Origin of the sequence: Vibrio kyushuensis, from assembly GCF_050337325.1 — a bacterium.
Lineage (GTDB): Bacteria > Pseudomonadota > Gammaproteobacteria > Enterobacterales > Vibrionaceae > Vibrio > Vibrio kyushuensis.
Window position 1 is genome coordinate 57,438 of sequence record NZ_JAKJSV010000011.1, and the last position, 57,671, is coordinate 115,108.

Genomic DNA, 57,671 nt, shown 5'->3' on the forward strand with positions numbered 1-57,671 from the left:
GATCTCAGCAATGAATATCGCGGTTAAAACACCAATCGGTACACCAACTACAACTGCGCCTAATGTTGAAACAATAGAAGCAACAATCATAGTCGCAACGCCGTAAAGCGCTGGTGGTAACCAATTTTGGCCCAGAACAATGCCTGACACACCGACTTCACGGAATGCAGGGATACTCTCTTTAACAATGAAATAAGCAATAAGAGCTAAAGAAACGATACCGATAATGGCACTTGTTAAAAATAAACCGTGAAAAATTCGTTCTTTCCAATCAACACGTTTCTTTGTGCGAAGGCCAGACCGATTAACTTGAGTCGCTTGGGTATTCATAAGCTTTTCACTATTTGCGATGGTCATATACAAAATCTCATGCTTCAACCAGTAATAAAAAGACTGGTGAAGTGGATAAAAGGCTCAGCCCAAATACGGGCTGAGCAAACTTAATTCATTACGGGTCGATTAGTTAACTGAGATGTAGCCTTTGTTGTCAACTAGCTGTTGAGCTTCATCAGTAAGCATCCAATCTAGGAATTTTTGTGCTTCAGCTGTTGGCTGGCCTTGCTTGTAAAGTACAAGGAAAGGTCGAGCTACTTTGTAAGAGCCATTCTTCACGTTATCAACAGAAGCTTCTGTACCATCTACTGCAAGTGCGTTAACTGACTCGTCAACAGTACCTAGAGAAATGTAGCCGATTGCGTATGGGTTTGAAGCAACCATCGTTTTAAGTGCGCCGTTACCGTTAGCAACTTGAGCACGTTGAGAGATAGCCGATACTTTAATATCGTTAACTTTCATTTTAAGTTTCATGATGTCTTCGAATGCACCACGAGTACCAGAAGCTGTGTCACGAGTGATAGCAACGATTGGCTTGTCTGCGCCGCCAACATCTTTCCAGTTAGTGATGTCGCCTTTATAGATAGCGGTTACTTGCTCAGCCGTTAATCCATCAAGTTTGTTGTTAGGGTTAACAACAACTGCGATACCGTCACGAGCAACAACTTCTTCAACTAGCGTTGCTTCTTTTTCAGAGTCTTTTAGGTCACGAGAAGACATACCTAAATCAGCTGTACCATTTTTAGCAGCACGAACACCAGCAGAAGAGCCAGGGCCTTGAACTTCGATAAATACTTGATTGTTTGCCTTCATGTAAGTTTCAGAGAAAACTTCCATCAGTGGAGTAACGCTGCTAGAGCCTACAGCAGAGATTGTTTCTTTTGCAGAAACTGTAGTTACTGCCATTGCGCCTAGTAGTGCGATTGCACCGATAACTGTCTTTTTCATCACATTTCCTTAAGTGGCCGAATTGCCGTTGTGTTTTACTCGAACGATGCTCACTTTAGGCTTCAAATATGACAGTTGTGTTTCAGTTAATTTAAGCCTCTATGACAAAAGTGACTTTGCTGCAAAAATAACCAAGGCTAACTGTTTTGTTCATTTATCACCTACAACCTAATTCAAGACTGATGGTTAATTGCGCTAAGCCGATGAATATTAACAATTTTAGTTGCATATAAACTCGTCGCAAAAGGTATAACTTAGTAGAAGAAACGATTGATCTATTCGTCAAAGTTATTACAATCACAAACTCATTTACGCAAATGAGAATAATTTGCATTTAAAATATCGAGAGGATCTCAATGCGCCAGTTACTTAACGGCTTATCCATTAAGCTACAAGTAGTAGTACCGGTCATATTCACAATGTTTCTTTTACTCACAGGTATCATTTACAGCACCTCAAACCTAGAGAAAGAATTTAGTCTGGTATCTCTATCAACCGAAGAGTTAATTCTGCATAAAGATGAGTTAACAGACATCATAGACAACACCTATGCAATGCGGATCAGCGCCATATACAGTTTGTTTAAGCCAGAAGAAGTAAAGATACTTCCGAGTGTTTTACAGCAGAAAAGAGAATTAAACCAAGTGTTGCTGTCTTCTCTGGCAAGTGTTGAAGGGATGGAGAATGAAGCAAAAGCATTAAGTACTGCGATGGACGACTACATTAACCACTCGATTCATGTAATGATCCCGCTGCTTAATACCAAGCATAAAAATGAAAACCTCACTACTGACTTCGAAATAAAATACAACCGAGCGGCAGATGAATATCGTGACTTTGGCAAGCAAATGGTCAATGCCATTACTGCGCTATCCAATACACTCAATGAGCTTTCTCTTAAAAACGTAGAGACCAATGCTCAATCGCACGCCACAGTTCTCACTAATGCACTCATCGCCTTCTGTGTACTCGTTGTCTCATGTCTTATTGCTTGTTGGCTAATTGCCGGTGTCATTGTTAAACCGATACTCCAACTTCAATCAACAATGAAAGAAGTCGCGGGTGGCAACTTGTTGGTGAAAGCCAGTGAAGAAGGAGACAACGAAATTACGGCGTTGGCCAAAGATATAAACTCCACCGTATCTAAGCTTCATTACACTGTTGATTCGTTAGTCCGAATTAGCGTCGATGTAGCTTCTGCTTCCACTGAGCTCGCTGCGGTCATGACTCAATCAACGGTAAACTCTGATCAAGAAAAAAAAGAAGTAGAACAAGTCGCATCAGCCATTAACCAGCTAGAGAGCACATCAAGAGAAGTGGCAACCAATGCCAATATCGCTGACACCGCCTCTAACCAAGCGAACGAACTCGCGGTCACTAGCTTAACCATGTTTGAAGAGAGTAATAGAGCAAACGCTAAAATGGCGGATCAGTTGAGTGACGCAGCCCAAGTGGTTAATTCACTAAAGGATCAATCAGAACAAATTGGCAAAGTGATTGAAGTAATACAAAGTATTTCAGAACAAACTAATTTACTGGCACTGAATGCCGCAATAGAAGCAGCACGTGCAGGCGAGAGTGGCCGAGGATTTGCCGTTGTAGCAGACGAAGTACGAATGCTCGCCGCCAGAACTCAAGACTCGACCAAAGAGATTCAAGCGATCATTGAAGAGCTACAAACTCAATCTGGTATGGCGAATGAAAGTATGAATTCAAGCTTATCGATGCTGCAAAACAATCAGTCTTTGTCGGGACAAGTAAGTGCCGCATTAACTGAAATTTGTGAATCTATTTCCAAACTCACCACCATCAACTCTCAAGTGGCAACGGCATCAGAAGAGCAAGGGCAAGTCACCTCTGATATCAACTCGAATCTAGGTAATATCTATGAACTTGTTAGCCAAAATGTGATAGGGATTACCCAGTCGGCTTCGGCTAGCCAAGAGCTATCTGAACTGGCAGAGAAGCAAAGGCATCAGTTAGGTTACTTCAAAATTTAGAGCTTCTTGTATTATTAATGCTCTGTAAAAACAAAAACCGCCAACTCATAAGTTGGCGGTTTTATATTTGATTAAAAGTAACTCAAGTTACTCTTTATCCATTTGTTACTTGTCATCCGTTTTTATTCGTCATCCACTTTAGGGGCAACTTTCTTCTTAGGAATAAATACGGTGTCACCGACTGCAACATTGTTGTGGAAGCTCTTGTCACGCTTAACTGGTTTCTTAGGCGTTTTCTTCGCTTGTGGACGAGCTTTCTTAGGATCTTGCTTTCCGCCTCGGTAATCTTTCTTCGCAGGTTTCAACCCTTTGAACTTACCTTTCAAGCCTTCTAATACTGAGAAGCTAAGATCTTGTTGAAGATAGGTTTCTACACGTTTAAAGCTATCCCAATCTTTAGGTCCAACCAAAGAGATTGCATCACCTTTGCTACCCGCTCGACCAGTACGGCCCACACGGTGAACATATTCTTCAGTATGTTTTGGCATATCAAAGTTAATCACGTGCGTTACGTTAGCAATATCAAGTCCACGTGATGCTACATCAGTGGTAACGAGTATTTTAAACACAGCACGCTCAAACTGACTCATGATGGTGTTACGTTGAGGCTGAGTCAGGCTGCCACTTAGTGCGACAGCTTTAAGCTTTTGGTCATTCAACTTTGCCGTTAAACGTTCAGTATCTACTCGTGTTGCCGTGAATATAATAACCTGACGATATTTCGCTTCTTCAAGCACACGCTCCAGAATGGCTTCTTTATGATCTAAGTGATCACATAGATAAAACTTTTGAGTGATATCTTTATGCTCTTGGTTAGAAACACCAACAGAGATACGTTTTGGTGAATCAAGCATTTCAGAAGCGATTTCATTCACATCGGTATGCTCAAGCGTTGCTGAGAACATCAAGGTTTGACGTTTACGGTGCTTAGCTGCGTTGTGAATTTTTCGTAACTCTGGTGCAAAGCCTAGATCCAACATGCGATCAGCTTCATCAAGAACAAGTGTATCCAAACCATCTAAGATGAGTGAACGATGTTCTAAGTGATCCGCTAGACGCCCTGGTGTAGCAACGATAAATCGAGGGTAACGACGTAGAGCATTCACCTGATCATTGAAGTTTTCACCACCTAAGATCAACGTAGCCTCATAAGAAAGGCCACCCAGCATGGTTTTTAGCTCACCATAAACCTGCTTAGCAAGCTCACGTGTTGGGGCTAAGATAACACCACGTGGATCACGTGCTGAAAATGCTTTGCTCTTTAGTGATTTATGAAGCATTGGAAGCACAAACGCTAATGTTTTACCTGAACCTGTTTTCGACGACGCCAATAAATCCTTACCAGCAATAGCCACAGGAATGGCTTGCTGTTGGATTTCAGTCGCTTTTCTAAAATCGTAGTGGCTAAGGTTCTTTAATAAGCGATTGTCTAAACCTAAATCTTTAAAGTGCAAAGGACTCTCCAGTTAATAACTATATACTCCCAATAAGTGTTAATGCGTAAGGTTAGAAACACAAGGGAAAACAAAAACGCGACATAATACCGTGAAACAGGCAAGTATAGATAGAGATCACACAAAATTAATCACCCGATGTAAGATTAATTTCAGTGCGGATTAAAATACAGTGCGGGATAACGTCTATATTGGCATCATGCAACTTTTTATGAGCGTGGTCTGTCGAAAAATCAGACAGGCGTTATGCCATCCTCTGATGGAGGCAAGCCAGAATTACAGGCGTACTCAGACAATGCGACGAAAGAGCTCAATACTTGGCTTGAAAATAATGAAAGTGCTAAGGCGCTCAATATAGAAACGATCCTGCTTGCATCGAGTTCACTGATGGGAACGCAATCGAAGTTTGACTGTTTACGCTTTTGGTATGAAAAAATTAAGTAAACGAGCACTATGATTGAGAGCTAATGATGCTCTATATCATGCGTACTTGTCCATGCGGATTACTTGTCCCCACAATATCTTGCATAACATCAGCGCAGCAATAATAAATTCGAACGTAACAAACAAGTGAGAAGAGCCGTTGCTACCTGTTGCTGTCTCTATATTCATAATGAAAATGCCACTACTCAATAACAGCCAAACGAAGAGGTCGTTAACTCGAATCGATGAGAGTGCAAACATTGCGTATGAACCAATGGTAATTAAATAGATATACTGGTAAGGGTAGTTAAAGTAAGAAAACAAGGTGAAAGTACAAAGCCCAAGAACGATGTTACTTATGATCCTAGTACGGCGGATTTCCGTAAATAAAAGACGTTGATGGACACCAATATAGGAGATTTTTGTCATTAGAGCCAACAACAGTAAACCGGAAAAAAAATTCCAAGAGTTTGTGAATTTCATATCCCATAAATAATACACAAATGAGAGTAAGACGGAAAAGAATATAGACGCATGGCCCGAACGAAAGTTGTCTTTCGCAAATACGAAAAGAAAGCAGCCAAGAAAAATTAGGGTTTGTATAAGTAACCCTAAGCCACTAAATGCGATGTCTAGCACCGAAAGTGTCAGGGAACCTCCTATTGCTACGAAAAATCCCACTACAAAAGCTACGCCCCAACTATCCTTTTGATGACTCATTGCATTACCTTTAACTCCACTAGTTGCATATTTATAAGAGCTTAGTACAGGGTGTTATTTATGCAAATTAATTACGAGTCTTCATCACCAGTTTAACGAGAGCAACAGGGGTATGATTACGGTGTCTGATTAAAGTATGTCTAAGAAGGGTTCTACCAAATAGGGGGACAAGAGAGTTGGTTATAATGCGTAAACACAACTTAAAATAATGTAGAGCAGATACTTTGCTCGAATGATTAAGCCACAAAATGGCCATAGAGTTTCTTGCCGACCAACGACTTAACTTGAGTATGGACTTCCTACCTTCGGCAACTCGCTTTGACAGCTCTTTTTCCGAACAATTCCGGAGAAAAATGTCTCTTAAATGTGAGATAAATCCGTTTTTTTACGCTAATTACTTAAATTCTTGGCTTTTTTTGACGTTCTTAAACTAGGAGTTCTGTTAAATTGTTACTACAATTTACTTCGTCACTATATTGTTAAATAAATTTATAGGGCGAATCTTTGATACTGAACAATTTAAGGAATTCATATATGAACAAGATGTTAATCGCAGCTGCAGCCTCTTCAGTACTTTTACTTGCTGGTTGTGCATCAGGTCCAGACGAAGAAACTATGGCAAAAATGGATGACCTAAACAGCCAAGTAAGCCAACTTCAGCAAGATGTTAATTCACTGAAAAGTGAACATGCGATGCTAAAATCTGAAGCTCAAAAAGCGAAAAGTGCAGTGATGGCCGCTCAAGAAGAGTCTGCTCGCGCTAACGAGCGTATTGATAACATTGCTCAGTCTTACACTAAGTAAACCGCTCAATACCATTATATGACTTAAAAGGGCCTGTCTTTCGACAGGCCCTTTCATTTTGTACTTCATCTAAGGTGCAAACCTAAGAACAACGATTAATCAAAATGACCAGCGACGACTTCTACTGGCACACCATTTTGCGCTAAAACCGCAGCTCTTGCCTTGCTATCAGGAATATCAAACTCGTCTAACCACCAACTTAACTCTTGTGGCAACGTTAAAGCTTTTTTACTTCCATCATTTCGAGTTAATGGCTCATGTGCTTCTAAAAAAACACTTCGGTCAGGCTCAAGTGCGATTTTCACAGGCTCATCAATGATCGCAACTGGTACACCAACACTAACTTTCTCAAATAACCATTTAATGTCTTTTGGATCCATGCGTATACAACCTGAGCTAACACGAAGACCAATACCAAAGTTCTTATTCGTACCATGGATCAAGTAATCCCCCGCCCCATAAGCAAGACGAAGTGCGTACTCACCTAACGGATTCTCAGGGCCTGCAGGAACAACCGCAGGGAGTTCGATACCTTTTTCTAAGTACTCTTTTCGAATGGAAGCAGGCGGCGTCCAAGTAGGATTTGGTCGCATTTGGCTAATTCGAGTTTCCATCTCAGGAGTATCGCGGCCTATTTTTCCAATACCTACTGGGAATATATGAACAACATCCGACTCTGGCTCAAAATAGTAAAGGCGCAGCTCCGCTAAGTTGATCACTATGCCTTTGTAATCAACCTGCGGTAATATTATTTGAGATGGAATAGTTAATACATAGTCGGCTTGAGGCAAAAACGGGTCAACGCCCTTATTTGCAGCCATTAGAGACAAGAAGCCTACATCGTATTTCTTAGCGATATCAGCAAGACTTTCACCTTCATTAATCGCATGATATTGCGTTCGCCCCACAATACTACTGCCCTCTGAAGGCAAATTATAAGTTGCAGCAAATGTAGACGCACTCATGCAGCAAAGCGCCAGTAACCGATAGAGCATTAACTCATCCTTAATATCTTAATTAACCCGATGATAACTCATTCAGGTCATCGTTTCTTCCATGCTGTATGAAAGGGTTGCCTAATCCCAATTGCAACGAGCATTTAGTAAAAAGTTTCTGCGTACTTAAAACTCCCCCTTTGCAGCACCATCGATATTTCTATCATTATAGCTTGTTCTTTTTCTACCAGTACCTTCTCATCAAATCGATTGCCTTACCGCTTTCAACAGATTTTGTTATCAATGATCACTTTAGAGTTCCGTTCGAACAAATATGTGATGGACTTCTCAAGACACCTTATTATTACTCGCTAATATTGCCTCAACAGAATCAAAGCGATTCAACAAAATTGGTAATTTAGGATTTTCACTCCGTAAATACCGTCGCTAACTTTGGAGAATGACAATGGCTACCCCACATATTAATGCTCAACTAGGTGATTTCGCAGAAACCGTTTTAATGCCTGGTGACCCTCTACGTGCTAAATACATCGCTGAAACTTTCTTAGATGATGTAAAACAAGTATGTGACGTGCGCAATATGTTCGGCTACACAGGTACTTACAAAGGTAAAAAAGTCTCTGTAATGGGCCACGGTATGGGCATTCCATCATGCTGTATCTACGTTCACGAGTTGATCGCTGAGTTTGGCGTAAAAAATGTTATCCGTGTTGGTAGCTGTGGCGCTGTACGTGACGACGTTAAATTAATGGACGTTGTTATCGGTATGGGTGCTTCTACAGACTCAAAAGTGAACCGTATCCGCTTTAACAACCATGATTTCGCTGCAATTGCTGATTTCGGTCTTCTTGAAGAGTCAGTAAAGCAAGCTCGAATCCAAGACGTTCCAGTAAAAGTCGGTAATGTCTTCTCTGCAGACCTTTTCTACACACCAGAAGCTGACCTTTTCGGAAAAATGGAAAAACTAGGTATTCTTGGTGTTGATATGGAAGCGGCGGGTATCTATGGCGTAGCGGCTGACCTTGGTGCTAAAGCGCTAACTATCTTAACAGTTTCAGACCATATCATCCGTGGTGAGAAGCTAAGTTCAGAAGATCGTCAAAAATCATTCAACGACATGATGAAAGTCGCGCTAGAAACAGCAATTAACATCTAATTCATCAAATATTCGGCTATGGATTCATCTCTATAGCCGTTCAATACTCGAGGGGGTGATTGTGTCTGACGGCAAGCTACCAAAGGAAGCTGTAGGGTTACAACTCAACTTTTGTAAAACATTGGCGTGTGACAACTTTGGATTGAGCAACGCAGAACGTTATGTACTGCAACATACGAATCCTAAACGACCAGCGATGGTATGCCGTGAATGTGGCGCTTTCCCCCCCTTACTTAATAATCAAGAAGTTATTAACGAGCTTCAACGCCTTCAGCATCTTCACAGTGAAGGTTTACCGGCTTGTCGTAATGACGAGTGTCAAAATTTCGATCTCTCCGTTCATACTCATAAACACCTTTACCATGCATTTGGCTACAGCGGTGATCGTCAACGGTATCGTTGTAAATCATGCCAAACAACCTTTGTAGATAAGTGGTCTGGGGCGAACAAAAACCTCGCCTTTCAGGAAAACTTACTCGGTCTGCTATTTATGAGTTATTCGGTACGCGAGATATGCCGAAAGCTAGATATTAATCCTAAAACCTTTTACGATCATGTTGAACACATCGCAAGTCGTTGTCGTCGAAAGCTTGCCATGATTGACGCAAGATGGATGAAGCATGGTGAAAACTATCAACTTGCTTCGGATTACGTAGCACTTCAACCGAACAGCAATAATGGTGTATTTTGGATTGCAACGGGTGAGGCGAACACTGGCTATATTTTATGCCAGCACGTTAATTACTCTTCAACAGAGCAGGCCGAAGGATCAGTGGATCATGACCCCTACTCAATTCCTGCACGTTTTGTTTCTAAACAATACTCATCTGAAGTCAGTGGTGCCGCCACGACCAAAGAGCAATCTCTGCGTGGCCGTATTGACCAACAGTATCAGACGATACTAGCTAGGGGTAACGTTGAAGACCCAATGGGTAATTTAACTAATTTCAATTATCCATCGAAAGGCGCACTCATACGCCCACCTTATACTTCTTATGCGCACTACTTGCACATATTAGAGCTGTGTGACGATGACAAACGCCTCAGCTTATTCATGCCACAAGATCCTCTTCTTCGTTCTGCAGCGTTAAGTGTTTGTGTACCTCGCATAGCGAGTCAAAATGTTGACTTGATGTATGTAGAAGAAGATGCAGCATGGAAAAATGACGTTCCTTTTCAAAAAGTTGACATCGTACATATGGGATGGTGGAGAGACCGTTGGGCCATCGCTAATCAGGATAATGTGTCGAAAGGGATTTGCTACCTAGCCGGTGAAAAGACCGAACCAACTCATTGGTTGCAAACAGCTTCCATACAACATACCTCTTTTTATCAGCAACGTTTTCAAATCTTGTTTTCTAGCTTCATCAATGAGCCAAGAAGAAAACTCCGCCCGGGTGGTATCCTCCCAATGCTAGATATCTTCAGAGCTTGGCACAATTTATGCTATCAAGATAAGCAAGGGAAAACGGCAGCTCAAAACCTTGGTATTGCTGAGCTACCACTAACATTAAGAGACTTGCTCTCTTAAACATTAGCTTTTCCTGAGTGTGATTTTATAAAGTGACGTGAACTACACCGTAGTTTTCATCTTATAATGGTGAAGTAGTATATACTTGTGTAACTTAGTTAGTGCTAATTTACTAAGAAATATTATAATCTTTATAAAGGAACAGAGCCTCAAACTCATTAGGGATAAGTTAGATTTGGATAAAACTCAGCACCTTCTCGAAGTAGAAATTGAACAGCTGAAAGCTCGAGTCGAATCAGAGCCTGAAAAGGTTATGGTGGCCGCAGAACAGTGCCACATTCGAGCGACGCAAACACAGTTTCAAGAAGGTATCATACAAAGCCTGATCATTATGTCCCGGTGCTCTTGGTGTTTAATGGATTACAAGAAAGGGCTGAAGTTCATTAAAGAAGCCTTTAACTTTCAAAACACACTCGATACCGACGACTACCTTCCCGAAATTCTTCATATTCATGCCCTACAATTCTGGGGACAAGCTAAATACTACTCAGCTCAGCAATATTGGATTAACGCACTAGAACAAGCGACGTTAGTTGACGAAGTAGAAATACAGATCGAATGCCTAATCGGTCTTGGTAATGTTTGGCGTATTACCAATGAATATAAACTCGCTTGTTCGACCCATGAACTCGCAGTAAAAGTTGCAAACAACATGCGAGTCGATTGGTTAGAAGGCAAGGCTCGCATTCTCCTTGCATGGGATCTCTACCTACTCAATAATTTCATCGAAATGCTAACTGTGCTTGACGGGGCTGAAGAAGTCCTCAAGAACCATTTTGATAAAACCTGGAGTGCTGAAGTTTGGGACTTCAGAGGCCTTGCGTTACTTGGACTTGAACGTATTGAAGATGCCGAAATTGCCACAGGCAAAGCGCATGAACTCGCAATAAAGAATGATCTTGTTTGGATGAAAGCACACTCTTATATTAGCCGAGCACGTTTGGAGTTACTAAGAAATCATCCAGATAAAGCAACCCAGTTACTCATTGAAGCTGAAGCATCAGCCGTACAGTTTGACAATGGTGAGTTGCTATCACAGATTTGTTTCCAGCAATCTTTAGTTGCCGAACAACAAGATGATTTAAAGAGTGCATTTATTGCATTTAAAAAATACCGAAAGCATTCTCTTGAAATGCTTAGAGAACAAACAGCGCGAGTCGGCCTTGATAAGGCCCGAACATCAAAACGCCAACTTGAACAACGAGCTCGAAAACTCATTAACCGAATCCGTGGTCAGCATGAGTTTGATCCAGAGAAGCACCTAACCAATATGGTTTCTGAAACCTATTGGTGGGAACAGCTAGTTCTATTCAAAACTGAGTTAAAACGCTCTAATCATGCCATCATCATTATTCAGCATAATGAAAACGCCTATTTAGATGTTTGTACTCAAATCGCTCATTCACTGTGTAATCATCAAGACCTTCTTTCACGACTAAGTAGTGACCGAATTGCACTTTTGCTGAGTGATAAAGATGATATCGCCATTGAGGTGTTCCAAATTTTAGCAAAAATGATCGAAATATACCCTTGGAAACGAAAAGGGCTGAATAGCTGCCTACCTAAAGTTATCTTGCAAGATATACTCACCTTCCCGTTTACACTGGAGCAATTAGAAGAAAGCTTAGAAACGGAGGCACCGAATGGAGTTATTACTAAATAAGATTTCGGACTCCGGGCTTGATGCCTCCTCTGTCACAGGCGAAGAAGCGATCATTTTTTGGGGCCATGTCAGGCAACATATCGCGACGACTAATCAAGAGCGCGCTCAAACTTACATCATAAGCGCTGAATACCGTTCTGAGTTAAACCAATTTCAAGCGTGCATTGATGAGCTCCGCCTTGCTTTGGAGCAACTTCAGCTGCCTAACGATTCAGAAACCATTCTATCGGTCAAAAATAGTTTAAGTGAACACTTGGTTGACATAGGTGACTATTCCGGTGCATTAACAGAGTACACATCTTCATCGGCTATCGCAGTTGAGCACGGTTTTATTGATGAATATGCATTGTCTATCTTAGGCATGGGTAACTTGTGTGATGCTTATGGCGATCACAGCCGAGCATTACGCTATTACCAAAAAATTGATGGCATAGACCATGCGATTTCAAGTCGCTCGCTTCGACTTAGGTACAAGCTCTACATGTTGTCTTGCTTTATCGAGCTTGGACGAATCGCCGCTGCCAATGATTTGCTTAGAGAGTGTGAAGAACTCAGCATTTTGGTTAGTGACAAAATCCTTGCGGGGCAAATTCACCTTTACCAAGCCAAATTGCATCGTCAACAAGGTAACAGCGACGAGGCTTTGTTATCTATAGCTAACGTACAATACAGCGCTGGTAATATAAACTCTTCTTGGCTTTCTAGCATGGTTCGCCTTGAGCTAGCATACTGCTTAGGCGATGTGGGTAAATCTCCACTCGCTAAACTTGTGCTTCACAACGCGAGTAAGCGAATTCAACTAAATTCTAGTCCTATTTTATCGAAACACTTATTTGATACGTTAAGTGATATTTGTGAGATTCAAGGAGATTTTAAGCAAGCCCTTGCCTACCAAAAGAAAGGCTATCGAATTGAATCGGATTTGATGAAAAACGTCCCTATTACAGAGCTAGGAGCAAGCCAACTACGTCGACTATCTCGCTATGAATTGCAGTTAAAACTAATTCTATCTGAAATTGAAAATAGAGAATTAAAAGAGACAACTGAAAACCAAAAAAACACCGTTAAAAAACTTCAGCAAGATGTGTTTACCGACCCTCTAACAGCACTTCATAATCGCCGTTGGTTGGATGTAAAACTCAAAGATTTACTGTTGCACGAAACACCTTTCGCTTTAATGGTAATCGATATCGATCACTTCAAATCCATCAATGATGAACTTAGTCACTTGGTCGGAGACAAAGCTATCGTCAATGTGTCTCATGAACTATCCGCCTACTTCCGTTTTAGAGGTGCGTCATGTGTTCGTTTTGGTGGTGAAGAATTTCTGGTGATTTTAGAAAAGGCGACACTTGAGCAAGCCGAAATGCATGCAGAAAATTATCGAGAGCGAATCTTTCAGTTCGGTTGGCAAGATATTCTCGGCGAACGTGGACTAACGGTAAGTGTCGGCATTACTCTTCACCGTGAAGGAGAGAATACTCAACGTACCTTTTACCGAGCGGATAAGGCACTCTATCGCGCTAAAGCCAATGGACGAAACCAAGTCTGTACCGAGTAGCTAATCAGGAAAACTATTCCTAGTTAAAGAACCTAATCCGTAACTATAAATTTAAAGAAAGAACAGAGAAATACCAACAAGCGCAAATAATGTCCCAATAACACTTTGCTTGGTAATGGCTTCACGTCTAATGGCGTAGATAATCAATATGAACAGTGGACTCGTTGCAATGAGTGTTTGTGCAATCGCTGGATTAGCATGTTTTAATGCCACTTGTTGAAGCCATAACGCTAAAAATGTACCCACAAAAATAGCGCTAAATAGCCATAAAAAGGATCTATTCCCCATCGAGCGTAGATTCATCTTAATCGCCTTAAATGGCTTATCTTCGAACCAACAAATTATCAAAGCCACTGCAAGAACCCCAACAGCCAACCGAATCAATGCACCCAATAATGGTGGCAGATTTCCAGCGACCAAAGCGTAGTGAGAGATCACCACCCCACTTGCTTGGCACACACTTGCTAGTAATCCATAACCAATACCAGAACGAGACACCGGATTCGCATCATCGTTTGGCTGAAAGACGACCGATGCTACGGCAACAGTAGTAATGACCACTCCTAGCCACGCCTGCATTGAAATAACCGTCCCTAAAAATACCAGAGCCAACACACCAGATAGTGGCGGAGCTAGGGATTCAAGCAATAACGTCTTATTCGGCCCAATTCGTTTTAGCGCCGCGAAATAGGCAGAGTCACCAATCGCTATGCCAATCACGCCTGAAACAGCAAGCACAGCGATATAGGTTGGTGTTAAAGAGAAGTCTGGTACCGGAATCAACGGCAGAACTAACAACATCATTGCTGATGCGATAGTCCCTTTGACTATATTGAGCTGCATAGCAGAAAATTGATGGCTAAATTGACTGTAAATCCATGTCGCCACTGCCCATACCACTGCCGCAGATAACGCTGCTATTTCACCATAAAACATTCTTAACACCACTCCATTGGCTTATGGATTACTTTTCAAATTTCAAATTCAAACTATCATCAATTGAAATAAAAAAGGTGATTACTTCCACCCAAATTACTGATTTATCGCTATACATTTATATCGTTATTACATATCTTTTACATTATGTACTAACTAATTGCATACGTTAGCATTTTAGACACAAGGAAGTACCTATGTTTCTCGATTATTTGGCCCTTGGCATACTTATATTTGTCGCACTCGTTATCTTTTACGGCATCATTGTTATTCACGACATTCCCTACGAAATCGCAAAAGAGCGTGAACACCCTCATCAAGACGCTATCCATTACGCAGGTTGGGTCAGTCTCTTCACCTTACACACTATTTGGCCGTTCTTATGGATTTGGGCGACGTTATGGCGCAAAGAACGCGGTTGGGGATTTCAAAAGCTAGAAGCTGAGCAACATGATATTCATCACCGAGTGGATCAGCTTATTGATCAAGTTGAACAACTGAAAATTGAGGTCGCGAGTATGAAGATACAAAACCTCAATATAGACGCTGAACTTGCGTCTAATCCAGAGCAAAACAAGGAGGAAAAATAATGGATTTACTATTAATTCTAACGTACACCGCCTTCTGTATTGCGATTTTCAAAATTTTTAAGATTCCACTAAACAAGTGGACGGTACCCACAGCGGTACTCGGAGGTGTGGTTTTAATCGGCACACTGATCTTATTAATGAACTACAACCACCCGTTCACACAGGTCGGTAACCAAATATATTCAACAACACCTGTTGTATCCGGTGTACGCGGTCGAGTTGTTGAGGTACCTGTTGTACCAAACAAGCTGTTGAAACAAGGCGACATACTATTCAAAATTGACCCGATTCCGTTCGAAGCTGAAGTAGCAAAAATTCGCGCTAAGGTAAAAGAAGCGAGCCAAGGTGCTTTAGGGCTTGAGTCCGGAGTGAGTGAGGCTCAATCTGCTCGATTCAAAGCAGTGGCAGAACGAGATAAAGCACAACGTGAATACGATAGATATCAGCGAGGTTTCGACAAAGGGGCCTTTACAGAGCAACAACTTGATACACGACGCCAAGCTTTTAAAGCTAGCCAAGCTGCATTAGATGTTGCGGAGTCTCAAGTAGAGCAAGCCAAAATAGCATTAAACTCAGAAATAGGTGGAGAGAATACAGCCGTTGCAAGTTTATTGGCAGACCTTAGAAAAGCAGAGTTCAACCTAGAGCAAACCGTAGTTACAGCACCCACAGACGGCTACGCGACACAACTGGCACTACGTCCCGGTGTGATGGCCGTACCGTTACCATTAGCACCAGTCATGACATTTGTTCACTCAGAAGAGAAAATCTATACCGCCGCATTTCGTCAAAACTCCCTTCAGCGACTACAGTCTGGTCATGAAGCTGAGTTTTTATTTAGGGCACTGCCTGGACGTGTATTTAAAGGTGAAGTGATTGAAGTTCTACCAGCTATTGGTGAAGGTCAATTCCAAGCTCGTGGTGCACTGTTAGGAACAGAAGCTTTGCGTACCAATGGACGTGTGCTTGTTTCACTTCGAATTACCGATGATCTGTCTGACTATCATTTGCCATTAGGTACTGCGGTAGAAGTTGCTGTGTATTCTGATAGTTTCACTCACGTATCTATTATGCGTAAGATATTGATACGTATGAAGAGCTGGCAGAACTATTTATACTTAGATCATTAATTCTATACTTAGTTCACCAACGGTATAATTAGATAAGTAAGCATAACGTATCGCGAGCATCCATTGGGTGCTCGCTCACTTTAATGCTAAACAATGTTTTAAGGTGCCCCATTGAATACAAGTAAACTCTCTACTTCTGCCCTTGCAAAGCTTAAGAGCCTCGACTCTAAGCTTCTCTTCTCTGACCTACAAAAAGCGGGATATATTAATCGCTTTGAAGACAAATGGATTCTCACTCAAATCGGCGTTAAATTCGGTGGTGAATACCTAGAACACCCTAAATTCGGGGCTTATATTGTATGGCCAAAGAATTTACTAATCGATCTTGATAGCTATACAGGTGAGCCGCTCTCTTCGACAGATATTGGCGAGAAATTCCAACTCAGTGCAAAAAAAATCAACCAACTTCTCAGTGAGCTTGGGTGGATTGTAAAAACTAATCAGGGGTGGAGTGCCACTAGCTCGGGTGCTAATGTTGGAGCAATACAAAAACAGAACAAATCATCCGAGCAAAATTTTGTTTTATGGCATGACTCAATTGGAAAAAATAAACATTTAAAGCAATCAGTTATCGAGTTTCTTGGCCAAGATGCAGCAGAGCAATCAACCGACAAATCTATATTCAACTTTCGACAGAAGTTTGAAGCCAAACACCGAACTCTAGATGGGCACTATGTCTGTTCTATCGGTGAGCTTAGAATTGATAATTGGCTCTATATGAATGGTATACCCCACGCCTATCAACGTCAGTTACCTATTGAAGAAAACCTACTCAGTGATTTTTATCTACCGACAGGCAATGTCTACTTGCAGTATTGGGGTACAGATTTGGGCCGAACGGATGACAATACGATTAGCCAAACAAAAGCTCACTACGAACAGCACAAGTTTCATTTAATTGAACTCTTTCCAGAAGACAGTGGAAAACTGGATGAAGTACTCCCTAGGAAGCTCAGAGAGTTTGGTATCAAAGGCTATTAGCCTAAGTGACACTTTCTTCGAATCGGTGCTCCTTGCTTTGAACGTCCTAATACGTAATGATTAAAATGCAGAATATCAATAACAGAATTCGGAACAACAGGTACAATTAATGGCTAAAGACATCTTCTCCAACCTCGATCTTAACTTGCTGCGTACATTTATCATTCTTCACCAAGAGAAGAACATGCGTAAGGCTTCTGATCGTTTAGCTGTGTCTCAACCAACAATAAGTAAATCACTTCAAAAGCTTCGTGATCACTTCAACGATGAGCTTTTAGTGAGAACACAATATGGTCTTGAATCTACACCCTTTGCTGAGGATCTTGCAGAGTCTCTTTCTCCTCTGTTAGATAGCCTTTCACTCGTGGTTAACCGCTCTCAAGAGTTTAAACCAGAAGAACTCAACGGAACGTTAAAAGTGGCACTCTCTCCGTTTATCTTGAGTTCTATTTCTGCCGAGCTGTACCTCGCTATTCAGCAAGAAGCCCCTAATGTCGACATCCACTTACTCAATTGGTCTAAGAGCACGATTGAAGAGCTCAATAATGATGAGTTACACCTAGCAGTAAACTACGATATTCAACACGCGCCGAAAACATTGGCTCGGAAAAAACTCATCAAAGACAGCCTCAAAGTCTATTTACGAAAAGACCACCCTCACAAGGGAAATACGATAAATATCAAACCAGGATTTGAGTACTCTTTCGCATCCATCATAGTGCCAGATTGGAATTCTCATCAAGCAGTTGCCGAGAAAATAATGAAGGATAGAGGCATTACGCCTAGGATTGCTTTTCGCTCTGAATTGCCGTCTGCTATTGTCGATGTGGTTAGCCAATCCGATATGATATTTCCAGCATCGCGCCTATTTAATATTGATAAGTATCCACAACTTAGAAGCGTCGATGTGTTTTTAGATGACTTTTCAATCGAGCCTGATATTTATGCTTATTATCGAAGTAAAAACCGCAATGATGCGACGGTACAGTGGTTAACTCGGCTGATCAAGCAGACAATTGATGGTTGATAATTGCTGATGCTAGAGAGCATCAGCAATTGTTTAACTATGGGGATCGTTAACGGTTGGAAGAGTATTTAGCAGCCGCTGCTTCTTCTTTCGGTACAACAGTCTTCCCAATCGGCGCTAGCGAGATAAGTGCGAGCTTTAAGTGCTGAAGCGCAAAAGGAATACCAATGATGGTAATAAAGCATGCTACGGCTGACAAAATATGACCAATAGCAAGCCAAACGCCAGCTAACAGAAACCAAATAATATTGCCAACGAGCCCAAAAGGGCCAGTACCAATGTCATTTTGGCTGGTAAGCTCGTCTCTAGCTATCGCTTCTTGCCCAAACGGAAAGAACGAGAAATTACCCATAACAAAGCACGCACGTCCCCACGGAATACCGATAATGCTGATGAAAGCTAACAAGCCAAACATCCACCACATCAGGCCCATAAACACACCACCAAACAAAAACCAGATTATATTACCTATCGTACGCATAACTACCTCTATTAAAAAACACGCTCATAATGTTCAACTGTTGGAAAAGGTTCATAAAAATGATGCAACAGTGCTTTCCAATTCTGATACTGTTCAGACTCTCTAAATCCCTTCGTGTGTGCTTCTAATGAAGCCCAGTTCACGATTAAAATATAACGATGTTTATTTTCAATACAACGCTGTAGCTGATGATTTATATATCCGTCCATACTTGAAATGATCGTCTGTGCTTTTGAAAAAGCAGGTTCAAACTCATTAACAAGCTCTGGCTTTATATCCAATATAGCGACTTCCGTTATCATAGTTTTCGAAACCTTAACTCAACATGAACCATATAATTAAAATGCTTGCCAAACGGCCGTCGCACCACTGACTGAGCATAGTAACAGTGCTCCAATTCGTATTTTTTCTTTAGGCAAAGTCTGTGTCGTCGCCATCGCAAGTTTATAACCCAACCAAGAAGCAGGAATAAGCGGAATGGTTATCCATAAATGATGCGTATTCAGAAAGCCCGCTGGGATTTGAATGATTAAAGATATCAACGAACTAAATACAAAAAATGCAGATAAATTACCACGTAATTGATTCGCTTCTTGATGCTGTAGTAATAACGCCATCGGAGGACCGCCAATGCCAGAGCTTGTGCCAAAGAAACCAGAAAAGAAGCCAGCGGCACACATACGCGTTGGAGTCGGTTCAATACGATACGGTAGTAAGCTTACCCCTACGGCAAACAGTACTAAGAACCCCAGCCAAAGCGCTAACAATTCAGTCGAAACCATAACAAGTAGAAAACCACCAGCAATCGAACCGGGAACTCGCCCTATCAGCGCCATTTTTAAGCCACCAATAGATACATTTGCTCTATGTTTCATTGCATTTAAAATCGAGATATACAGCGCCACCAAACAAATAGGGGCAGGAACATAATCTGGGGAAATGAGAAACAGTAGCGGCGCGGCAACAATAGCTAGCCCAAAACCAATAGCGGTTTGAACAAAAGAGCCTAGAAAAATGAGAAACATTGCAATTAGAGCGGGGGGGGTTATCCATTCAGCCACGACACGATTCCTTACATCTTGATGTCAGGCCCCATCATAGTCTATCTATTTGAAAATAGAATGGCTAAATAAAACAAATTCTCAACAAATAAGCCAACATCATGTTGGCTTATTTACATCAGTTCCAAGTGTTGTAACGCTACTTTATTTAGCTCGACACTTATTCATCCAAATTATCAGCATAGCCTTTCGGAGGTGGCGTCCAACCTCGCTCCGCTCTTGAGTGTTTATCGCTTCTATCTACTTTCATCTCTTCTGCCATAAATTGCTCCAAATGCATAAACAGATCACGGTAGTTATTATCAAAACGTTCGCCTTCAGAATCGTCTTCCCAAGCTGTATACAACAGATCTGATTTTTTCTTTTCAACTCGTTTATACGTTACCTTCTGCTGTTCAATGTAGAAGGGATGTAGCCCCATCACTTTCATCACATGCCCACCGGTTTCTAACGATGAATGGTAAGTCTCTAATTCGATATAGTCTGCACCCGCTTGGCGTAAGCGGTAACCATGACCACGGTCGAAGGCACGAGCAATAACAGAAACATGCGGATAGCTGTGCTTCACGTACTTAACCAATTCCACACTGCTTTCTTGATTATCTAATCCAATAACAATGGCTTTAGCTTCTTCAATACCTGCGGTATGCAGCAAATCAGGGCGCGTCGCATCCCCATAATAGGCTTGAGTGCCAATTCTTCGCACTACATCGACCTGATTAGCCTGATGATCCAAAACGACAGTCTTAATGCCATTTGCCACCAATAGTCGATTTACAATCTGTCCAAATCGGCCAATTCCAACAATAATGACCGAGCCAGAATCGTCGATATGATCCGCTTCCCGATCATTGGATTTCTCTTCAAACCGAGGAAGGATGACTTTATCAAATAGAATGAATAAGCCCGGTGTTAAGAACATCGATATTGCCACAACCAAAGAGAGCGTTTGCGCTATTTCAATCGGCACAACATGGTTTTGTACCGAGAAGCCAAGTAACACAAAACCAAACTCCCCTGCTTGTGCCAAGCTCAACGCAAATAACCAGCGATCACTGCCTTTCACTTTGAAAATAAGCGCTAAAATAAAGAGCACAGCACCTTTAAGCAGCATAACGCCAATGGTTAACGCCATGATGATGAAGAACTGATCAAACAGCGTTGAAAACTGAATCCCCGCTCCTACGGTAATGAAAAACAAACCTAGCAACAGCCCTTTAAAGGGATCGATGTTCGATTCAAGTTCATGCCTAAACTCACTATTGGCAAGAACTACGCCAGCTAAAAACGTGCCTAACGCAGGAGATAACCCAACGAGACTCATTAGTGCGGCAATGCCGACCACCAACATCAAAGCTGTTGCGGTAAATATCTCACGCAATCCTGAGCTAGCAACAAAGCGAAACAGAGGTCGGCTTAAAAAATGTCCACCAACCACAACGACAGCAATCGAGGCCATGATAACTAAACCATAAGCCCAGCCGGGAAGGCCGACGACTAGGCTCAACTCTTCATGGTGCTGCGATGCATCAACGGCTGCGTTTTGTGCTTTCTCAACGAGATCCGGCAGAGCAAGAAGTGGAATAAATGCGAGCATTGGTATAACTGCAATATCTTGAAATAACAACACAGAAAAGGCATTTTGGCCCCCTTCTGTTTTATTCAGTCCTTTCTCATTAAAGGTTTGCAACACTATCGCAGTAGAAGATAAAGCAAAGATCAAACCTATGGTTAAAGCTAAGCTCCAGACAAAGCCAAATATTAAAGCGATTCCCATTACAGCCGCAGTAGTGCCCACAACCTGCAAACCACCTAGCCCCATTAATCGGTTTCGCATCGCCCAGAGCATTTTTGGTTCAAGCTCTAAACCCACCAAAAACAGCATCATTACCACACCAAACTCAGCAAAGTGCTGAATCGTTGTCGTCTCTTCTCCAACAAGCCCGATAACAGGACCAATAATAACCCCTGCGATGAGGTAGCCTAAAACTGAACCTAAGCCTAGTCGTTTCGCGATAGGAACAGCGATAACTGCCGCAGCTAAGTAGATGAAAGCTTGTAAAAATAGGCCTGTCATTTCACTCCTCCTTCAATCAACTCATCCAAGATATGCGTCAGCTTTTCGGCATTGGCCGCTTTTTCTAAATCCAATGTATTCTCGACTAATGCAGTCAGTAGAGAAGACCAAAGATCCACATGATCATTAATTCGATTCTCTTCTAATGCAGTACGTGAACCGAACAGAGCGAAAGGCGCGATATAATTCATCCCTGTTAATGTGGCCGTTTGTTCTAGTGGTTGAAGTAGCTGGCGAATCGTAAAGTGGTTATAACCCTCACTTTGGTACGCGTCTTCTTTTCCGCCCGCAGTGATCGCGCATAAAAAGGTTTTCCCCTCTAATGCGTTACCTTCATGGCCATATGCAAAACCGTACTCCAGCACTAAATCTTGCCACTCTTTTAAAATGGCAGGGGTCGAATACCAGTAAAGTGGAAATTGAAAAATAACCACTTCATGATCTAATAAGCGCTGCTGCTCGCTATCGATATTGATGTCAAAAGTTGGGTAAAGGCCATAGAGATCAACAGCGGTAACATTTGGAATTGAGCATGCTTTTTCAAATAATAACTGATTCACTTCAGATCTGTGCTGCGACGGGTGCGCATACAGTACCAACACCTTTTTCTTCTCCATACGGCCTCTTTAACCATCAATTAAATAAATGACTTATTGTTAAATTATTACCACGTCTCGCTAGATACACAATGTTTTCGTGCTGATAATGTTTTCATTGCTAATATAAACAAAAAGCCCATCAGTCAGTATGATGGGCTTTCTAGTTAATTAGAGTTTTTCTTAAAAGGACTGATCTAGTATTGAGCGGCTAGTCTCGCCACAGGCTTATCATTGATCGGTAAATGAATCAAAGCAGCAACAAAAGCTAAGACAACCGTCGACCACCAAATCGGGTCATAAGAACCATAATAGTCATAGATGAGGCCCCCAACCCAAGCGCCTAAAAAGCTTCCCACCTGGTGAGTAAAGAAGACTAGCCCATATAACGTTGAAAGATAACGAGCCCCAAATATCTGTCGAACTAAGCCTGACGTCAGAGGGACTGTACCTAGCCAACAAAAACCGATGGCTGCACCAAATATAGCCGCTGTATGCTCGGTGACAGGAAGCGTCACAAACGCACCAATCACAAGCGTTCTCATAAAATACAGAGCAGACATAACATGACGTTTATTGTACCTGTCGCCCATCACGCCCCAAAAGTAAGAACCAAATATATTAAATATACCGACATACGCCAACGCCATTGCTGCGCTTGATGCGGGTAGGTTTTTATCGGCTAAATAGCTTGGTAAATGTGTCGCGATAAACATGACATGGAATCCACACACGAAGAAACCAGCATGGATAAGCCAATAACCTTTATGTGCAAATGCCTCGCTTAGTGCTTGTTTTAACGTTTGAGGATCATCTCGATTTTGCTGTGCTAGCTCAGAAGGCTTTGCTGTTTTCATAAACATTGCAAAGGCTATCATTGCGGTACAAAGCAGCGCGAACGCCTGCATTGCACCTTGCCAATCAAAATGCGTCATCAACGTTTGAGCACCAGGGATCATGGCGAACATACCAAATGATCCTGCCGCCGTTGTTAATCCAAACGCTTTAGCTGCATGTTTAGCAGGAACAACTTTAGCGACCGCCCCTAATACAATCACATAACTCGTTGCGCTTAATCCTAAACCGACAAAAACACCAAGTGATAAATAGAGCATACTCGGTTCGACTGCGATAGAAGTTAAGAACAAGCCTATCGCGTAGGAAATTGCTCCTAAAACAATGATGCGTTTTGCGCCCCATTTATCGGCAGCCATACCAACAAAAGGCTGGAACACACCAAACATTAAGTTCTGTAGTGCTATAGCAAAACTAAAAAACTCTCGACCTGTGCCAAAGTAATCTGAAATCGGCATCATAAAAATGCCAAAAGACTGTCTAATTCCAAGACAAATAATTAAAACGCCAATCCCTAGCCAAACTAAAAGTGGAAACCGAAAAATACTCATACAATGTTATTCGCAAATGTGTTGTTAATGGTGGTGAGAATGGTCCATGTCACCCGTTTGTTGGTGACAACCACTGTTTATTGCTTGCTCAGCTAATAAGGTGAGTAACGCTGGTGAGTTATGTACCACCGCTAAAGATAACGCTAATAAAAGAGTCATTCTCGTCAGTTGGGCAACCATTGATTGTGAGACCAATATAGATCTAATACTCATAAATGTTACAACCCTTACTCTCACACAATTCATCTAGTAAAAAGAGCGCGCAGTGTAGTGACAAACCAACAATGACTCAAATGACATTTGGTCACAAACACTATGCAGTTTATGCATAGTGTTTACTGATTGAGCTACGCCTCTTTTATGCTCGTCTCCACTGCATAGCAAGTTCTATTGATTCTTGTAACAAAGGCCAATTAAGCAGGCTTTCTTGATATTTTCCCGCATGACCTTCAAACACTATTCCGTAACTTTGTAGGCGAAAGGCAAGAATGGCGTAGAACGCATCAACCGCTCCTGCTTCACGATACATAAATGGAAGTGTCGCTTTAGAGAAAATCATCTCTACGCGTTGGATTTCCAATTGAAGTTCATCACTGATTTCAATTAAAGGCTCTACAGGATCTAACGAGAACGGACATTGCTGTCGAAGTTGGAAAAATCCAGAATGAAGCTCTGAGATTAAACTTCTTGCCTGCGCTCTCTGTACAGAATCGACAGGGTACAAACCCGTCGCACCAATTTCATTAAAATACTCCGCAATCGCTAAAGAGTCATGTACCACGCAATCGTCCAGCTTTAGCGCCGGAACCAAGCCTGATGCCGTATGACGGTACAGCTCTTGTTTATAATCAGGCAGAGTTAAGTCAATCACTATGAGAGTTAGATCCACTTGAGCTATTTGCGCACATAACCATGCTCTTAACGACCAGGTTGAATCTCTTCCTACGACTAATTCCATCTTATTCTCCTTAACTTTCCTTCAATTCTATCCATGATTTCCATATTCCAATTTACTGATGTACAGCGGTGACAAACTAAACCGCTTATAAATTAAGTCGCTACCAACTCAAAGCCTTCATCAATCCACCCCGTAACACCACCAATCATTTTCTTCACTGGTCGACCTAATTTGGCCAAACGAATAGCAGCCTTCTCCGTCCCATTGCAATGAGGGCCAGCGCAATACACCACAAAAAGGGTGTCTTCTGGAAATTCACTCAGTCTCTTTTCGTTCAATCTGGGATGAGGAATACTGATTGCCCCGTCAATATGCCCTCGTTCAAATAGCTCATCACCTCTTACATCCACTAATACGAAATCTTGGCGAGCATTAGTAATAGCGTGGTGAACATCCCAGCAATCTGTCTCAAACTTTAATAATGATTCAAAATGCTTAAGCGCATCCTCGCTATCTGCGGCTGTTACTCTTGAAACTACACTGCTCATAACCACTCCCTAGTCTGTAACTGTTCATGTTTTTAGTAAATACGCTTACTTAGTGAACACCATTATTAAGCAGTGTATGATTATTAAACACTGGCTAAAAAGACATTATGCGTTAATAATAAGCCAATAACATATACGATCACTGCAAGTAACGGCTTTGAAAACATCGAGGAATAAAAATGACTAAGGTTGCGATATTTACCCACTGTGACGTTTCATTGTTCGAGCTTGCATGTGCCGTCGAACTGTTTGCGCTCCCTAGGCCTGAATTTGAAACTTGGTATCACACAGATGTCGTTAATCTTGATGATCAAGCAATCAGAAGTACGGGGAATATAGGTCTCTGCACAAAATTTGTAGCATCACTGGATGACTATGATTTGTTGATTGTTCCAAATTGGTCTACATCTGGGCAATCAATACCAGATAAAATCAGCTCGGAAATTCTCAAGTTTCACGCCGCAGGGAAGAGGATCATCTCTTTTTGTTCTGGCGCGTTTCTGCTTGCAGAGCTTGGGATCCTAAAAGGGAAAAAAGCCACCACCCATTGGAAGTTTGAATCACTCTTTCGCGAGCGCTTCCCAAATATAAATTACGCTTCGAATGTACTTTATGTCTTAGATGACAACATAGGCTGTTCAGCAGGCAGTGCTGCCGGGCTCGATCTTGGGTTGGCTGTAATCAGGAATGACTTTGGCTACCAGATTGCCAATCAAGTTGCTAAAAGGTTGGTCATTTCAGGGCATAGAACTGGCGGACAATCTCAATTTGTCGAGTCGCCGATATTAGAAGTTCCCAATCAGTTTTCACACGCGCTAGAGTGGGCAATCAGTAACATTGAACAGACAATCAGCATCGACTCTCTAGCCATAAAAGCCAATATGTCCCGTCGAACCTTCGATCGTAAGTTCCGAGCGAGTTTTGATCTTTCACCTAAAGAGTGGCTAATTGCACAGCGTGTTGAGCGAGCAAAAGGTCTATTAGAAAGTAGCCATTTGTCCATTGAACAGCTATCACAAACCGCCGGGTTTGACTCCGCAGTTACAATGCGCCACCATTTTCGTCAGCTCGTTGGCGTCGCCCCTAAAGTCTATAGACAGCAATTCTCTCAGCAAGCTGTTACTGATTAATCATCCATAGGAATACAGCGTGACTATCTCTTTTCAAAAGCTAAAGATCTGTACGATTAATCTATTTAACTATGTAGAACCGCCAAATGCCTTCTATGATTTTGCCAATATTTACACGACTGAAGAGTGGCAAATAAAAACTCGTTGGTTAGCGAAAACAGTAGAAAGAATCGATGCGGATATCATCGGTTTTCAAGAAGTGTTTAGTATTGACTCATTAAAAGACGCAATGCTTTCTCTTGGCTATCAATATTTTGTCACGGTTGATATGCCTGACATTGAGCAAGATTATATCTATTCAAACCCTGTTCTTGCCATAGCATCTCGCTACCCTATTGAGGATGTACAACCGATTACCCTTTCTTCGCCAATAGCAAACCATAATGCAGGTTTTGAGTTTAGTCGCTCTCCTATCCATGCCGTAATTGATATACCAAAATTAGGCGCCATTGATGTTTATGTTGTTCACTTCAAGTCACAAAGACCAAGTGAGCTTGTGTCATCACCTGATTCTGCTGACCCATCACTGACCGAACAGTGGCTTGCTGAAAGCCAGGGAAAATGGCTTTCAGCAATGCAAAGAGGTATGGAAGTTCATTTACTACATCAGCACCTTGTAGAGACAAAACAGAAACAAAAAAGGCCCTGCGTCCTCATGGGAGACTTCAATCAAAGCCTCAACAGTCCTGAGTTCTACTGCCTTGTTTCAAAACACCTATTCCGTAAAAAGGAGTCGGCAGAAACATTAAAACCTTTTCACATGTATAACAGTCGAGATATTACCTTAGATGAGAGTAGCGGCTCTCATTCACCCACCTACTATGTCGGTGCAGAAGGTAAAGATCTCGATTACATTCTGCTCTCAAGTGAATTTTCGTCCTGCTCAAACGAGTCTCTAGCAGTGGTAAATCATTACCATGTGGAAGATTCACATATCGTTAATCCGCGCTATGGGATCGACCACGTGAGCAGTGACCACGGCATTGTAACTGTCGATATTTCAATTATTTAGTTCATATTACGGTCATTATGTGGTTTAAATAGTGTTCACTTAATTGGACCAAGGAGCCAACATCACTATGAATATTACAATTAGACCGACTCAAATCGAAGATGCTGACGCTCTTTGTGAAATCTATTCTCAACCAAAAGCACAAGCTGAGACATTACAGTTACCTAACCCTTCCTTAAACATGTGGACCGACCGACTCAAGAACATGCCAACGGGAGTCTATTCATACGTTGCCGAGGTTAATGGCAAAGTTGTAGGTAATATAGGATTTGAACACTCTCAGCGACCTCGAACACTGCACTGTGCAAGTTTTGGATTAGGTGTTCATGATGAATATCACGGCAAGGGCATCGGCAGTAAGCTTATTGCAACGGCTCTTGATTTGGCAGACAACTGGTTGCAAGTCAAACGTGTTCAAATTGAAGTTAACAGTGATAATAGTGCGGCTATTGCCTGTTATAAAAAATTCGGATTTGAAGTTGAAGGTACCGCAAAGGCGGGAAGTTTTCGTCACGGCGAATTTATTGACACACTCTATATGGCTAGAGTGAAGATCTAGATTAGGCGTTCTCATTAGTATTAATATGAAGAACGAATAGAAAATAGAGGCGGTGTTACTGCCTCTCGTTTCTACTTCTCAGATAATTGCTTAAGTGCCCGATCTTTTAATGACTCAGTATAAGGGTTGATCTTCCAGTGCTCTGGACTCCACCCTTTTACAAATCGCTGAAAATCTGCCCATGCGATAGAAAAAAGTGGACGCCAAGCCTGTTCAACATCCTTATGCGCCAATTCAGGTCGATACAGCTTTAACGCTGAATCTAGATACTCAAAATACTCATCAAGTAATCTATCTTCTACATCTGAGCATTCGCTTGGATCAACAGCACTGCTTATGAAGAGTGCGATATCTTTCATCGCACACCCTTTGCCTACATACTGGAAGTCAACTGCTGCTGCTTTTGTTCCACATTCACTAAAACAAAAATTAGCTAGCTTAGCATCTCCGTGTACTAAAGTTTGATACGGCGCCTTGGTTAACACCTGATCAAGTTTAGTCGCCGCATTTTTAAGTGGTACATCAATCAATTTATCGAGTTCATCTGGCCTTGTTTGTAAGTGCCAATAAGTACCAGAAGGCCAAAGCCCTTCTCCTTTATGACCGATATGCTTAGCATGAAAGTAGGCAAGCCATTTTAAACATGCTGATATTTGCTGCTTAGTTGGAGTATTAGTAGTGTTTGGGAAACCCACTTGAGCAAGATCTTCCATCACTAGAAAATGGCTATGATCTTGCCGATCGATATAGATCGGCTTCGGAACGTAACAATGCCTATCACATAACGCGGCATAATCTTGATACCAGCGCATTTCTACAAGATAAGAGTTCAGTTTACGCTGATGAGACCGCTTAGTATTCCAGCCCTTTGGGTGAGTAATATATTCAGGAATTTCAACGCATTTAACGATGGCACTTTCATTCTGAGATCGTAAACGAACTAATTTACCGTACCCTCCCCATAACTCCTGAAGACACTCTTCCGATTCGATTTTACCCCAACCAAGTATCTCTAAGAATTTTAACTCTCTATCTATAATCAATTTTTAGATTTCCAGAACATTTTGACAAACCAGACCCAGTCAATGGGCTTTCCAAAAAGTAGTCTAAGGGCTAAAACCGAGACTTTTCACACACTTCCGTACTACCAACCATCGAAAATGATAGATTACTCTAATAATTCACTGCAATAATATATGCAATTAACAATACTAGCCGCAGAAGTTACCTTGCTGCTTTTAAACAAAAATACGACGTAAGGGATAGCTAGATGAATTCTCCACTGGCAACGGCTAATGATCAAAGAAAAAGAGCCCGTAATTTGGATGCTGTTTCTACTATCAATAGTACAGATGCACTTGAAATGGTAGAGCATGGCAGTGATCTTTCTATAGCTATCAGCACCCCTGTAGGTACGACGTTTCGATGCACGACACCGTTCATCGGTACCCACAATAACAATTTAATCTTAATCGAAATACCTAAAGTATCGAACGAAGACTTGAATTTCTTTTTCCAAGAAGGGTTCTGGGTTTCGGTTAAAGCGATTTCACCGAGAGGAGAAGGCGCGTCAATTAACTTCCGCTGCAAGCTTGTCCACTTCATCCAAGAACCCATTACCATGGTTGCACTTTCCATACCTAGCACCATGCAAATTAAGCAGCTCCGTAAAGAGTCTCGTTATGATGTCAACATACCCGGAAAGGTGGTGTCAGGTTCTCATAAGGGTGAATGTGAAATCAGAGATCTATCCAAAAGTGGGTGCCGTTTCATTACTGCCCCGTTAAGCAGACCTTTTCAAGTAGGTGACCAGGTCACAATCGACATTCGAACTAGCGTTAATGCTAAGCAAAAATTTGCACCTCTGATTGGCAAGATATGCAATTTACAGCGCTCACTGCACTACGCACGTTATGGCTTAGAATTTGATGAGCATGGACAAGAAAATGCAAAAGCGTTATTAGGTCAGCTCAAATACAACGGAACAAAACTGACATTCAAGTAGTTGATTAGAAAAGCGTTACACATTGACGTTCTACTTGAAATAAAATGGCCAAATGCAAATTGCAATTGGCCATTATCATTTAGAAAGGGGTTTTGGCATTAGCCAATAAAGCTGATGTAGCTTTGAAGAATGATAAGATTGACGATATCGATAAAGAATGCACCAACAATTGGAACAACCATGAACGCTTGAGGTGATGGGCCATATTTATTCACCAATGACCCCATGTTCATTACCGCAGTTGGCGTCGCACCAAGACCAAAGCCACAGTGTCCACCCGAAATTACCGCTGCATCGTAGTTTGAGCCCATCACTTTAAAAGTAATAAAGTAAGCGAATAAACCAAGGATCACAGACTGAACGGCCAATATTGTTAGGAACGGAATCGCCAGATCAAAAATATTCCACAGTTTTAAACTCATCAGAGCCATCGCAAGGAAGAGCGATAGTGATACCGTACCTAGAATATCAACGGTTTCAGTATCAACCTTATGAACTTTCGTTACTTCCATAACATTGGTAATAAACACACCAATAAACAACGCATAGACGAAGTCTGGAATCATCAACCACTGAATGTTTAACGAACTGACCCACTGCTCCAAGTACTTAGCCCCGGTTACACAAATCAATAAGATAAAGAGTACTTCAATCACCTTTTTTGCAGTGACTTTATCTTCTTCATACTCGTTGTAAGTAACAAGTTCAGGAAAACGCTCGTGGGTATGAATTCCACTGCCATATTCTGACTCAAAGCCATGCTTTGCAATCAACTTCTGAGCGACAGGGCTGCCAATGATACCGCCTATGATCAAACCAAATGTCGCAGACGCCATTGCGATTTCAAGTGTATTCGACAGACCATAAGTATCAGAAAACGTTTGTGACCAAGCTGCACCTGTTCCATGCCCGCCAGACAATGTAATTGAACCCGCTATTAGGCCCATTAAAGGATCAAGGCCAAGCGCTGTAGCCAGTGTTACGCCCACACCATTTTGAATAATGATATACACCGAAGCGATAGCAAGAAACAAAAAGACCTTTGCACCACCTTTCATCAATTGAGTGTAGTTTGCAGCAAGCCCAACGGTACTGAAAAACATCAGCATAAAGGTATTTTGCAAAGGCAAAGAAAACGACAGATCGATGCCGTTAAAGTGCATCACAGTAATCGCAATGGCAATAATCAAGCCACCAACAATGGGCTCTGGAATGTTGAACCTTTTTAGTACTGGGAGCTTATTGTTAACAAAGTGGCCTAGGAATAATACGCTGATTGCGATTAGGAAAGACTCTAGTGGCCCAACTGAAATTAATTGATTCATATAACCTCTTTCGTTGTTTCACTCATCTTCCATAACGAGTATGTACGTTTCTATAATAAGAACTAGTGCGTGTTGATGTTCTGCATTGACCGAAAAAGCATCAACCACGTCCTTCTCTATTTTAGGTGAATTTTAGAAATCGATTCTTGTCATTGCCTAAAATAAAAATTGTTGTGTCTCTGAACGATAGTAATGTGGACGGACAGCTAAAAGAAAAGAGCCGCATTATGAAACAATTAGAGCGCCATTGTCTAATTTTGTTAGATGATACGTCGATATAGTCGTCACTAAGCGGGGATTAGTAGCAAAAAAATGGCCAACCGCAATGTCGCGATTGGCCGATATATATTGTGAACAAAAGATTCACTAACAACGTCAGTTGGCTAGGTGACCCTCGGCTTAAGAAGGGTCGAACTAAGTAATGCAGTTAGCGTGCCAAGAATATAACCAAAAAAAAGCAGCACTAGATCGCATAAACTTCAATTTTGTGCAGCACTATTTGCATACTGCATTTGCAAAATGCAACGAGAAGCAAAATGCTATTCCATTAATTGCTTATTAATAGATTACGTATTATCTGGGTATATTGAAATTTAACCTAGGCAACAATTTTCATTTCTAGCTAGTCGCTTATTTTCATACACTTTCGACACAGAATTTGTATACTGCGTAAAATCATTAATTACTCAGTTTCACGATGAACTATTTCACTACATTTCTAAAAGGCATGGCGATGGGGGCTGCAGATGTAGTCCCTGGTGTTTCTGGTGGCACAATCGCATTCATCACCGGAATTTACGATACACTTCTTGAGAGTATTCGTAGGATAAATCCCACAGCAATAGGGATTTGGAAACGAGAAGGATTCACAGCCGCGTTTGCTCATATTAATGGCTTATTTTTAATCGCTCTTTTTGGTGGTGTACTAACAAGTATTGCGACCTTAGCGAAGCTCATTTCATGGCTGCTAGAAACACACCCGATTCCATTATGGTCTTTCTTTTTTGGCTTAATATTGGTGTCGATCTTTCATATTCTTAAACAAATTGAAAAACGTTCACTATCTCGCTTAGTTTTCATGTTGCTTGGGATAGCGTTCGCCTACAGCATTACGGTTCTACATCCTTTGCAGCTTGAAGTCACAAACTTCAACATCTTATTGGCTGGTGCTATCGCCATTTGTGCAATGATTTTACCGGGAATTTCAGGCAGTTTTATTCTATTACTTATCGGTATGTACACGCCGGTATTAGCCGCGGTAAAGTCATTCCAACTTGATGTTCTTATGTTATTTCTTTCTGGTTGTGTGATTGGCTTACTCAGCTTTTCTCACCTATTGTCGAGGCTGCTCAATTCATTCCGAGACTTTACATTAATCTTCTTAACAGGGTTAATGATGGGGACTTTGCCTAAAATATGGCCTTGGAAGGAAACTCTTTCTTGGCGCACCAACTCGAGTGGTGAACAAGTGCCTTTGATCGAGCAAAACTTATCACCATTGAACTACGAATCCATTACATCAGAGCCTGCTCAGTTGATTATCTCTGTTGTGATGATGCTTTGTGCGATAGCTCTCGTGCTTGGGCTTGAAAAATTTGGCGAGAAAAACGACATTTAGCCATCTAATTGCGGAGTATTTTATACTCCGCATGATTGTTAGCACATTTTTATAATAGTCTTAAAATTCATATTTATAAGCATGCTAATATCCACCTCTCATAGAGTAATGATATGGATATTCTTATGCATCCCGCGTTAAAAGTTACTGCTGTCGTGGCCGCGCTTGTCATTGGTTTTTTTGCTAATGACCTTCGTCAACTCGTCTCTTCGCCTGCTACGGCATCAACCGCCCCTGCACAATCTCCACCGCCATCAGTCGATGACTTTTGCTTTGTCTCAACCCAATCTTGTGAGCAAAACAAAATAGTCATGACACTCGATAAAGATACTGCTAAACCATTAGTCCCCACCACGATCACTGTTCATTGGGAAGACGCTCAAGCAGAGAGTTTAATGCTCGATATGAAGGGGTTAGAGATGGACATGGGTTCTGTAAAGTATCTACTTAAACCAACTCAAGAAAACATCTATCAAGCTGAAATCATGCTACCCATTTGTACCACTCAAAAGATGACCTGGGTAGGCACATTAACTGATGGTTCACAAACTGTATTTCCAGCAATAAGGATTGAACGATGAACAAAAACTGGTCGCTATTACTTGTCGTTGCATTCGTCTTAGGCATCGCAATCAACAGTTACATTACGCAACAGGCAGAAGTCGAGGATAACAAGACTGAAAGCGTGAATAACGGAACTACAGAGCCTACGATCTTTTTTGGCGAAGGTGGTAAAGCTGTCGATATTTTTGACACACAAGATAACCGGATAAGAGTCATTTACTTCGGTTTTACTCGCTGTCCTGATGTATGCCCTACCTCTTTAGCTATGTTAGCAGGTGCGCTCAATGAATTAGATGAGCCATCAAAAGAGCAACTTAGACCACTGTTTATTTCACTTGATCCAGAAAGAGATCAAGCAGAAACGGCGTATAAATATGCTCAATATTTTAACCCAATGATCGAAGGGTTATCTGCTCCAGTCTCAGTAACTACCGATCTAGCTCATAACTATGGTGTTATTTTTCGAAAAACAGAGTTAGAGAACTCAGAACTCGGCTATACCATAGACCATAGTTCCTATTTCTATTTCACAAAGCCCGATGGGACATTATTAACCAAAGTTCCACATACCCTATCGCCAGCCCCCCTAGTTGAGGCGATAAAACAATTACAGACCAAATAACAAAAGAAAAACAACCCTATAGGATATTAGTCACATGAAATTGAAAACTGCGATTCTTTGTAGCCTTATTGCTTGCCCATTTAGCTATGCAACTGCAGATACAACCGCTACTGACTCAGCACCTCATGACATGGGCGCTAAGGAAATGGCGACGATGGACATGAATGTTATGGCTCACCACCCCTATGCTCGAGCTACGGCTCCAGGAGCTGTTAATAGTGCCATATTTGCCCACTTAATGAACCACGGTAAAACAGATCAAGTTCTTGTGAGTGCAACAACTGAAGCTGCAGGCAAAGTGGAATTACATGATGTGATTAAAGACGGCGATATGATGAAAATGCGCCAGATAGAGCAACTAACCATCCCTGCAGACGGTATGGTTGAACTTAAACCGGGTAGCTTACATATTATGTTATTCGATCTTAAACAACCATTGGTTGAAGGCGAAACGATTGACGTTGAACTCAACTTTAAGAGCGGTGAGAAGTACACCTTTACTGCACCAATCAAAAAAGTGATGTCGGGTATGAAACATCACTAAGCTATGTATTCACACTAAATACAGCTAGACAATAGTAAGAGGGGGCAGAAATGTCTCCTCTTATTTTTTGTTCGTCATATTTTCACTTTTATACGCATTTAAACAGTCACGCCTAAAGAACGAACAAAGCAGAAGACCAAACAACCAAAAAGCAACACCCATTTAGCGTTAAAATTCACAACAAACACAAAACAACAACATTTATCACCATTCTGAAATTATTTCTAGACATAAAATTTTGCATATATATTATTGAGCCACCCAATAAAGCAATCCATATAATCACAATAAAATATACCAATTAGTCACAGGAATGATTATGCAAAGCAACAATATTTTTGCCCGTTTCGCCAGAGGTAATCTGGTTTTACAAATTCTTGCCGGAATCGTACTCGGTGTTCTTTTAGCCACAATATCTCCTGAAGCCGCTAAGAGTGCCGGGCTGCTAGGAAGCTTATTCGTTGGTGCCTTGAAAGCTGTCGCCCCAATTTTGGTCTTCATTTTAGTTGCCGCTTCTATCGCCAATCAGAAAAAAAATCAGCACACGCACATGCGCCCAATCATCGTTCTTTATTTGATTGGTACGTTAACAGCCGCATTAACCGCTGTGGTTCTTAGCTTCATGTTCCCGACGACATTAACATTAGTCGCGGGCCCAGTTGGAGCAACACCACCTCAAGGTATTGCAGAAGTCCTCAATACTCTACTGTTCAAAGTTGTCGATAACCCTGTTAGTGCATTGATGAATGCTAACTATATCGGCATTTTGGCATGGGCTATTGCTCTAGGTTTAGCTCTTCATCATGCATCAGCAACAACTAAAGCTGTTTTTGAAGATCTTAGCCACGGCGTGTCGCAAATCGTGCGCTTTATCATTCGCCTCGCACCGTTCGGCATTTTTGGTTTAGTATCTGTCACTTTTGCAACAACTGGCTTTGCAGCTTTAGCAAGCTACGGTCAACTGGTTCTTGTGCTATTAAGTGCAATGGCATTTATCGCGTTGGTTGTTAACCCAATCATTGTCTACGTAAAGACCAAAGAGAACCCATACCCACTTGTATTACAGTGTCTAAGAGAGAGCGGAGTTACAGCATTTTTCACTCGTTCTAGTGCAGCAAATATACCGGTGAACATGGCTCTCTGTGAAAAGCTAAAGCTTGATGAAGATACATATTCAGTATCCATTCCACTGGGTGCAACAATCAACATGGCTGGCGCTGCAATTACAATTACAGTACTAACACTTGCTGCTGTTCATACTGTAGGCATTGAAATTGATATCATGTCGGCATTATTACTAAGTGTTGTTGCTGCCGTATCTGCTTGTGGGGCTTCTGGCGTTGCAGGTGGTTCGCTGCTGCTAATTCCTCTTGCATGTGGTCTTTTTGGTATTCCGAATGAAGTCGCGATGCAAGTTGTTGCTGTTGGCTTTATCATAGGCGTTATCCAAGATTCAGCTGAAACAGCACTTAATAGCTCAACAGATGTTGTCTTCACAGCGGCTGTTTGTAAAGCCGAACAAAAGCGAGCGTAACTTAGTTTGTTTAGGGACGTTTGTTTAGGACCGTTTGCTTAAGAGCGATTATTTAAGAGCACTTAAACAGTTCTACAGTTAGCCAAAAATCCCTATCAACGTTGTTGATGGGGATTTTTTATTGAAGTAATGATACACATTTCCTTCGTCTAAAATCGGCATCAATTTATGGTGACTCCCGATCCGCTACACCAAGTTATAATCGGATAAACAGTATTTACTTCATCACCATTATCTCCATCCTATTTGTTATCGTCGGCGTTTCATTTAGAACCGCTTGGTTTTATTGAGCATTTTAGGAGGACATTTGCTACAAACTGTAAACAAAATCATCATCAATACATTTACAATTTTAATGAATGCATCAACACTAAGAGTTACGATTTATTAAAGTGCTTAATGACTTCGCTCTTGGGAGATGAGATGCGCCTAAAAGTATTCAAACGAAAAGTAAAAGACAAACTGTTTGGTAAAACAACCAATACAGCATTGGATGTACAATTGCTTGAGATGGCAGATGCTCGCATGGGGGCTATGTACATGCTTGCCAACACAGATGTTAATAAGGTCTCTTCTTTTTCTAATGGGCATCTCTTTGACAACTTTGTTATTGGTGCGGAGCCACTTAGTGACCTCAAATCTGTTTCAATGGGATTACTGAACAAAACCGATGCCGTAGCGAAACTACAACAATCCAAAGTGGGGAAATCGGTTACTAAAGCCGTCACCGTTGTGGGAGAAGCAACATCGGTGGTTATTGCTAAGGTCAAACAGATCATCTCTGAATTCTTTCGCATGTTAGTCAGCAAAGTTAAAATGGTTTATGGCGATGCCCTATACGGAGCAGAATGGTTTGCCGAATTTGGAGCCTGGCTTACCGCAGAATTTGCTGGTAACTTTTCAAGCTTTATTCCCGGTTGGGGCTATGTTCAAAGCGCATCTGACATCTATTCTGGTGTTAAACAGGCAGCTTTTAAATCACGTGATCTTGTCACTCAATATTACGCAGGTCGCGGTGTTGAGCTACTTGGTGGACACCCTAGCATTATTGCAAACGCACTAGCTCGACATTCAGCTGCGGGATTAATGGGAGGGTTAAAGAATGCCGCCGTTGGAGTTACGAAGATAGGGCTAGAAGCGGCCGGTGATGCTTTTGCTGGAGCTGGCGTACTCGTAAGTGTCATTAGTGGTCTATTTGAGCGAATAGTGAAACTTGTCGACTACATGGTTCAGCGTTCGTTAGTTGGTAAGGTTTTAAAACGAGCCAAAACTGAATGGGTAAACCGTGACTCAATGTCGAGCTTGGTTAAAGATCACAAACGCTTTTCGGAGTGGTTCCAAAATGCAGTAATTACAACCCCTATTATCGCCGCTCTGGTGATGGGTAGCGGCTTTGTCGCGCACCCCTATAAGTTCATCCAACTACTCACCCCTAATTTGGCCGTAGTCTCTCAAGGAGAGTTCAATAAAGGTGTCGTCTATATCGAAAAGCTCAAATCACTCTCTACCGGATATGTTCAGGAATATATTGAAGGATATTCGGTTGCTTTCACAAGCACAGACGGTGTTATCAATGCACGGCTTAAAGAGCTATCGGAAGGCAAAGGGATATTAGATGGGCATGAAATCGCCGTGTCTGGCTCTACGCCTTAACTAATTGCTTCTTGCTGCTATCGCGATTAGCAGATACTGATTTGCTTATAGTCAGCTAATTAATTAACCTGTATTTTCAAAGCTTAATTGATAAGGACATCAAATGAAAAGAATCGCGCTGTTACTTTTTCTCGCTACACAACTTATGGCTTGTACTGAAGTCGGCAGTGAAGCATGGTGTGAAAATATGGAAGAGACACCTAAAGGCGATTGGACAGCAAATGAAGCTGGCGATTATGCCAAGCACTGTGTATTTTAATGCTCCAAGCAAAGATTCCTAAATTAAAAATGGACCCTAATGGGTCCATTTTTCTAACATATTTTGTATATTTAGACCTTAAACTGATAAACAAGCGCTTTGAGTTCTTCTGATTTCTGTTCTAACTCACGCGCAGACATCGCAGCGACACTGGCTTGCTCATTGGCACTACGTGAGACGCTTGAAACAGATTCAACATTTTTACTGACCTCACTGCTTGCTTGAGATTGTTCCTCAGCGGCCGCAGCAATACTATCGATCATAGTCGCCACCTCTTGAGCTCCACTTACAATTTCACCCAAACTCACCCCGGCTTTCTGGGCCATTTCTAGCCCTTCTTTTACATGGGCAGTCCCTGACTCCATTCCCTTAACCGCCGTTTGTGTTTCACTTTGAATTGCTTCAATGGACTGGGCAATTTCCTTAGTCGCTGATGTAGTTCGATCCGCTAAAGTCCGCACTTCATCGGCCACGACAGCAAACCCTCGTCCAGCCTCTCCCGCCCTTGCAGCTTCAATAGCGGCATTTAAAGCCAAAAGGTTAGTCTGCTCCGCAATATCATTAATGACCCCAATAATTTCACCAATTTTCGATCCACGTTTTCCTAGTTCAAGAACGCTGTTGGAAGACGCTGAGACCGCATCATCAATTGAGTTCATTCCATCTATGGTGTTTTTAACTATTTCTCCTCCGGAATTGGCTGTCACACCTGCAATTTGTGCACTGGTTGTAGCCTCTGCTGATTTAAGAGCAACTTCTTGAATACTCAGTGACATTTGATCAATCGACGAAGATATTTGAGTCACCTGATCTGCTTGATCCGTCAGCTCATTGACCATGCTGTCATTAGCTTGGGTAATTGATTTTGCTCCTTCAGCGACATCTTCTGTGGTACTCAATACCTCTTTCATCGCCCGGTTTGTTCGATGCACCGCTTGGTTATAACTTTCAGCCATTTGGCCTAGTTCATCTTGAGAATCAACAATGATTGTTGTGGTGAGATCACCTTTTGCGAGAGCTGACAGCCCTTTGGCCACTTCACTGACGGGTCCTGTAATTGATTTTAGAATCACCCACGAAACAGATACGCCCAACACGATTGCCATCAACATACCCACTAAAATTGTTCGATTGGTATTACTTGAAGCCCCTTCAGCCGCAGCTTGTCGCTCGATCATTAAGGTATTTTCAATGCTAATAAATTCAGCAATTTGGCCACGGAATTTATCGAAATACACTTTACCTCTCGCTTCTCCAACTAAAGCTGCCATGTCGTTCATTGATTTGGCGTCGCCTATTTCGGTTCGAAGCGCAATATTGTGATCGACAACATTCGTTTGCCAATCTGTAATATTTTTTAGCATGTCATTGAGTAGTTTCACTTGTTCAGCGTTGTCTGATACTGTTTCCTTTTGGCTAGTAATCAAAGATTCAAATTTTTGTTTACCTTGTTTATATGGGTCCAAAAACTCAGGTTTCCCGGCAAGCAAATATCCCCGCATTCCTGTTTCCATATCCACGGCTGAGGCCAAAATATCTTGAGCCGTATTGATCACTTTATAGGTATGGTTCACCCAATTGCTGGCTTCTTCAATCGAATCCAAATACTGGCCAATTTGCTGAAACTGCTGTGGGTTAAAACCACTTTCTTGATTCACTTTGCCTAGTAATTTGAACGTTAACGAGAAGTTCTTTTGATTATTTATCGAACGCTCTTCTAACAGCCTTTGTTCTCTATCTATAAATAAACTTATTTGGTCTCGGAATTTATCAAAATATACTTTACCCCGAGCTTCTGCTACTAGGTCTGCGATGTCGTCCATGGTTTTCGCATCACCAATATCACGACGCAACTGAATAGCTGGCTCAGTCACGTTGTTTATCCAATCATTAATATTATTCTCAATATCGGAAAGCCGGTTCACCTGAGCTGGGTTATCACTCACCGTTTGCTTTAATTGACTCACTCGCTCAGTAAACGAGGCTCTTCCCCCTACATAGGGGGCAAGGAAATCTTCTTTACCAGCTAACAGAAACCCTCTCATTCCCGTCTCCATATCAACCGCAGCCGCTTCTATTTTCATCGCATGCTGAATCACCTTATGAGTATGATCAACCATGCCACTTGATTCGACTTGAGAGTTAGAGCTAGAAATAGCAAGAAAAGAGAGAAGGACTAACAAAACCAGAGGTATACCGGTTCCGAAGGCTATTTTGTAACGTAATGCGAGGTTTTTAAAAAACATACTAAATGTCCCTATTGTATCTATTACCTTTCCGATCAGCAGGGACGGACACTTAACTCATTTAAAAGCCTCAGATAGGTAGATAAACCCAAAATAAGTACATAAGCCCTTTCCAACTGAATTACTATGTTTGTAATCTTTATACTTAGTTATAGGTCGCTAATCTCAATAAATCGAGCTACGTTACAAACAAAGGAGTACTTTGACAGTGGCCATATTCACACTCAGGACTGTTGCCTCTTTTCCATATTACGTATACTTGCCACACTAAAAATTGTTGAGCCTTGCACTATGATTACCCTTCACACCAATTTTGGTGATGTTTGTATTGAATTAAACACAGCCACAGCACCTGTCAGCGCCAAAAACTTTCTTAGATACTGCCAAGAAGGCTTTTATGAAGGGACCATTTTTCACCGAGTTATCTCTGGATTTATGATTCAAGGTGGTGGCTATACTGAAGATCTGACAGAAAAACCAACGCGAATCGCCATAGTGAATGAAGCGAATCGAGGTTTAAAAAATCTAACGGGTACCATTGCGATGGCGCGTACCGAATCACCCCACTCCGCCACGTCAGAGTTTTTTATCAACTTGGCTGATAACGATTTTCTAGATCATACCGCCACAACTAATAAAGGTTGGGGATACGCTGTTTTTGGAAAAGTATCAGTAGGAATGGAGGTTGTACACAGTATTGCTTCAGTCCCAACCACATCAAATAAAGGTCACGATGATGTTCCGACTGAAGCGGTGATCATTGAACGAGTAACGATTATTTCAACGTAATAAATACCCGTAGAGTTAATGAGTTACGACAAAATCTTCACACTCTTTCTAACGGCAAGCGTTGGTTCAAGTTGGACTACGATCGCTTCACTTGACTCTTTCTCTAGTTTCTTCAATAACGTCTCTATTGCCGCTTTACCTAAGCGATATTTAGGTTGATGGATAGTGGTAAGCGAAGGGGTCATATATTTTGCAATATGGATATCATCGTATCCTATGATGGAGACATCTTGTGGAATCTTGATACCATTCTCATTTGCCGCATTAATAACGCCCATCGCCATCATATCGTTACTCACAAAAATAGCGCTAGGTAGCGCTCCTTTTGCTTTCATAGTATTGAAAGCCGCATAGCCACCGTCACATTCAAAATCGGCTTCTACTATCCAGTTGGGGTTAATTTCAATCCCAGCTTCATTTAAGGCACGCTTATAACCTTCATAACGCATCTGTGCCTGATGCCTAATTAGTGGTCCAGTGATACAGCCAATATCTTTATGGCCAGACTCAATAAGGTACTTAGCCGCCATGTATCCGCCACGCAAGGAGTTGTCTTGTATTTTGTCACTGGTAAATAGCATTGGCCCCCAATCCATCACAACAACAGGAATATCAGGGTAACGTTCAAAAACGTCTATTCGTTCACCTTCAAGTGTCGAACACATAAGAATAACGCCATCAACACGCTTTTGTAGCAACGTATTGATCGACGCTTTCATGCGTTCGCTATCACCTTCGGTATTGCACAGGATAAGGTTGTAGCCTTCTTGGTAGCAACTACGTTCAACCCCTTTTACCACTTCACCAAAGAAAGGGTTTGTTGAGGTGGTAACAAGCATTCCAATGGTTTTAGTCCGGTTCATTTTAAGGCTGCGAGCTAAGGCTGATGGCGCATAATTTAGCTCGTTGGCAGCCTTATTCACTCGTTCTGAAATTTCTTCACTCACATAGCGAGACTTATTGATCACATGGCTTACAGTTGAAGTGGATACGCTAGCTAATCTTGCAATGTCTTTCATTGTCGCCATGGAACATTCCTTGTGAGTAATAAAATGTGACTAACACTCTATTCTTTGAGTCTAGGGTTGAGTTTAAGGTTAACTCTCTCACTACGCTCTTTCACGGAGAAAGGCATCAACCTCTTCTCTGCTCGGGATAGACGTTTGCGCGCCAAAACGCGTAACAGAAATCGCAGCAGCAGCGTGTGCAAACTTAATCGCTGATTCTAAAGGCATATCTTCCAATAAACCAGTGACTAGTGCCCCATTAAACGTATCTCCCGCCGCCGTCGTGTCTGTCACATCAACTTTAAAGCCCGGAATCAATTCACCATGACTACTTCCTTTCGAACAAGAGCGGCTCACCCAAACACCCTTAGCACCCAAGGTAATCATCACTATTTCAATGCCTTTAGCATGTAATACGTTAGCGGCTTCCTGCGCTGAATCATTGTCTGTTACCGTTATTCCGGTGAGTACTTCAGCTTCGGTTTCATTAGGGGTTATAACATCAACACACGCTAATAGACTCTCTGGAAGCTCACGTGCTGGTGCCGGGTTTAGAATAACTTGAGTAGAAGCCTCTTTCGCAACCTGTGCTGCTTTTTCAATACCATCTAGGGGCGTTTCGAGCTGCGTCAGTAGGTACTTTGCATGTCGAATATTGTTTAGATCCGGCTCAATCGCTTCGGCGCTTAACTTCGCGTTAGCTTCTGCAGAGATGCAAATGCTATTTTCACCGCTGTCAGAAACCTGAATCATCGCAATGCCCGTTGGGCAGTTCGGCTGCATTTTGACGCCTGAAGTATTCATTCCATCCAATTTGAAATTTTCACGAATATTAATACCAAACGCATCATCACCAACACACGCGATGAAACCAATATCGGCGTTCAACCTAGCTGCGGCAACCGCTTGGTTTGCCCCTTTTCCACCTGGGATAACTTGATAACGACGACCATGAAGCGTCTCGCCTGGGCGAGGAAATGAAGGCACTTGAAGAACATGGTCAGCGTTTACACTACCTAATACCACTAACTTATTCATACGGTTATCCTCGGTTCTCTAAGAACCTAATTTGAGTAAGAAAAATACAGAGTGAGAATTCACTCGAAAACTGATGTTTGTATGCTCTCTAGAACTAGATATGTCGCTGTTTAAAAACACCTAAACATCAATTTTGCTCTCCCCTAACATCGACTAAAGGGGGAAGAGGAGAGCAATAATTAATATTGGCGAGCGCCTATGTTGAGACGCTCTGTAAATAAGAAATTTATTTAGTCACAACTTTAAGCGGTACTGGAATGTACTCTTCAACAGCATCGCCCTTAAGGACTTTTACCGCCGTTTCAATACCAAGTGCGCCAATTAGGTCTGGTTGCTGTGCTACTGTTGCAGCCAACATTCCACGGTTAACCGCTGCAATGCCGTCATCTGTACCATCAAAACCGACGATCATGATGTCTTTGCCAGATGCTTGAACTGCACGTAGTGCACCTAATGCCATTTCATCATTTTGAGCAAATACAGCTTGAACATCAGGGTTCGCTGCAAGTAGGTTTTCCATTACATTCAGACCTTTAGTACGGTCAAAATCAGCAGGTTGGCTAGCCATAAGTTCCATATCGCTACCTTTAACTGCATTCATGAAGCCTTCACCACGTTCGCGAGCTGCTGATGTACCTGCAATACCTTCAAGTTGGATTACTTTTGCTTTTTCACCGACTTTTTCCATGATGAAGTGACCCGCCATTTCACCACCAACGACGTTATCTGAAGCAATGTGACTTGCAACATCGCCACGGCTTGCACCACGGTCAAGAGTCAGTACTGGGATATTTGAGCGGTTTGCGATACGAATGGCATTCGATACTGCGTCAGAATCTGTCGGGTTAATAAGAATCGCTTTCACACCGCGAACCGTTAAGTCTTCTACATTTGATAGCTCTTTACTTGGATCATTTTGAGAGTCCAAAACAATCAAGTTATAACCAAGCTCTTCAGCTTTCGCTTCCGCACCATCTTTCATGGTAACGAAGAACGGGTTATTTAGAGTCGATAGTACAATCGCCATCGTATCCTGCGCCTGAGCAGACACTGAAACGGTTGAAGAAAGTAATGCAGCAGAAATAAAAGTAGCTAGTTTTTTCATCGTTATAGTCCTTTGTGTAGGGTGAGCCAAATTCACTGGTTTCCAAATGAACGGGGTATCCCAATGTATTTGGCTCGTTCTTCGTATTTTTGACTAAAACCATTTAGCCGAATACGTATTTAGTAAATGTTGTGTAATGCTTATTGTTTGTTGCGTATTGCTTAGAAGTAACGTCGTTACTTGTTTTTGTTGTCCACCAGTACGGCCAGCAAAATCACCACTGCTTTTGCAATCATCTGGTAGTAAGAAGAAACATCTAGTAAGTTCAGCGCATTGTTTAGGAAGCCGATGATCAAAGCACCGATCAATGTCCCCATAATGCGACCTTTGCCGCCCATCAGGCTCGTGCCACCTAGCACGACGGCCGCAATGGCATCTAGCTCGTAACCCATACCTGCAGTAGGCTGCGCAGATGAAAGACGGGACGTAATAATGATTCCCGCAACAGCTGCTAGCATGCCGCAAATGGCGTAAACACCAATTTTAACTCTATCGACATTGATACCAGAAAGACGCGCTGCTGATTCATTGCCACCAACGGCGTAAATATAACGGCCAAAACGGGTGTGGTTTAGTAGGTACCAAACCGCTGCAAATACAAAAACCATCAACCATACAGGAACTGGAATACCCAACGCGTAGCCTGTACCAAACCAAGCGAAGACATCGGCTGTATCAGTAAAGCCTGTAGAGATCGGACGCCCATCGGTATAAACCATGGTCACGCCGCGCAGTAACGTCATGGTAACCAGTGTCGCGATAAAGGCTTGAACTTTGCCTTTTGCGATAATAATTCCGCTAATCGCACCTAAAGCCGCACCAGCTAAAAGCGAAGTAGGAACAGCGATCATGACGGGAATTTCCATTCCAATCATTGTTGCTGCAAACGCACCACATAAAGCTAAAACTGAACCAACACTTAAGTCGATACCAGCAGTTAGGATGACCAGCGTCATACCCACCGCGATGATGGCATTAACAGATGTTTGGCGGAGAATGTTAAGAACGTTATCTACGGTAAAGAAGTTCGGATTTAAGAAAGAGACAACAACGATTAGAAACAGTAATGCGATCAATGATTTTTGTTCAATCAACCACTCTTTAGTAAATAGTTTTTTGCCATTTTCTTGCGCTGTTTTAGTCATAGCGTTTGCTGCCTTGTTGGTTGCATTAGCACTCATGCTGCTTCCTCATTCATCTTTTTACCTACCGCACAGGCGAGTAGTTTTTCCTGGTCTGCATCTTTGACATCAAACTCGCCACTGATACGTCCTTCGTGCATCACCATGATGCGGTCACTCATTCCCAAGACTTCCGGCATTTCTGATGAGACTAAAATGATGCTCATGCCTTCAGATTTAAACTTGTTAATCAGCTGGTAAATTTCTTTTTTAGCACCGACATCAACACCGCGAGTTGGCTCATCAAGAATGAGAACTTTTGGTCTGGTCATCAGCCCTTTAGCAATCGCAACCTTCTGTTGATTACCACCGGAAAGGTTGCCAATAATTTGATCATAAGTCGGGGTTTTGATGTTGAATAATCGAATAAAATCTTCGACAGCAATAACTTCGTCTTTATGCTGAATTCGACCACTTTTAGTTAGCTTATCGAGGGCACAAAGAGACATATTTTCTTTCACCGACAATCCGAGCACTAAGCCATCCCCTTTGCGGTCTTCAGAGATGTAAGCAATACCATTGGCTAGCGCATCTTGCGGGCTAACTGGATTAATCGTTTTGTTATCGAGATTAATGACGCCACGCTCACTCGGTAGTGCGCCAAAAATGACTTTCATTAACTCGGTGCGACCTGCGCCCATAAGCCCAGAAACACCCAGAATTTCGCCACGCTGAAGTGTAAAACTCACATCATGAACGCCTGATCCTGTAAGCCCAGAAACTTCAAGGCATACATCACCATGTTGAACATCAACACGCGGATATTGGTCTTCAAGCTTGCGTCCTACCATCATCTCGATAAGGTCGTCTTCATTGGTTTCAGCAACCGTACATTCGCCAATAAATTTACCGTCACGCAACACGGTAATGTCATCACAAATTTCAAAAATCTCTTTCAGTCGATGAGAAATATAAACAACACCACAACCTTGATCGCGAAGCTCATTAATCACCTTAAATAGCGATTCCGTTTCGGTATCGGTTAGAGCATCAGTTGGCTCATCCATGATGATGACTTTAGATTCAAATGAGAGCGCTTTGGCAATTTCAACCATCTGCTGTTCACCAAGACTCAAATCGCCAAGGAGTTTGCTCGAGCTGTGTTTAACATTGAGCCTTGCAAGAAGCTTGTCTGCCTCTTGATACATCTTCTGCCATTGGATGCGACCTAACGGACTTGTAAACTCACGACCAAGGAATATATTTTCAGCAATCGTCAGCTCTGGAATGAGATTTAGCTCTTGGTGAATAATGCTAATACCCGCTTGCTGTGAATCTCTCGGGCCTTTAAATGCTGTGGCCTTTCCTTGGTAGTAAATATCACCCGCATCTAACGAGTAGATACCGGTCAACACTTTCATCAAGGTTGATTTGCCTGCACCGTTTTCTCCCATTAGCGCCATAACACGGCCGGGATAAACATTGAGGCTAGCTTTATCGAGTGCTTTCACACCCGGAAACGCTTTTTCCATCGCATTCAATTGTAAAATTGCTTGAGTCATATCATGTCCTCAATTAAAAATCGGAAATGCTAAAATTCGTATACCCAACAACATAGGTATTAAAAAGTAACGCCAGCTTGAAAGATCACGTTCGCATAAGGCGTGCATTCGCCTGTACGTACAATCGCTCGGCTATCATGGGTGCGCACTTTAAATTCTTCGTGAGACACGTAATCAATGTTAATCGACTTACCTGTACGCTCTTCGTCTGCTTTTAATTCTTGTAGTAATTGACTGTGAAGCTCAGGGCTCACAGTCACAAACTCTTCAGCAATAACAACGCCCTCAATTTGAGATTCAGATAAAAGCACGCTGACCGTTTCTAGAAAGCTTGGTACGCCATGAGTCAAAGCCAAATCAATTCGCGTTACTTCATCGGGAATAGGTAAACCTGCATCGCATATCGTAATTTCATCCGTATGACCTAGTGTCGCGACTAGGTAAGAAAGATCGGCGTTTATGAGCGTACTTTTTTTCATTATTGGACCTTAACAGTCGGTAACATCAAAATTAAAATGAGTGATAACTTGAATCAATTTTTCTTGTTCAAGTCTCTCATCGAAACGTATCGATATCGAAACAAAAATTACCATCGATACGTTTCGATGAATAATAGTTAACTGATTTAAATTTGCATAGGCAAGAAAATCAATGTGTGATTTTGATCTTTGAATCTGGCGGAATGAAATGAAAAATAGTGACAACTGTCACTGATGAATCTATCAGTATTGATGCAATTAGAGTATGTCAGCCGAAAATCTTGCTCGTCTTGCTTGTGAAATGGAGCAATTGGTTTGTTGCATTAACTCTGCCAAAGTAACATTCGGACTTTCCGTAATTAACCTGAGTAATTTCGCCTCTAATGTTTCTTCTACCACGATTAAATTTGGCAATGTCTCTTCCACCTTCTTAGTTAGATATAAAAAAGACTCACTATCATTGTTCTTTAGCATCTGACACAAACGTTCCAGTGAAGACGGTAGACCAGTCACACTCCAATTTCGGGATCGACGAATCCGCTTTAATTCACAGTCAAATTTTAAGGCGATGCTTTTTGCGTATTTAACGTTCTCTCCTCCTATTCGATGAATTAGAGAAGGCAATTGAATACGAGCTGTTTTTTCGGTCATTGAGGCATTAATAAATACTGGGGTTGTCTGCTATCACAGTATCAGCTCTGACTAATTCAAACACCTTTTTGTTTTTTTACTCCATCGGTACACCTCTAAAACATAAGCAATGCTTATGAAAGATGAAAGCTCCACCCTGTTTATTAAGCATACAAAGATACGAATAATGACCTCATCGCGTTAATGGAATTAGCGTATATAAATAGTTTGAAGGATTTAGCTCTTATCTACATTATTACTGACTGAGGTCATTATGAAAGTATCACTTATTAGTACGGTCATTGCTTCTACACTACTGGCTCCTATTGCTTTTGCATCAACGTCTACATCTGCACTTGATAACAGCCAAGTCGATCGTTTCGCTAACGCTGAAGTTACCATTCCCCACCTTTCTCACTCTTACTATCTAGGTGAAGACAGCAAAGCTGATCACTTTTGGCACGGGGAAGATGACGGTCGTATCTCCTTCAAAGCAACGGGAGGTAACGATGCAGTAGTCGCACTAGGCTCTAACTTTATTCACCCTGATCTTAATGCGCACTCAGAGAAGTTTGAGAAAGGTATCTACACAATTGGTGACAACATGTACCAACTGTGGGGCTACGGTCTAACGACACCGGTTATTGTAGAAGGTGACGACGGCATTATCGTTCTTGATCCAATGGAGTCTGCGGACAAAATGCGTGATGCTATCGAAGTCTTCCGCGCAGAGACCGGTATTGATAAGCCAGTAACGGGCATTGTTTACTCACACTGGCATATGGATCACTTCGGTGGTGTACGCGGTTTAGATAACATCTCAGACGATGTGAAGATCATCGTTCATGATACTTTCATGAAGAACGTCATCAACAACACCATGGGCGGTCTTGGTCCAGCCATCGGTTTCCGTGTTGACTACTCTCTTGGTACGCTTATTCAAGCTGAAGAGACAGGTCGTATTAATGGTGGTTTAGGGCCTGACTTCTTAGTTAAAGAACTTACTCTTATCCGCCCAAACACAGAAGTAGAAGGTCACTGGGGTACACTCGATATTGAAATCTCTGGTGTGAAAATGCACGTCGCTCACATTCCTTCAGAATCAGCGGATGAGATTGTTGCTTATTTCCCAGAAGAGAACATTTTATGGGGTGCAGAAGTGGTTCAAGGTGAATCCTTCCCTAACCTGCACACAATCCGTGGTACTCGCTACCGCGACCCACAAAACTGGTACCCAGGTATCGACGTTCTGCGTGGCTTTGACGCTGACATCTACCTAGGTGCTCACAACCGCCCAATCAACGGTGCTGCACACGTAGAAGATACGCTAACGGCTTACCGTGATGCGATTCAATTCACCTACGACCAATCCATCAAGGCAATCAACAACGGCTCTACCGGTGAAGATCTCATCCGTGATATCACTCTACCTGCTCACTTAGAAGGGCACCCGTTCCTTGGTGACTTCTATGGTTCAATTCGTCACGCTGCTAAACAAGTATTCACAGGTGAGCTTGGTTGGTTTGATGGTGACCCAACAACGCTTAACCCTATTCACTCTTCTGAAGCCTCTGTACGTTATGTAGAGATGGTCGGCGGCGTTGATAATATGATGGAATTCGCAATGGACGCAGCAAAGTCTGGTGATTATCAGTGGGCTGCTGAACTAGCGACTCACGCTATTCGTGTTGACACAGAAGATATGGGCCCTAGAGACTTCAAAGCAGAGATGATGCGCGAGCTTGCCTATGCTGAAACAAACAATAACTGGCGTAACTGGTACTTGACTGCAGCTGTTGAACTTGATGGTACTATTGATCGCTCATTGAAGTTCCCAATGTCTGCTCCTGACCTATTCGAAACCTACAGTGAAGGTCAGCTTGTTGGTGCGATGCGCTTCAACCTAAGTGCTGAACGTACGGCAAACGATCACTACACTATTGCGTTCAATTTTGGAGAGACACAGCATGCTCTAGAAGTGCGTCGCGGTGTTGCTCAGTTCCACGAAGACTTCTCTGGTGATGCTAAAGCAACGGTGAATATATCTCGTGAACTGTTCATTGGTGTGTTGCTTGGTCAAGTTGATTTCGTAGAATCTGCTCAAGCGGGTCTGATTACCGTTGACGGTGATGCAGCGACGGTACCAACGTTCTTCGGCTCTCTCGACAAGCCAACTAACGAGCCTATCCTAGTCACTCGCTAACTTATTCAAGGTCTCACCCTAGGAGGAGAGTATGAAACGTTTTCTTATGGCTTTATTAGCAAGTATGTCAATGACGGTTCTAGCATGTGATGCTGACGGTATCATTCATATCCCAGAGGTTAACGCGGATGCTTTCCTTCTAGCTTTGAACTCAGCGCCAGAGGTGAATGTGTACGATTACTCATTTGATGATTTGAAGCTAGCTTCAATAACCGATTACAGCGCTTCTTGGATTAATGAATCAGGTGAGTTCTGTCATTACCACGGAACACTTGAAGCCTGTCATCCAATGCCTAAGCGTTTAAAGTAGTGTATCGAGCTTCAGTACATTAACGCCTTATGAATAAAGCCAGTAACGCAGTTACTGGCTTTGTCTTCAGCGTGGCTAGCAAACCGTTTATCATCCAATTTAGTAATTGAATCAATTACGTGTAGTATCTAATTACGGTCTCTATTTATTGGGCAACAATGGATTACAACTTAATCAAACCTTTCTTAGTCGTGTTCCGAACCTGTAGCTACACCAAAGCTGCGGCTGAGCTTGATGTGTCACAACCGGCTATTTCACAGTCTATTAAGCGCTTAGAGCAGCAATTAGATAAAGCGCTCTTTGTCCGCCAAGGCAGAGGCGTTCAGCCAACCAGTTACGCCACACAATTAGCCCATCGCTTAAGCGAGCCTTTTGATTCTATAGACGATGCATTTTATCAGCCCGAAACATTCACTATCTATTCTCAAGAACACTACGTGTACACGCTACTTGATATCCCTGATATACAGTTAATCGAGTGCCCGGTATCTCAAACTCAAATTTTTGATGATCTCAGAAGTCAAAAAGCAGAGTTAGCCATTGATCTCTGCCCTATCAACGATCCCGCGTTTATTTCTGAACCCATTGATGATCGAGTAGTGATCGTTGCTGCAAGCGATCATCCTAGAATTCAGGGAAGTATTACTGAACAGCAGTACTACCAAGAAAAGCACGTCACAGTCATCGCAAAAAGACTGGGCGTCGATATCTTCACTTTATTGGCAGACAACCCTCAGCCGAGACAAGTTTTATACTCTGCTAGTTCACCAATGAGCCAACTGATTATGTCCTCTAACTCTGACGGGCTGGCGATCACCACGGAACGAGCATCGAGTATCCTTGCTAAAAAGCTGGGCTTACAGCTGCTGACTCCGCCAATGGCATTAAACATGACGCCTTTTAGTATGATCTATCACAAACGAAACCTTCATGATAATCAGCATACAATGATGCGTGAAAAGATCATGGCACAGTTAAAAAAACCTATTTAGAGCAGCTTCACCTCTCATTACCCATCTTTCACTCGCAAAGTTTGCCAGTTTTATTATCAAAATGATTAATCTGGCGCTACGCTTTCACTACTGACCAATCAGTAAGTAATCGATAACACTCGTATAAACAATGATTAAGGATGAACATTGACTCTACGACTTTATATAAACGGCCATGGCGCTTGGCAGCCCAACGATGGCTACGTAAAAGTACCTAAAAACTGTACTTTTGTTAGACCTATAGGTTTTGGTAAGACATTACTCTCGTGTGATGCAAGATATATTTTGGCTGGCGATTGGAAAAAGCCACCAGAGGTTATTCGCCCTGAATACGCTTTGGTACCTAACTATACGTGGTCACCAATAACGCCAGCTGAAAGAAAAGCAGATTTAAACGCGTTCGAGTGGTATCGAAAAAAGAAAAACTCAGCGAGTGCGGCAGAGCCAACACCACTTTATTATAAATCGATTCGCCCAAAGAATGAGCCTGCAGAATGTGCCAATGTTACAACAAGAAAAGCGCCTGATTCTCAAGATTTAGTGGCGGAAGAGTACAAGCCAGGGCACATCAATAAAGGCGACACCATTATTCTCTATCGAGATAAGAACAATGATAGAGATGCCTCCGCACTGATTAGTTGCCCTACAGGTCACAGCCATAGAACACTGAGTGATATCTTTAGCGAATTAGATGATGTTTTCCGTACATTTATTAAGAATTTCGACCACATAGAAATCCACTGGGTGTGTTGCCAAGCACTCTCACTGAATCGAGTTCATAAAGTCGAACCAATCTTAAACTTTGCAGAAAGTGATGGCGGCTTTATGACGACAGCTGACGTAATAAGGTTAAAGAAGAAGCAGCTAGACGCTAACTTCGAGGTCAATTTCACTAAGAAAAAATCCAAGCCTAACGCCTTGCCCAAACCGAAACCCAAAGCGCAATTAAACAATGCATGTATTGATAAGCCAATGAATATCAAAGCAATCAAGAATATGCTGCTTAAAAGTGGTCTTGCGATTTAATCATCACTTCGAAATAGCATGGTTAGTAATACTGTCTAGCCATGCTACATCAAACATATTCAGCTCACGCTTTCTTGTCGAGACTTAATCACCCTATAAATGATCCCAATGACCGCAATGATCATCAGTATCAAACTCATGGCTAACGTACTCTTGGTAAGCAACGCCTGATACTCACTCATCAATGGGTTGACCATCACCATTTTACCTATCACCAATAACACCAAACACCAGATCATTGAGCTGGAGATACTGATCAGTAATGTGCGCCACGCACTCAGCTTAGACACGCCCATCAACATTGGAGTCAATACACGTACAAAGGGAATGAATCGAGAAATAAACAGCGATAAGAAGCCATAATCATCAAGCAGTGACTTCGCTTTGGGTAACGAGTCTTCTGGTAAGATTCGTTCTAGAAACCCTACAAACTTAGTCTTGTGCAAAAATCGCCCTTGAAAATAAGCACACATACTTCCAAAAGAGGCCGCTAGGCACAATAGCGCTAACGAGGGATAAAAACCAAAAACACTGAGCCCTATCATCCCACCAACAAATAGCACTAAGCTGTCGCCAGGAAATGGCAAAAACACAAAACTCGATTCAATAAATAGAATCAAAGCCAATACGATTAAAAACCATTTCAACGTACTGATTTGTTGAAGCGTATCAAAATCTTGATGCCAAATGGCGACTAACATTTCTTGCATTGTAAATGGATCCTTATTAGAAAAATGGTCTGCACAGAGAATTTCTCCTCCGTGCATGGATCAGGTAATCAAATTAATCAAACATCAAGATTACGTAGGCAATGAATAGGATGAGATGTGTCGCACCATTTAATGAGTTCGTACTACCTCGATTAAAACTAACGCCCGCCATTAGTAGCGTCATACCCAGCAATATCATCTCTGGCGGTTCCAACCCTAAATGGACAGGTTCATTGATCATATGAGAGATCATCAGAACCGCAGGAACTGTCAGTGCGATGGTTGCCAAAACAGAACCAAAGAAGAGGTTCATCGCTCGCTGTAACTGATTGTTTAAAGAAGCTTTTGCTGCACCTACTGCTTCTGGTGCAAGAATTAAGCAAGCAACAATTAAGCCTCCTAACGCCGGCGGTGCGCCCCACATAGAGATAGTACTGTTGATAGGAATTGCGAGGCTTTTCGCTAGCAATATGACCACGAGTAAATAGCCAATCAACATTAATGAGTGATACAGGTTACTGCCTAACGGACCATGAAATTCATGTTCATCGTGGTGATCTTCATCCATAAAAAAGTGTGTATGACTTTTGGTTTGAATAAACAAGAATACTGAATACAGGCCGATTGATGCCAACACTAGCGTCCAAGTCAAAGAAGCTGACATAGCCCCCACATCATTTGAGCTAGTGAAACTCGGCAGCACTAAACACAACAATGACAGCGGAATGATCGCCACCAAGTAGGACTGCAGGCCATCAACATTGTATTTTTGCGTGTGGTACTTCATACCGCCAATGAGTAACGTTATACCAACCAAGCCGTTAAACACCGTCATCACGACTGCAAACATCGTATCTCTGGCCAGTACTGGATTGGATTCCCCCGTGATCATGACAGAGGAGATCATTACGACTTCTAACGAGATCACCGCTAAAGTAAGAATCAATGTGCCATAAGGATCACCAAGCTTAATCGCTAACGCATCTGAATGCCTAACCACCGAGAATATGGCACTCATCACTACAATAAAAATCGTAATGGTTGCTAGAATCCCAAGCGGTGAGCCGATATCCGACGCCAATATGTCATTTCCACCGAGCTTAAAAACAACGACGGTGATTAAACCTAAAAACAACACAAATTCATTTTTAAAAAATGTACTCATGGACGCTCATCCTCTTCAGTTGGTACTTTGGGCTGATAATGTGACGGACTAAGCTTTAAGAGTTGAGGTAAGGTCACACCAATAGAAATGGACGACCAAGTACCACTTACAATGCCCACACAAAGCGCTATTGCAAATCCTTCTAATGAAGCTCCGCCTAATAGCCATAAGCAGGAAACCGTGACAAACGTAGTGCCAGACGTGACTAAAGTACGAGATAGGGTTGCTTTCACCGCATCATTTATAAGATGACTTGTCTGCCCGTTTGGATTGCCTCTCAGTAGCTCTCTTGCTCTATCCGCAATAATAATGGAGTCATTTAATGAGTAGCCTAATACCGCTAGTACGGCTGCTAAAACGGTTAAATTAAACTCTAACTGAAGCATAGCAAATAGACCCAATACGATAATAACGTCATAGATCAGAGCCGCCAAAGCACCAAGCGCTAAGCGCCATTCAAATCGATAACTTAAATACAGCATGGTCAGAACGAAACAAGCAATGATGGCCAGCCCACCCTGCTCAACCATATCTTGTCCTACTTGAGGGCCAACAACACTGCTATTTAGTACTTGAACGCTATCACTAATAGAACCAAAAACGGTTTGAATTGGCGCTGTGTTCTCTTCAATCTGAGTGTAACGAACACTCCATCGACCCACTTCACCTGCGCTCACTAACTGAACATCTTGATCTAACGCTTCATTTAAATGCTCATTGATCGTTGATGCTGATAGTTCTTTATCTACAACAACCTCGGCAACAACTCCTCCGGTAAAATCTAACCCCCAGTTAAAACCTTTAAACCCAATAAATAGAACAGAAATACTGAACAACAATATTGAAATTGCTGACATGTAAACTCGAATACGCGTAAGTAATGTATGAGAATGGTTCATGGCTATACCCTTACATTGCGACGCTTATCGCGTCCCCAAATTAAATTAATCAACGCTCTAGAAGCGAAAATTCCGGTGAACATACTGGTCAGTAGTCCTAAGCCTAATGTGAGGGCAAAACCTTGAATCGGTCCATTACCTATCGAATAAAGAGCAAGGGCAACAATCATTGTGGTTAAGTTCGCATCTAGAATAGAGGCAAACGCAGAATCAAATCCTCTGTCAATGGACTGAGCAAAATTGCGTCCCTCTCTCATTTTGTCTTTAATTCGTTCGAAAATAAGAACATTGGTATCAACCGCCATACCGACCGTTAATACAAGCCCCGCGATACCGGGGAGAGTTAAAACTGCCCCAGGAAGTAGCGCAATGAGCCCCACTAGAATAACTAGGTTTGTGACTAGAGCTGTATTCGCCACCCAACCTAATTTACGATACCAAAGCGCAATAAACGTCAGTGTTAAACCTAGTCCTAAAGCAAGCGCTGAAAACCCATTTTTTACATTTTCCGCCCCTAATGTCGGACCAATAGTACGTTCTTCAATGATAGTGACAGGTGCAGTCAACGAGCCAGCTCGAAGCAACAAAGCAAGCTCTTGAGCATCTTGCATGTTCCCTGCGCCTGTAATCCTAAATCGATTTCCAAGCTGAGATTGAATGGTCGCAACACTAATAACATTGCTAACTTGCTGGCTTTGCCCACTCGCATTCCGGCTGTATTCGCTGTACACCGTCGCCATTGGGTTACCTATATTGGCGCGTGAGAATTGAGACATTTTCCTACCGCCAGCAGAATCCAGTGAGATATTCACTTCAGCGGCTCCCATCTCGCCAACGCCTGCACGAGCATCAATAATATGTTCACCACCTAAGATGGCACGTCGGCCAACTAATACCTGATTACCATCATTATCTAACAGTCGTAAACCATTTGAAGTTGCCGTATTGGGTACCGAGTGAAAAGCTAGTGAGGCCGTTGCCCCGATAACATCCTTCGCTGCTGCGGGGTCTTGCACGCCTGGAAGCTCAATACGAATTCGGTTTTCACCTTGGCGCTGGACTAATGCTTCGGTAATACCAAGTTGTTCAATTCGGCTACGCATGATTTGTAAGTTTTGCTGCACCGTTAAATTACGAAGCGTCGCCCTTTCATCGTTGGATTGAGTTACCGTTATTGTTCTTTCTGAGCGGTTAATACTCCAACTAGGGTAGCTGCTATTAATGAGCTGTCGCACCGTTTGTACATCTTGGTCACTGCGTAATGTTAAGACAACTTGGTCATTGTGCTGGCGACCGCGACTAGAACGAACTTCAGCTCGAACATCATCGATTAAGGTTTGTCGGTGAGCTTGATAGACGGGCTCCATATCAACTTCAAGAAGAAACTGAACACCACCACGAAGATCTAACCCTAACTGAATAGGTTCAAACCCTAGATCTGTCATCCAAGATGGTGCTGCTGGCTCCATAGCTAGCGCAACGGTAGCATCCTCTCCTACAAGGTTGTTGACCTGATCTCTAGCTCGACTCTGCTGCTCTTTATTTTTTAGAACAACGATCATGCGATCGCCCTGTTGATCGATATTTAGAATGTCGATATCAGCATTATTCAGCTTGTTGGCAATTACGGTGGCATCAAAATCTTGCAGGTTTCTGCTACTTACATGAAGCGCGGCATTTTCGCCGTACCATGACGGTAGAGCGCTGAGAGTCATCACGATTATGCTGACGGCTAAAACGACATATTTCCAACCAGAATAGCGATTAATAATTTGGGGATTACTTGTTTTTTTCATATACAACTCTATTTCTCAATAGGTTTATTGATAAAGTCTTCGCAATATATGAAACACCTAAGGGTGTTCTAGAACCTCAAGGCACGATGGCACACATTGCTTAAACAATACTATAGGCAACAAACCATACATTAACTGTATAAACGGTTTTGCCTAATAATGAGAATAAGTATTATGAGAATTGGGAATTGAACTGAGAGTAAATAGTATTGCTCTCTTTCCAGCCAGATAGGCGTGATTTGGTTGTGATATGACTTGTCCAATGTAAGGACTTCTCAGGGGTAGCTACTTGCTGCTTTGCTATCTCAAGCAGAAGAGGCGGAGAGAATGCGACTAAAAGGAAGTATTCAGGTTCGATATCAAACCCAACACAATTGTCCGCACTCAGTATCCGACGAGTCGCCGATAAAAAATACGGTACGTCGTTATGAAAGGTCGTAAATCCATCATCATGAAAGTCTTCAACCTCAATGGTTGCCGTTTCATTA

At 42.1% G+C, this 57,671-nt stretch carries 57 protein-coding genes (2 of these 57 cut by a window edge); 27 read left to right on the forward strand and 30 right to left on the reverse strand.

Annotated features, from left to right (window positions below; genetic code table 11):
• Together pstC and L4D20_RS20715 are read right to left on the reverse strand one after the other, a co-directional pair.
• On the reverse strand, nt 1–357 hold the start of the coding sequence (gene pstC / locus L4D20_RS20710; RefSeq protein WP_428803491.1) for a phosphate ABC transporter permease subunit PstC. Its footprint begins 573 nt before the window's first position; the window shows 357 of its 930 coding nt (coding positions 1–357); the start codon lies at nt 355–357; its stop codon lies beyond the left edge, outside the window.
• Between the two features lie 102 nt (nt 358–459).
• On the reverse strand, nt 460–1,281 hold the full coding sequence (locus tag L4D20_RS20715) for a phosphate ABC transporter substrate-binding protein (protein WP_428803492.1): 822 nt from the start codon (nt 1,279–1,281) through the stop codon (nt 460–462).
• Nucleotides 1,282–1,637: 356 nt separating this feature from the next.
• On the opposite strand from L4D20_RS20715, the gene L4D20_RS20720 reads away from it, so the two are divergent.
• Nucleotides 1,638–3,281 (forward strand): methyl-accepting chemotaxis protein, encoded by a 1,644-nt coding sequence (locus L4D20_RS20720; protein ID WP_428803493.1) that lies wholly within the window; start codon nt 1,638–1,640, stop codon nt 3,279–3,281.
• A 122-nt stretch (nt 3,282–3,403) separates the two neighbouring features.
• Here the strand turns inward: L4D20_RS20720 and L4D20_RS20725 are convergent, their stop codons facing one another.
• Complete coding sequence (locus tag L4D20_RS20725) at nt 3,404–4,735, reverse strand: DEAD/DEAH box helicase (RefSeq protein ID WP_428803494.1); 1,332 nt, start codon at nt 4,733–4,735, stop codon at nt 3,404–3,406.
• 246 nt (nt 4,736–4,981) lie between these two features.
• Between L4D20_RS20725 and L4D20_RS20730 the strand changes: the two genes are divergently transcribed.
• A complete protein-coding gene (locus L4D20_RS20730) occupies nt 4,982–5,179 on the forward strand; it encodes a hypothetical protein (protein WP_428803495.1) in 198 nt (65 codons plus the stop codon).
• Nucleotides 5,180–5,215: 36 nt separating this feature from the next.
• Here the strand turns inward: L4D20_RS20730 and L4D20_RS20735 are convergent, their stop codons facing one another.
• Nucleotides 5,216–5,878 (reverse strand): hypothetical protein, encoded by a 663-nt coding sequence (locus tag L4D20_RS20735; protein WP_428803496.1) that lies wholly within the window; start codon nt 5,876–5,878, stop codon nt 5,216–5,218.
• Between the two features lie 534 nt (nt 5,879–6,412).
• Here L4D20_RS20735 and L4D20_RS20740 point away from each other — a divergent pair.
• Nucleotides 6,413–6,682: an Lpp/OprI family alanine-zipper lipoprotein gene (locus L4D20_RS20740; RefSeq protein WP_428803497.1), complete on the forward strand. Its 270-nt coding sequence runs from the start codon at nt 6,413–6,415 to the stop codon at nt 6,680–6,682.
• A 95-nt stretch (nt 6,683–6,777) separates the two neighbouring features.
• On the opposite strand, the gene L4D20_RS20745 is transcribed toward L4D20_RS20740, so the two are convergent.
• The gene (locus tag L4D20_RS20745; RefSeq protein WP_428803498.1) at nt 6,778–7,677 is read right to left on the reverse strand and encodes a L,D-transpeptidase family protein; all 900 of its coding nucleotides are present in this window, start codon (nt 7,675–7,677) and stop codon (nt 6,778–6,780) included.
• Nucleotides 7,678–8,083: 406 nt separating this feature from the next.
• On the opposite strand from L4D20_RS20745, the gene deoD reads away from it, so the two are divergent.
• The 4 genes from deoD to L4D20_RS20765 all read left to right on the forward strand — a co-directional run bounded on the left by deoD (nt 8,084) and on the right by L4D20_RS20765 (nt 13,549).
• Complete coding sequence (deoD, locus tag L4D20_RS20750; protein ID WP_428803499.1) at nt 8,084–8,794, forward strand: purine-nucleoside phosphorylase; 711 nt, start codon at nt 8,084–8,086, stop codon at nt 8,792–8,794.
• 61 nt (nt 8,795–8,855) lie between these two features.
• On the forward strand, nt 8,856–10,325 hold the full coding sequence (locus L4D20_RS20755) for a transposase (protein ID WP_428803500.1): 1,470 nt from the start codon (nt 8,856–8,858) through the stop codon (nt 10,323–10,325).
• Between the two features lie 175 nt (nt 10,326–10,500).
• Nucleotides 10,501–11,988 carry a hypothetical protein gene (locus tag L4D20_RS20760; protein ID WP_428803501.1) on the forward strand — a complete coding sequence of 496 codons (1,488 nt, stop codon included), beginning with the start codon at nt 10,501–10,503 and terminating at the stop codon, nt 11,986–11,988.
• Nucleotides 11,969–13,549 (forward strand): diguanylate cyclase, encoded by a 1,581-nt coding sequence (locus L4D20_RS20765; RefSeq protein WP_428803502.1) that lies wholly within the window; start codon nt 11,969–11,971, stop codon nt 13,547–13,549. The genes L4D20_RS20760 and L4D20_RS20765 overlap by 20 nt, the downstream gene beginning before the upstream one ends.
• Nucleotides 13,550–13,600: 51 nt before the next feature.
• Here the strand turns inward: L4D20_RS20765 and L4D20_RS20770 are convergent, their stop codons facing one another.
• A complete protein-coding gene (locus L4D20_RS20770) occupies nt 13,601–14,485 on the reverse strand; it encodes a DMT family transporter (RefSeq protein ID WP_428803503.1) in 885 nt (294 codons plus the stop codon).
• A 197-nt stretch (nt 14,486–14,682) separates the two neighbouring features.
• On the opposite strand from L4D20_RS20770, the gene L4D20_RS20775 reads away from it, so the two are divergent.
• From L4D20_RS20775 to L4D20_RS20790, 4 genes are all read left to right on the forward strand, one after another.
• Nucleotides 14,683–15,075, forward strand: a complete 393-nt coding sequence (locus tag L4D20_RS20775; protein ID WP_428803504.1) for a DUF3302 domain-containing protein — start codon at nt 14,683–14,685, stop codon at nt 15,073–15,075.
• Nucleotides 15,075–16,205 (forward strand): HlyD family secretion protein, encoded by a 1,131-nt coding sequence (locus tag L4D20_RS20780; RefSeq protein ID WP_428803505.1) that lies wholly within the window; start codon nt 15,075–15,077, stop codon nt 16,203–16,205. Before L4D20_RS20775 ends, L4D20_RS20780 begins: the two co-directional genes overlap by 1 nt.
• Before the next feature lie 111 nt (nt 16,206–16,316).
• Nucleotides 16,317–17,186 carry a glycerol kinase gene (locus L4D20_RS20785; RefSeq protein ID WP_428803506.1) on the forward strand — a complete coding sequence of 290 codons (870 nt, stop codon included), beginning with the start codon at nt 16,317–16,319 and terminating at the stop codon, nt 17,184–17,186.
• A gap of 109 nt (nt 17,187–17,295) precedes the next feature.
• Entirely contained in the window at nt 17,296–18,213 is a 918-nt protein-coding gene (locus L4D20_RS20790) for a LysR family transcriptional regulator (RefSeq protein ID WP_428803507.1), read from the forward strand.
• A 49-nt stretch (nt 18,214–18,262) separates the two neighbouring features.
• Here the strand turns inward: L4D20_RS20790 and L4D20_RS20795 are convergent, their stop codons facing one another.
• The 9 genes from L4D20_RS20795 to L4D20_RS20835 form a co-directional block, all read right to left on the reverse strand.
• A complete protein-coding gene (locus L4D20_RS20795; protein ID WP_428803508.1) occupies nt 18,263–18,694 on the reverse strand; it encodes a YccF domain-containing protein in 432 nt (143 codons plus the stop codon).
• Between the two features lie 11 nt (nt 18,695–18,705).
• Nucleotides 18,706–18,996 (reverse strand): antibiotic biosynthesis monooxygenase family protein, encoded by a 291-nt coding sequence (locus tag L4D20_RS20800; protein WP_428803509.1) that lies wholly within the window; start codon nt 18,994–18,996, stop codon nt 18,706–18,708.
• A gap of 36 nt (nt 18,997–19,032) precedes the next feature.
• Complete coding sequence (locus L4D20_RS20805; protein ID WP_428803550.1) at nt 19,033–19,719, reverse strand: sulfite exporter TauE/SafE family protein; 687 nt, start codon at nt 19,717–19,719, stop codon at nt 19,033–19,035.
• Nucleotides 19,720–19,915: 196 nt separating this feature from the next.
• The gene (locus L4D20_RS20810) at nt 19,916–21,832 is read right to left on the reverse strand and encodes a monovalent cation:proton antiporter-2 (CPA2) family protein (protein ID WP_428803510.1); all 1,917 of its coding nucleotides are present in this window, start codon (nt 21,830–21,832) and stop codon (nt 19,916–19,918) included.
• Nucleotides 21,829–22,449, reverse strand: coding sequence for an NAD(P)H-dependent oxidoreductase (locus L4D20_RS20815; protein WP_428803511.1), 621 nt, complete (start codon nt 22,447–22,449; stop codon nt 21,829–21,831). The genes L4D20_RS20810 and L4D20_RS20815 overlap by 4 nt, the downstream gene beginning before the upstream one ends.
• A gap of 176 nt (nt 22,450–22,625) precedes the next feature.
• Complete coding sequence (locus L4D20_RS20820) at nt 22,626–23,834, reverse strand: MFS transporter (protein ID WP_428803512.1); 1,209 nt, start codon at nt 23,832–23,834, stop codon at nt 22,626–22,628.
• Between the two features lie 24 nt (nt 23,835–23,858).
• A complete protein-coding gene (locus L4D20_RS20825; protein ID WP_428803553.1) occupies nt 23,859–24,047 on the reverse strand; it encodes a hypothetical protein in 189 nt (62 codons plus the stop codon).
• A gap of 145 nt (nt 24,048–24,192) precedes the next feature.
• A complete protein-coding gene (locus L4D20_RS20830) occupies nt 24,193–24,792 on the reverse strand; it encodes a glutathione S-transferase N-terminal domain-containing protein (RefSeq protein WP_428803513.1) in 600 nt (199 codons plus the stop codon).
• A gap of 92 nt (nt 24,793–24,884) precedes the next feature.
• A complete protein-coding gene (locus L4D20_RS20835) occupies nt 24,885–25,280 on the reverse strand; it encodes a rhodanese-like domain-containing protein (protein ID WP_428803514.1) in 396 nt (131 codons plus the stop codon).
• Nucleotides 25,281–25,459: 179 nt separating this feature from the next.
• Here L4D20_RS20835 and L4D20_RS20840 point away from each other — a divergent pair, with 179 nt between their 5' ends.
• From L4D20_RS20840 to L4D20_RS20850, 3 genes are all read left to right on the forward strand, one after another.
• Nucleotides 25,460–26,410 carry a helix-turn-helix domain-containing protein gene (locus L4D20_RS20840; RefSeq protein ID WP_428803515.1) on the forward strand — a complete coding sequence of 317 codons (951 nt, stop codon included), beginning with the start codon at nt 25,460–25,462 and terminating at the stop codon, nt 26,408–26,410.
• A gap of 19 nt (nt 26,411–26,429) precedes the next feature.
• A complete protein-coding gene (locus L4D20_RS20845) occupies nt 26,430–27,422 on the forward strand; it encodes an endonuclease/exonuclease/phosphatase family protein (RefSeq protein WP_428803516.1) in 993 nt (330 codons plus the stop codon).
• Nucleotides 27,423–27,489: 67 nt separating this feature from the next.
• Nucleotides 27,490–27,981, forward strand: coding sequence for a GNAT family N-acetyltransferase (locus tag L4D20_RS20850; protein ID WP_428803517.1), 492 nt, complete (start codon nt 27,490–27,492; stop codon nt 27,979–27,981).
• Nucleotides 27,982–28,052: 71 nt separating this feature from the next.
• Here the strand turns inward: L4D20_RS20850 and L4D20_RS20855 are convergent, their stop codons facing one another.
• Nucleotides 28,053–28,991, reverse strand: coding sequence for a phosphotransferase (locus L4D20_RS20855; RefSeq protein ID WP_428803551.1), 939 nt, complete (start codon nt 28,989–28,991; stop codon nt 28,053–28,055).
• A 260-nt stretch (nt 28,992–29,251) separates the two neighbouring features.
• Between L4D20_RS20855 and L4D20_RS20860 the strand changes: the two genes are divergently transcribed.
• A complete protein-coding gene (locus tag L4D20_RS20860; protein WP_428803518.1) occupies nt 29,252–29,986 on the forward strand; it encodes a PilZ domain-containing protein in 735 nt (244 codons plus the stop codon).
• 98 nt (nt 29,987–30,084) lie between these two features.
• Here the strand turns inward: L4D20_RS20860 and gltS are convergent, their stop codons facing one another.
• Entirely contained in the window at nt 30,085–31,311 is a 1,227-nt protein-coding gene (gene gltS / locus L4D20_RS20865) for a sodium/glutamate symporter (protein ID WP_428803519.1), read from the reverse strand.
• Nucleotides 31,312–32,008: 697 nt separating this feature from the next.
• Between gltS and L4D20_RS20870 the strand changes: the two genes are divergently transcribed.
• From L4D20_RS20870 to L4D20_RS20900, 7 genes are all read left to right on the forward strand, one after another.
• Complete coding sequence (locus L4D20_RS20870) at nt 32,009–32,929, forward strand: polyprenyl-phosphate transporter (protein ID WP_428803520.1); 921 nt, start codon at nt 32,009–32,011, stop codon at nt 32,927–32,929.
• Nucleotides 32,930–33,054: 125 nt separating this feature from the next.
• Entirely contained in the window at nt 33,055–33,510 is a 456-nt protein-coding gene (locus L4D20_RS20875) for a hypothetical protein (RefSeq protein WP_428803552.1), read from the forward strand.
• Nucleotides 33,507–34,115 (forward strand): SCO family protein, encoded by a 609-nt coding sequence (locus tag L4D20_RS20880; RefSeq protein ID WP_428803521.1) that lies wholly within the window; start codon nt 33,507–33,509, stop codon nt 34,113–34,115. The genes L4D20_RS20875 and L4D20_RS20880 overlap by 4 nt, the downstream gene beginning before the upstream one ends.
• Nucleotides 34,116–34,149: 34 nt before the next feature.
• Nucleotides 34,150–34,659 carry a copper chaperone PCu(A)C gene (locus L4D20_RS20885; RefSeq protein WP_428803522.1) on the forward strand — a complete coding sequence of 170 codons (510 nt, stop codon included), beginning with the start codon at nt 34,150–34,152 and terminating at the stop codon, nt 34,657–34,659.
• A 319-nt stretch (nt 34,660–34,978) separates the two neighbouring features.
• Nucleotides 34,979–36,193, forward strand: coding sequence for a serine/threonine transporter SstT (gene sstT, locus L4D20_RS20890; protein ID WP_428803523.1), 1,215 nt, complete (start codon nt 34,979–34,981; stop codon nt 36,191–36,193).
• A 423-nt stretch (nt 36,194–36,616) separates the two neighbouring features.
• Nucleotides 36,617–37,846: a hypothetical protein gene (locus tag L4D20_RS20895; RefSeq protein WP_428803524.1), complete on the forward strand. Its 1,230-nt coding sequence runs from the start codon at nt 36,617–36,619 to the stop codon at nt 37,844–37,846.
• Between the two features lie 103 nt (nt 37,847–37,949).
• Nucleotides 37,950–38,105, forward strand: coding sequence for a DUF3012 domain-containing protein (locus tag L4D20_RS20900; RefSeq protein WP_428803525.1), 156 nt, complete (start codon nt 37,950–37,952; stop codon nt 38,103–38,105).
• 71 nt (nt 38,106–38,176) lie between these two features.
• On the opposite strand, the gene L4D20_RS20905 is transcribed toward L4D20_RS20900, so the two are convergent.
• Nucleotides 38,177–40,351 carry a CHASE3 domain-containing protein gene (locus L4D20_RS20905; RefSeq protein WP_428803526.1) on the reverse strand — a complete coding sequence of 725 codons (2,175 nt, stop codon included), beginning with the start codon at nt 40,349–40,351 and terminating at the stop codon, nt 38,177–38,179.
• Between the two features lie 291 nt (nt 40,352–40,642).
• On the opposite strand from L4D20_RS20905, the gene L4D20_RS20910 reads away from it, so the two are divergent.
• Nucleotides 40,643–41,140, forward strand: a complete 498-nt coding sequence (locus L4D20_RS20910; RefSeq protein ID WP_428803527.1) for a peptidylprolyl isomerase — start codon at nt 40,643–40,645, stop codon at nt 41,138–41,140.
• Nucleotides 41,141–41,163: 23 nt separating this feature from the next.
• Here L4D20_RS20910 and L4D20_RS20915 read toward each other — a convergent pair whose 3' ends face one another.
• From L4D20_RS20915 to L4D20_RS20945, 7 genes are all read right to left on the reverse strand, one after another.
• The gene (locus tag L4D20_RS20915; protein WP_428803528.1) at nt 41,164–42,168 is read right to left on the reverse strand and encodes a substrate-binding domain-containing protein; all 1,005 of its coding nucleotides are present in this window, start codon (nt 42,166–42,168) and stop codon (nt 41,164–41,166) included.
• An 81-nt stretch (nt 42,169–42,249) separates the two neighbouring features.
• Entirely contained in the window at nt 42,250–43,185 is a 936-nt protein-coding gene (gene rbsK / locus L4D20_RS20920; RefSeq protein ID WP_428803529.1) for a ribokinase, read from the reverse strand.
• Nucleotides 43,186–43,411: 226 nt separating this feature from the next.
• Nucleotides 43,412–44,290, reverse strand: a complete 879-nt coding sequence (gene rbsB, locus L4D20_RS20925; RefSeq protein WP_428803530.1) for a ribose ABC transporter substrate-binding protein RbsB — start codon at nt 44,288–44,290, stop codon at nt 43,412–43,414.
• A 176-nt stretch (nt 44,291–44,466) separates the two neighbouring features.
• Nucleotides 44,467–45,471 (reverse strand): ribose ABC transporter permease, encoded by a 1,005-nt coding sequence (gene rbsC, locus L4D20_RS20930; RefSeq protein WP_428803531.1) that lies wholly within the window; start codon nt 45,469–45,471, stop codon nt 44,467–44,469.
• Nucleotides 45,468–46,973 carry a ribose ABC transporter ATP-binding protein RbsA gene (gene rbsA / locus L4D20_RS20935; RefSeq protein ID WP_428803532.1) on the reverse strand — a complete coding sequence of 502 codons (1,506 nt, stop codon included), beginning with the start codon at nt 46,971–46,973 and terminating at the stop codon, nt 45,468–45,470. The genes rbsC and rbsA overlap by 4 nt, the downstream gene beginning before the upstream one ends.
• A gap of 59 nt (nt 46,974–47,032) precedes the next feature.
• Entirely contained in the window at nt 47,033–47,452 is a 420-nt protein-coding gene (rbsD, locus tag L4D20_RS20940) for a D-ribose pyranase (RefSeq protein WP_428803533.1), read from the reverse strand.
• 258 nt (nt 47,453–47,710) lie between these two features.
• Entirely contained in the window at nt 47,711–48,103 is a 393-nt protein-coding gene (locus tag L4D20_RS20945; RefSeq protein WP_428803534.1) for a ribosome recycling factor family protein, read from the reverse strand.
• A gap of 253 nt (nt 48,104–48,356) precedes the next feature.
• Here L4D20_RS20945 and L4D20_RS20950 point away from each other — a divergent pair, with 253 nt between their 5' ends.
• The 4 genes from L4D20_RS20950 to L4D20_RS20965 all read left to right on the forward strand — a co-directional run bounded on the left by L4D20_RS20950 (nt 48,357) and on the right by L4D20_RS20965 (nt 52,613).
• Nucleotides 48,357–50,285, forward strand: coding sequence for an alkyl sulfatase dimerization domain-containing protein (locus L4D20_RS20950; protein WP_428803535.1), 1,929 nt, complete (start codon nt 48,357–48,359; stop codon nt 50,283–50,285).
• A 31-nt stretch (nt 50,286–50,316) separates the two neighbouring features.
• Nucleotides 50,317–50,595 carry a hypothetical protein gene (locus L4D20_RS20955; protein WP_428803536.1) on the forward strand — a complete coding sequence of 93 codons (279 nt, stop codon included), beginning with the start codon at nt 50,317–50,319 and terminating at the stop codon, nt 50,593–50,595.
• Nucleotides 50,596–50,753: 158 nt separating this feature from the next.
• The gene (locus L4D20_RS20960; protein WP_428803537.1) at nt 50,754–51,587 is read left to right on the forward strand and encodes a LysR family transcriptional regulator; all 834 of its coding nucleotides are present in this window, start codon (nt 50,754–50,756) and stop codon (nt 51,585–51,587) included.
• A gap of 147 nt (nt 51,588–51,734) precedes the next feature.
• Nucleotides 51,735–52,613: a putative adhesin gene (locus L4D20_RS20965; RefSeq protein WP_428803538.1), complete on the forward strand. Its 879-nt coding sequence runs from the start codon at nt 51,735–51,737 to the stop codon at nt 52,611–52,613.
• A gap of 59 nt (nt 52,614–52,672) precedes the next feature.
• Here L4D20_RS20965 and L4D20_RS20970 read toward each other — a convergent pair whose 3' ends face one another.
• The 5 genes from L4D20_RS20970 to L4D20_RS20990 all read right to left on the reverse strand — a co-directional run.
• On the reverse strand, nt 52,673–53,323 hold the full coding sequence (locus L4D20_RS20970) for a DedA family protein (protein WP_428803539.1): 651 nt from the start codon (nt 53,321–53,323) through the stop codon (nt 52,673–52,675).
• Nucleotides 53,324–53,396: 73 nt separating this feature from the next.
• The gene (locus tag L4D20_RS20975) at nt 53,397–54,488 is read right to left on the reverse strand and encodes a calcium:cation antiporter (protein WP_428803540.1); all 1,092 of its coding nucleotides are present in this window, start codon (nt 54,486–54,488) and stop codon (nt 53,397–53,399) included.
• Entirely contained in the window at nt 54,485–55,387 is a 903-nt protein-coding gene (gene secF / locus L4D20_RS20980; RefSeq protein WP_428803541.1) for a protein translocase subunit SecF, read from the reverse strand. Before secF ends, L4D20_RS20975 begins: the two co-directional genes overlap by 4 nt.
• Nucleotides 55,388–55,389: 2 nt before the next feature.
• The gene (secD, locus tag L4D20_RS20985) at nt 55,390–57,189 is read right to left on the reverse strand and encodes a protein translocase subunit SecD (protein ID WP_428803542.1); all 1,800 of its coding nucleotides are present in this window, start codon (nt 57,187–57,189) and stop codon (nt 55,390–55,392) included.
• Between the two features lie 166 nt (nt 57,190–57,355).
• On the reverse strand, nt 57,356–57,671 hold the 3' portion of the coding sequence (locus L4D20_RS20990) for a hypothetical protein (protein ID WP_428803543.1). Its footprint extends 107 nt past the window's final position; only the last 316 of its 423 coding nucleotides appear in the window; its start codon lies beyond the right edge, outside the window; the stop codon is at nt 57,356–57,358.

Coding starts and splice junctions, on each gene's coding strand:
- L4D20_RS20715 (WP_428803492.1), bottom strand. CDS start 1,281: ATGAAAAAGACAGTTATCGGTGCAATCGCACTACTAGGCGCAATGGCA.
- L4D20_RS20720 (WP_428803493.1), top strand. CDS start 1,638: ATGCGCCAGTTACTTAACGGCTTATCCATTAAGCTACAAGTAGTAGTA.
- L4D20_RS20730 (WP_428803495.1), top strand. CDS start 4,982: ATGCCATCCTCTGATGGAGGCAAGCCAGAATTACAGGCGTACTCAGAC.
- L4D20_RS20735 (WP_428803496.1), bottom strand. CDS start 5,878: ATGAGTCATCAAAAGGATAGTTGGGGCGTAGCTTTTGTAGTGGGATTT.
- L4D20_RS20740 (WP_428803497.1), top strand. CDS start 6,413: ATGAACAAGATGTTAATCGCAGCTGCAGCCTCTTCAGTACTTTTACTT.
- L4D20_RS20745 (WP_428803498.1), bottom strand. CDS start 7,677: ATGCTCTATCGGTTACTGGCGCTTTGCTGCATGAGTGCGTCTACATTT.
- deoD (WP_428803499.1), top strand. CDS start 8,084: ATGGCTACCCCACATATTAATGCTCAACTAGGTGATTTCGCAGAAACC.
- L4D20_RS20765 (WP_428803502.1), top strand. CDS start 11,969: ATGGAGTTATTACTAAATAAGATTTCGGACTCCGGGCTTGATGCCTCC.
- L4D20_RS20770 (WP_428803503.1), bottom strand. CDS start 14,485: ATGTTTTATGGTGAAATAGCAGCGTTATCTGCGGCAGTGGTATGGGCA.
- L4D20_RS20775 (WP_428803504.1), top strand. CDS start 14,683: ATGTTTCTCGATTATTTGGCCCTTGGCATACTTATATTTGTCGCACTC.
- L4D20_RS20780 (WP_428803505.1), top strand. CDS start 15,075: ATGGATTTACTATTAATTCTAACGTACACCGCCTTCTGTATTGCGATT.
- L4D20_RS20790 (WP_428803507.1), top strand. CDS start 17,296: ATGGCTAAAGACATCTTCTCCAACCTCGATCTTAACTTGCTGCGTACA.
- L4D20_RS20795 (WP_428803508.1), bottom strand. CDS start 18,694: ATGCGTACGATAGGTAATATAATCTGGTTTTTGTTTGGTGGTGTGTTT.
- L4D20_RS20800 (WP_428803509.1), bottom strand. CDS start 18,996: ATGATAACGGAAGTCGCTATATTGGATATAAAGCCAGAGCTTGTTAAT.
- L4D20_RS20805 (WP_428803550.1), bottom strand. CDS start 19,719: ATGTTTCTCATTTTTCTAGGCTCTTTTGTTCAAACCGCTATTGGTTTT.
- L4D20_RS20810 (WP_428803510.1), bottom strand. CDS start 21,832: ATGACAGGCCTATTTTTACAAGCTTTCATCTACTTAGCTGCGGCAGTT.
- L4D20_RS20815 (WP_428803511.1), bottom strand. CDS start 22,449: ATGGAGAAGAAAAAGGTGTTGGTACTGTATGCGCACCCGTCGCAGCAC.
- L4D20_RS20820 (WP_428803512.1), bottom strand. CDS start 23,834: ATGAGTATTTTTCGGTTTCCACTTTTAGTTTGGCTAGGGATTGGCGTT.
- L4D20_RS20825 (WP_428803553.1), bottom strand. CDS start 24,047: ATGAGTATTAGATCTATATTGGTCTCACAATCAATGGTTGCCCAACTG.
- L4D20_RS20830 (WP_428803513.1), bottom strand. CDS start 24,792: ATGGAATTAGTCGTAGGAAGAGATTCAACCTGGTCGTTAAGAGCATGG.
- L4D20_RS20835 (WP_428803514.1), bottom strand. CDS start 25,280: ATGAGCAGTGTAGTTTCAAGAGTAACAGCCGCAGATAGCGAGGATGCG.
- L4D20_RS20840 (WP_428803515.1), top strand. CDS start 25,460: ATGACTAAGGTTGCGATATTTACCCACTGTGACGTTTCATTGTTCGAG.
- L4D20_RS20850 (WP_428803517.1), top strand. CDS start 27,490: ATGAATATTACAATTAGACCGACTCAAATCGAAGATGCTGACGCTCTT.
- L4D20_RS20860 (WP_428803518.1), top strand. CDS start 29,252: ATGAATTCTCCACTGGCAACGGCTAATGATCAAAGAAAAAGAGCCCGT.
- gltS (WP_428803519.1), bottom strand. CDS start 31,311: ATGAATCAATTAATTTCAGTTGGGCCACTAGAGTCTTTCCTAATCGCA.
- L4D20_RS20870 (WP_428803520.1), top strand. CDS start 32,009: ATGAACTATTTCACTACATTTCTAAAAGGCATGGCGATGGGGGCTGCA.
- L4D20_RS20875 (WP_428803552.1), top strand. CDS start 33,055: ATGCATCCCGCGTTAAAAGTTACTGCTGTCGTGGCCGCGCTTGTCATT.
- L4D20_RS20880 (WP_428803521.1), top strand. CDS start 33,507: ATGAACAAAAACTGGTCGCTATTACTTGTCGTTGCATTCGTCTTAGGC.
- L4D20_RS20885 (WP_428803522.1), top strand. CDS start 34,150: ATGAAATTGAAAACTGCGATTCTTTGTAGCCTTATTGCTTGCCCATTT.
- sstT (WP_428803523.1), top strand. CDS start 34,979: ATGCAAAGCAACAATATTTTTGCCCGTTTCGCCAGAGGTAATCTGGTT.
- L4D20_RS20895 (WP_428803524.1), top strand. CDS start 36,617: ATGCGCCTAAAAGTATTCAAACGAAAAGTAAAAGACAAACTGTTTGGT.
- L4D20_RS20900 (WP_428803525.1), top strand. CDS start 37,950: ATGAAAAGAATCGCGCTGTTACTTTTTCTCGCTACACAACTTATGGCT.
- L4D20_RS20905 (WP_428803526.1), bottom strand. CDS start 40,351: ATGTTTTTTAAAAACCTCGCATTACGTTACAAAATAGCCTTCGGAACC.
- L4D20_RS20910 (WP_428803527.1), top strand. CDS start 40,643: ATGATTACCCTTCACACCAATTTTGGTGATGTTTGTATTGAATTAAAC.
- L4D20_RS20915 (WP_428803528.1), bottom strand. CDS start 42,168: ATGGCGACAATGAAAGACATTGCAAGATTAGCTAGCGTATCCACTTCA.
- rbsK (WP_428803529.1), bottom strand. CDS start 43,185: ATGAATAAGTTAGTGGTATTAGGTAGTGTAAACGCTGACCATGTTCTT.
- rbsB (WP_428803530.1), bottom strand. CDS start 44,290: ATGAAAAAACTAGCTACTTTTATTTCTGCTGCATTACTTTCTTCAACC.
- rbsC (WP_428803531.1), bottom strand. CDS start 45,471: ATGAGTGCTAATGCAACCAACAAGGCAGCAAACGCTATGACTAAAACA.
- rbsA (WP_428803532.1), bottom strand. CDS start 46,973: ATGACTCAAGCAATTTTACAATTGAATGCGATGGAAAAAGCGTTTCCG.
- rbsD (WP_428803533.1), bottom strand. CDS start 47,452: ATGAAAAAAAGTACGCTCATAAACGCCGATCTTTCTTACCTAGTCGCG.
- L4D20_RS20945 (WP_428803534.1), bottom strand. CDS start 48,103: ATGACCGAAAAAACAGCTCGTATTCAATTGCCTTCTCTAATTCATCGA.
- L4D20_RS20950 (WP_428803535.1), top strand. CDS start 48,357: ATGAAAGTATCACTTATTAGTACGGTCATTGCTTCTACACTACTGGCT.
- L4D20_RS20955 (WP_428803536.1), top strand. CDS start 50,317: ATGAAACGTTTTCTTATGGCTTTATTAGCAAGTATGTCAATGACGGTT.
- L4D20_RS20960 (WP_428803537.1), top strand. CDS start 50,754: ATGGATTACAACTTAATCAAACCTTTCTTAGTCGTGTTCCGAACCTGT.
- L4D20_RS20970 (WP_428803539.1), bottom strand. CDS start 53,323: ATGCAAGAAATGTTAGTCGCCATTTGGCATCAAGATTTTGATACGCTT.
- L4D20_RS20975 (WP_428803540.1), bottom strand. CDS start 54,488: ATGAGTACATTTTTTAAAAATGAATTTGTGTTGTTTTTAGGTTTAATC.
- secF (WP_428803541.1), bottom strand. CDS start 55,387: ATGAACCATTCTCATACATTACTTACGCGTATTCGAGTTTACATGTCA.